This is a genomic window from Streptomyces sp. NPDC058697 (assembly GCF_042715345.1).
GTDB classification, from domain to species: Bacteria; Actinomycetota; Actinomycetes; order Streptomycetales; family Streptomycetaceae; genus Streptomyces; species Streptomyces liliifuscus.
On the sequence record NZ_JBHXSU010000004.1, the window covers coordinates 561,826 to 617,767 of the forward strand.

At 71.1% G+C, this 55,942-nt stretch carries 52 protein-coding genes and 1 pseudogene (2 of these 53 running past the window's edge); 26 read left to right on the plus strand and 27 right to left on the minus strand.

Going from position 1 to position 55,942, the window contains the following annotated elements:
- Positions 1-411 carry the 3' portion of a YdcF family protein gene (locus ACFWXQ_RS13385; RefSeq protein ID WP_383942554.1) on the plus strand. The gene continues 195 nt to the left of window position 1, outside the view, so only the last 411 of its 606 coding nucleotides appear in the window; its start codon lies off the left edge, out of view; the stop codon is at positions 409-411.
- Between the two features lie 92 nt (positions 412-503).
- Here ACFWXQ_RS13385 and ACFWXQ_RS13390 read toward each other — a convergent pair whose 3' ends face one another.
- Positions 504-3,875, minus strand: coding sequence for a S8 family serine peptidase (locus ACFWXQ_RS13390; protein ID WP_383942551.1), 3,372 nt, complete (start codon positions 3,873-3,875; stop codon positions 504-506).
- A gap of 268 nt (positions 3,876-4,143) precedes the next feature.
- Here ACFWXQ_RS13390 and ACFWXQ_RS13395 point away from each other — a divergent pair, with 268 nt between their 5' ends.
- Complete coding sequence (locus ACFWXQ_RS13395; protein ID WP_383942548.1) at positions 4,144-4,836, plus strand: HAD family hydrolase; 693 nt, start codon at positions 4,144-4,146, stop codon at positions 4,834-4,836.
- A 167-nt stretch (positions 4,837-5,003) separates the two neighbouring features.
- Here ACFWXQ_RS13395 and ACFWXQ_RS13400 read toward each other — a convergent pair whose 3' ends face one another.
- Entirely contained in the window at positions 5,004-5,249 is a 246-nt protein-coding gene (locus tag ACFWXQ_RS13400; protein ID WP_383942545.1) for a DUF2630 family protein, read from the minus strand.
- 244 nt (positions 5,250-5,493) lie between these two features.
- Here ACFWXQ_RS13400 and ACFWXQ_RS13405 point away from each other — a divergent pair, with 244 nt between their 5' ends.
- The gene (locus ACFWXQ_RS13405) at positions 5,494-6,210 is read left to right on the plus strand and encodes a TetR/AcrR family transcriptional regulator (protein ID WP_383942542.1); all 717 of its coding nucleotides are present in this window, start codon (positions 5,494-5,496) and stop codon (positions 6,208-6,210) included.
- 41 nt (positions 6,211-6,251) lie between these two features.
- On the opposite strand, the gene ACFWXQ_RS13410 is transcribed toward ACFWXQ_RS13405, so the two are convergent.
- Positions 6,252-7,754, minus strand: a complete 1,503-nt coding sequence (locus ACFWXQ_RS13410; RefSeq protein ID WP_383942539.1) for an LVIVD repeat-containing protein — start codon at positions 7,752-7,754, stop codon at positions 6,252-6,254.
- Between the two features lie 193 nt (positions 7,755-7,947).
- Between ACFWXQ_RS13410 and ACFWXQ_RS13415 the strand changes: the two genes are divergently transcribed.
- Complete coding sequence (locus ACFWXQ_RS13415) at positions 7,948-8,601, plus strand: DUF305 domain-containing protein (RefSeq protein ID WP_383942536.1); 654 nt, start codon at positions 7,948-7,950, stop codon at positions 8,599-8,601.
- A 51-nt stretch (positions 8,602-8,652) separates the two neighbouring features.
- Here the strand turns inward: ACFWXQ_RS13415 and ACFWXQ_RS13420 are convergent, their stop codons facing one another.
- Complete coding sequence (locus tag ACFWXQ_RS13420) at positions 8,653-9,138, minus strand: DUF6214 family protein (protein WP_383942533.1); 486 nt, start codon at positions 9,136-9,138, stop codon at positions 8,653-8,655.
- A 226-nt stretch (positions 9,139-9,364) separates the two neighbouring features.
- On the opposite strand from ACFWXQ_RS13420, the gene ACFWXQ_RS13425 reads away from it, so the two are divergent.
- Both ACFWXQ_RS13425 and ACFWXQ_RS13430 read left to right on the plus strand, forming a co-directional pair.
- Positions 9,365-10,717 (plus strand): FAD-dependent oxidoreductase, encoded by a 1,353-nt coding sequence (locus tag ACFWXQ_RS13425; RefSeq protein WP_383942530.1) that lies wholly within the window; start codon positions 9,365-9,367, stop codon positions 10,715-10,717.
- 160 nt (positions 10,718-10,877) lie between these two features.
- Positions 10,878-12,281 (plus strand): nucleobase:cation symporter-2 family protein, encoded by a 1,404-nt coding sequence (locus tag ACFWXQ_RS13430; protein WP_386268185.1) that lies wholly within the window; start codon positions 10,878-10,880, stop codon positions 12,279-12,281.
- Here the strand turns inward: ACFWXQ_RS13430 and ACFWXQ_RS13435 are convergent.
- Positions 12,201-12,557 carry an ArsR/SmtB family transcription factor gene (locus ACFWXQ_RS13435; RefSeq protein WP_383950885.1) on the minus strand — a complete coding sequence of 119 codons (357 nt, stop codon included), beginning with the start codon at positions 12,555-12,557 and terminating at the stop codon, positions 12,201-12,203. The two genes, ACFWXQ_RS13430 and ACFWXQ_RS13435, sit on opposite strands and share 81 nt — an antisense overlap.
- Before the next feature lie 150 nt (positions 12,558-12,707).
- Here ACFWXQ_RS13435 and ACFWXQ_RS13440 point away from each other — a divergent pair, with 150 nt between their 5' ends.
- Complete coding sequence (locus ACFWXQ_RS13440; protein ID WP_383950933.1) at positions 12,708-13,787, plus strand: NADH:flavin oxidoreductase/NADH oxidase; 1,080 nt, start codon at positions 12,708-12,710, stop codon at positions 13,785-13,787.
- A gap of 71 nt (positions 13,788-13,858) precedes the next feature.
- Here ACFWXQ_RS13440 and ACFWXQ_RS13445 read toward each other — a convergent pair whose 3' ends face one another.
- Both ACFWXQ_RS13445 and ACFWXQ_RS13450 read right to left on the minus strand, forming a co-directional pair.
- Positions 13,859-14,605 (minus strand): SDR family oxidoreductase, encoded by a 747-nt coding sequence (locus tag ACFWXQ_RS13445; protein ID WP_383950888.1) that lies wholly within the window; start codon positions 14,603-14,605, stop codon positions 13,859-13,861.
- Between the two features lie 125 nt (positions 14,606-14,730).
- Entirely contained in the window at positions 14,731-15,303 is a 573-nt protein-coding gene (locus ACFWXQ_RS13450; protein ID WP_383950891.1) for a hypothetical protein, read from the minus strand.
- A gap of 201 nt (positions 15,304-15,504) precedes the next feature.
- Here ACFWXQ_RS13450 and ACFWXQ_RS13455 point away from each other — a divergent pair, with 201 nt between their 5' ends.
- From ACFWXQ_RS13455 to ACFWXQ_RS13470, 4 genes are all read left to right on the plus strand, one after another.
- A complete protein-coding gene (locus tag ACFWXQ_RS13455) occupies positions 15,505-16,590 on the plus strand; it encodes a WD40/YVTN/BNR-like repeat-containing protein (protein WP_383950894.1) in 1,086 nt (361 codons plus the stop codon).
- 132 nt (positions 16,591-16,722) lie between these two features.
- Positions 16,723-17,400, plus strand: coding sequence for a uracil-DNA glycosylase (locus tag ACFWXQ_RS13460; RefSeq protein WP_383950897.1), 678 nt, complete (start codon positions 16,723-16,725; stop codon positions 17,398-17,400).
- On the plus strand, positions 17,397-18,404 hold the full coding sequence (locus tag ACFWXQ_RS13465) for an N-acetylglucosamine kinase (RefSeq protein ID WP_383950899.1): 1,008 nt from the start codon (positions 17,397-17,399) through the stop codon (positions 18,402-18,404). Before ACFWXQ_RS13460 ends, ACFWXQ_RS13465 begins: the two co-directional genes overlap by 4 nt.
- 155 nt (positions 18,405-18,559) lie before the next feature.
- Positions 18,560-19,483, plus strand: coding sequence for a sirohydrochlorin chelatase (locus tag ACFWXQ_RS13470; RefSeq protein ID WP_200400138.1), 924 nt, complete (start codon positions 18,560-18,562; stop codon positions 19,481-19,483).
- Positions 19,484-19,608: 125 nt separating this feature from the next.
- Here ACFWXQ_RS13470 and ACFWXQ_RS13475 read toward each other — a convergent pair whose 3' ends face one another.
- Together ACFWXQ_RS13475 and ACFWXQ_RS13480 are read right to left on the minus strand one after the other, a co-directional pair.
- Positions 19,609-20,652 carry a lactonase family protein gene (locus tag ACFWXQ_RS13475; protein ID WP_383950902.1) on the minus strand — a complete coding sequence of 348 codons (1,044 nt, stop codon included), beginning with the start codon at positions 20,650-20,652 and terminating at the stop codon, positions 19,609-19,611.
- A gap of 353 nt (positions 20,653-21,005) precedes the next feature.
- Positions 21,006-22,514: an FUSC family protein gene (locus ACFWXQ_RS13480; RefSeq protein WP_386268208.1), complete on the minus strand. Its 1,509-nt coding sequence runs from the start codon at positions 22,512-22,514 to the stop codon at positions 21,006-21,008.
- Between the two features lie 281 nt (positions 22,515-22,795).
- On the opposite strand from ACFWXQ_RS13480, the gene ACFWXQ_RS13485 reads away from it, so the two are divergent.
- Positions 22,796-23,272, plus strand: a complete 477-nt coding sequence (locus tag ACFWXQ_RS13485) for an Lrp/AsnC family transcriptional regulator (RefSeq protein ID WP_383950905.1) — start codon at positions 22,796-22,798, stop codon at positions 23,270-23,272.
- Positions 23,273-23,353: 81 nt separating this feature from the next.
- Positions 23,354-24,049 (plus strand): HAD family hydrolase, encoded by a 696-nt coding sequence (locus ACFWXQ_RS13490; protein WP_383950908.1) that lies wholly within the window; start codon positions 23,354-23,356, stop codon positions 24,047-24,049.
- A gap of 156 nt (positions 24,050-24,205) precedes the next feature.
- Here ACFWXQ_RS13490 and ACFWXQ_RS13495 read toward each other — a convergent pair whose 3' ends face one another.
- From ACFWXQ_RS13495 to paaA, 8 genes are all read right to left on the minus strand, one after another.
- The gene (locus ACFWXQ_RS13495) at positions 24,206-24,775 is read right to left on the minus strand and encodes a TetR/AcrR family transcriptional regulator (protein ID WP_383950911.1); all 570 of its coding nucleotides are present in this window, start codon (positions 24,773-24,775) and stop codon (positions 24,206-24,208) included.
- Between the two features lie 71 nt (positions 24,776-24,846).
- Complete coding sequence (locus ACFWXQ_RS13500) at positions 24,847-25,548, minus strand: SDR family oxidoreductase (protein WP_383950914.1); 702 nt, start codon at positions 25,546-25,548, stop codon at positions 24,847-24,849.
- A gap of 178 nt (positions 25,549-25,726) precedes the next feature.
- Positions 25,727-27,091, minus strand: coding sequence for an FAD-dependent oxidoreductase (locus tag ACFWXQ_RS13505; protein WP_383950917.1), 1,365 nt, complete (start codon positions 27,089-27,091; stop codon positions 25,727-25,729).
- A 158-nt stretch (positions 27,092-27,249) separates the two neighbouring features.
- Positions 27,250-28,431: a 1,2-phenylacetyl-CoA epoxidase subunit PaaE gene (paaE, locus tag ACFWXQ_RS13510; RefSeq protein WP_386268189.1), complete on the minus strand. Its 1,182-nt coding sequence runs from the start codon at positions 28,429-28,431 to the stop codon at positions 27,250-27,252.
- Positions 28,431-28,946 carry a 1,2-phenylacetyl-CoA epoxidase subunit PaaD gene (gene paaD, locus ACFWXQ_RS13515; RefSeq protein WP_383950923.1) on the minus strand — a complete coding sequence of 172 codons (516 nt, stop codon included), beginning with the start codon at positions 28,944-28,946 and terminating at the stop codon, positions 28,431-28,433. Before paaD ends, paaE begins: the two co-directional genes overlap by 1 nt.
- Positions 28,940-29,767, minus strand: coding sequence for a 1,2-phenylacetyl-CoA epoxidase subunit PaaC (gene paaC, locus ACFWXQ_RS13520; RefSeq protein WP_383950925.1), 828 nt, complete (start codon positions 29,765-29,767; stop codon positions 28,940-28,942). Before paaC ends, paaD begins: the two co-directional genes overlap by 7 nt.
- A gap of 10 nt (positions 29,768-29,777) precedes the next feature.
- Positions 29,778-30,113, minus strand: coding sequence for a 1,2-phenylacetyl-CoA epoxidase subunit PaaB (gene paaB / locus ACFWXQ_RS13525; protein WP_383950928.1), 336 nt, complete (start codon positions 30,111-30,113; stop codon positions 29,778-29,780).
- Positions 30,110-31,084, minus strand: a complete 975-nt coding sequence (gene paaA, locus ACFWXQ_RS13530; RefSeq protein ID WP_383950930.1) for a 1,2-phenylacetyl-CoA epoxidase subunit PaaA — start codon at positions 31,082-31,084, stop codon at positions 30,110-30,112. Before paaA ends, paaB begins: the two co-directional genes overlap by 4 nt.
- A 208-nt stretch (positions 31,085-31,292) precedes the next feature.
- On the opposite strand from paaA, the gene ACFWXQ_RS13535 reads away from it, so the two are divergent.
- The 3 genes from ACFWXQ_RS13535 to ACFWXQ_RS13545 all read left to right on the plus strand — a co-directional run bounded on the left by ACFWXQ_RS13535 (position 31,293) and on the right by ACFWXQ_RS13545 (position 34,505).
- Positions 31,293-31,964 (plus strand): class I SAM-dependent DNA methyltransferase, encoded by a 672-nt coding sequence (locus ACFWXQ_RS13535; RefSeq protein ID WP_384078903.1) that lies wholly within the window; start codon positions 31,293-31,295, stop codon positions 31,962-31,964.
- A 252-nt stretch (positions 31,965-32,216) separates the two neighbouring features.
- The gene (locus tag ACFWXQ_RS13540; protein ID WP_383951556.1) at positions 32,217-33,887 is read left to right on the plus strand and encodes a SpoIIE family protein phosphatase; all 1,671 of its coding nucleotides are present in this window, start codon (positions 32,217-32,219) and stop codon (positions 33,885-33,887) included.
- A 54-nt stretch (positions 33,888-33,941) separates the two neighbouring features.
- Complete coding sequence (locus tag ACFWXQ_RS13545) at positions 33,942-34,505, plus strand: CGNR zinc finger domain-containing protein (RefSeq protein WP_383951514.1); 564 nt, start codon at positions 33,942-33,944, stop codon at positions 34,503-34,505.
- 46 nt (positions 34,506-34,551) lie between these two features.
- Here the strand turns inward: ACFWXQ_RS13545 and ACFWXQ_RS13550 are convergent, their stop codons facing one another.
- The 3 genes from ACFWXQ_RS13550 to ACFWXQ_RS13560 form a co-directional block, all read right to left on the minus strand.
- A complete protein-coding gene (locus ACFWXQ_RS13550) occupies positions 34,552-35,154 on the minus strand; it encodes a TetR/AcrR family transcriptional regulator (RefSeq protein WP_383951517.1) in 603 nt (200 codons plus the stop codon).
- Between the two features lie 74 nt (positions 35,155-35,228).
- Positions 35,229-35,870: a GPP34 family phosphoprotein gene (locus ACFWXQ_RS13555; protein WP_383951520.1), complete on the minus strand. Its 642-nt coding sequence runs from the start codon at positions 35,868-35,870 to the stop codon at positions 35,229-35,231.
- Between the two features lie 73 nt (positions 35,871-35,943).
- Positions 35,944-36,120, minus strand: coding sequence for a hypothetical protein (locus ACFWXQ_RS13560; RefSeq protein ID WP_383951523.1), 177 nt, complete (start codon positions 36,118-36,120; stop codon positions 35,944-35,946).
- Positions 36,121-36,350: 230 nt separating this feature from the next.
- Between ACFWXQ_RS13560 and ACFWXQ_RS13565 the strand changes: the two genes are divergently transcribed.
- Together ACFWXQ_RS13565 and katG are read left to right on the plus strand one after the other, a co-directional pair.
- On the plus strand, positions 36,351-36,788 hold the full coding sequence (locus ACFWXQ_RS13565; protein ID WP_383951526.1) for a Fur family transcriptional regulator: 438 nt from the start codon (positions 36,351-36,353) through the stop codon (positions 36,786-36,788).
- A 33-nt stretch (positions 36,789-36,821) separates the two neighbouring features.
- Positions 36,822-39,044 carry a catalase/peroxidase HPI gene (gene katG / locus ACFWXQ_RS13570; protein ID WP_383951529.1) on the plus strand — a complete coding sequence of 741 codons (2,223 nt, stop codon included), beginning with the start codon at positions 36,822-36,824 and terminating at the stop codon, positions 39,042-39,044.
- A gap of 197 nt (positions 39,045-39,241) precedes the next feature.
- Here the strand turns inward: katG and ACFWXQ_RS13575 are convergent, their stop codons facing one another.
- From ACFWXQ_RS13575 to ACFWXQ_RS13585, 3 genes are all read right to left on the minus strand, one after another.
- Entirely contained in the window at positions 39,242-40,681 is a 1,440-nt protein-coding gene (locus ACFWXQ_RS13575; protein WP_383951531.1) for a tol-pal system YbgF family protein, read from the minus strand.
- 85 nt (positions 40,682-40,766) lie between these two features.
- Positions 40,767-41,747 (minus strand): hypothetical protein, encoded by a 981-nt coding sequence (locus ACFWXQ_RS13580; protein WP_383951534.1) that lies wholly within the window; start codon positions 41,745-41,747, stop codon positions 40,767-40,769.
- A gap of 103 nt (positions 41,748-41,850) precedes the next feature.
- Positions 41,851-42,561 carry a GntR family transcriptional regulator gene (locus tag ACFWXQ_RS13585; RefSeq protein WP_143633164.1) on the minus strand — a complete coding sequence of 237 codons (711 nt, stop codon included), beginning with the start codon at positions 42,559-42,561 and terminating at the stop codon, positions 41,851-41,853.
- 90 nt (positions 42,562-42,651) lie between these two features.
- Here ACFWXQ_RS13585 and manD point away from each other — a divergent pair, with 90 nt between their 5' ends.
- From manD to ACFWXQ_RS13615, 6 genes are all read left to right on the plus strand, one after another.
- Positions 42,652-43,860, plus strand: coding sequence for a D-mannonate dehydratase ManD (gene manD, locus ACFWXQ_RS13590; protein ID WP_383951537.1), 1,209 nt, complete (start codon positions 42,652-42,654; stop codon positions 43,858-43,860).
- A complete protein-coding gene (locus ACFWXQ_RS13595; RefSeq protein ID WP_383951540.1) occupies positions 43,857-45,302 on the plus strand; it encodes a mannitol dehydrogenase family protein in 1,446 nt (481 codons plus the stop codon). Before manD ends, ACFWXQ_RS13595 begins: the two co-directional genes overlap by 4 nt.
- 90 nt (positions 45,303-45,392) lie before the next feature.
- Positions 45,393-46,787 carry an MFS transporter gene (locus tag ACFWXQ_RS13600; RefSeq protein ID WP_383951542.1) on the plus strand — a complete coding sequence of 465 codons (1,395 nt, stop codon included), beginning with the start codon at positions 45,393-45,395 and terminating at the stop codon, positions 46,785-46,787.
- Positions 46,784-47,827, plus strand: a complete 1,044-nt coding sequence (locus tag ACFWXQ_RS13605) for an L-idonate 5-dehydrogenase (protein WP_383951545.1) — start codon at positions 46,784-46,786, stop codon at positions 47,825-47,827. Before ACFWXQ_RS13600 ends, ACFWXQ_RS13605 begins: the two co-directional genes overlap by 4 nt.
- A gap of 180 nt (positions 47,828-48,007) precedes the next feature.
- Complete coding sequence (locus ACFWXQ_RS13610) at positions 48,008-49,024, plus strand: sugar kinase (protein ID WP_383951548.1); 1,017 nt, start codon at positions 48,008-48,010, stop codon at positions 49,022-49,024.
- Between the two features lie 101 nt (positions 49,025-49,125).
- A complete protein-coding gene (locus ACFWXQ_RS13615) occupies positions 49,126-49,749 on the plus strand; it encodes a bifunctional 4-hydroxy-2-oxoglutarate aldolase/2-dehydro-3-deoxy-phosphogluconate aldolase (protein ID WP_383951551.1) in 624 nt (207 codons plus the stop codon).
- Between the two features lie 36 nt (positions 49,750-49,785).
- Here the strand turns inward: ACFWXQ_RS13615 and ACFWXQ_RS13620 are convergent, their stop codons facing one another.
- The 3 genes from ACFWXQ_RS13620 to ACFWXQ_RS13630 all read right to left on the minus strand — a co-directional run bounded on the left by ACFWXQ_RS13620 (position 49,786) and on the right by ACFWXQ_RS13630 (position 52,679).
- Positions 49,786-50,961, minus strand: a complete 1,176-nt coding sequence (locus ACFWXQ_RS13620) for a cytochrome P450 (protein ID WP_386268196.1) — start codon at positions 50,959-50,961, stop codon at positions 49,786-49,788.
- A gap of 152 nt (positions 50,962-51,113) precedes the next feature.
- The gene (locus ACFWXQ_RS13625) at positions 51,114-52,061 is read right to left on the minus strand and encodes a hypothetical protein (protein ID WP_383956609.1); all 948 of its coding nucleotides are present in this window, start codon (positions 52,059-52,061) and stop codon (positions 51,114-51,116) included.
- A gap of 150 nt (positions 52,062-52,211) precedes the next feature.
- Positions 52,212-52,679, minus strand: a complete 468-nt coding sequence (locus ACFWXQ_RS13630; protein ID WP_383956606.1) for a peptidoglycan-binding protein — start codon at positions 52,677-52,679, stop codon at positions 52,212-52,214.
- 333 nt (positions 52,680-53,012) lie between these two features.
- Between ACFWXQ_RS13630 and ACFWXQ_RS13635 the strand changes: the two genes are divergently transcribed.
- Positions 53,013-53,900: a peptidoglycan-binding protein gene (locus ACFWXQ_RS13635; RefSeq protein ID WP_383956603.1), complete on the plus strand. Its 888-nt coding sequence runs from the start codon at positions 53,013-53,015 to the stop codon at positions 53,898-53,900.
- Complete coding sequence (locus ACFWXQ_RS13640; protein ID WP_383956600.1) at positions 53,897-54,805, plus strand: DUF2690 domain-containing protein; 909 nt, start codon at positions 53,897-53,899, stop codon at positions 54,803-54,805. The genes ACFWXQ_RS13635 and ACFWXQ_RS13640 overlap by 4 nt, the downstream gene beginning before the upstream one ends.
- 107 nt (positions 54,806-54,912) lie before the next feature.
- On the opposite strand, the pseudogene ACFWXQ_RS13645 reads toward ACFWXQ_RS13640, so the two are convergent.
- Positions 54,913-55,942, minus strand: a pseudogene (locus ACFWXQ_RS13645) (type I polyketide synthase); its annotated part runs 5,378 nt beyond the window's last position; the annotation flags it as partial.

The window sequence follows — 55,942 nt, forward strand, 5'->3', positions numbered from 1 at the left end:
TCCATCGGCGCCGACAGTGCGCATGACACCCGCGTGATCTTCAGTGGTGGTGCGACCAGCGGTGGCGCTTCGGAAGCCCAGTTGATGGCCGACTACGCGAAGTCGGTGCTCGGCTTCGACGGCGCGGTGCTCCTCGAAGAGGAGAGTGCGACGACATGGGAGAACATCACGAACGTGATCCCACTGCTTGAGGGCGTCGACCGCATCAAGATCGTCTCGCAGCCGGCCCACGCACTCAAGGCCCGTGCGTACTTGCGGCGGCAGCGCCCTGATCTCGCGGAGAAACTGGTGCGTGCGGACGACTACCGCCCTGGCGAGTGGGTGATCGTCAAACCACTGTTTGCCGCGTACGGACTCTGGGCGCTCCGCGGTCGCAAGCTCAAGGCCGACGAACGGAAGATCTCGCCGTAGACGACCACTGATCCGGCCTGGTGCCCGCAGGTGCGGGTACCAGGCCGGAGGGTTCACCGGGGCCGGGCAACGGTCACCGGTGTGGGGTCACTTCACGGAGCGAGCCGGTAGGCGTTCGTGATCGTCTCGCGCATGGTGTTGCCGCCCTTGTCCTTCAGGTCCACCCGGAAGGACACGGCCTTGGCAGTCGCCGGGTGCTTGACGCTCACCGAGCGCGCCCCCTTCGCGTCGGTCGTCACGGTGAGCGGCTTCCAGGTCCGGCCGCCGTCGTAGGAGACGTTCACGGTCAGCGCGGCGACCTGCCCGGCCGCTGCGGCCGCGCCACTCAGCTTCAGCGGCACCGTGAGCGTGCCGCCCGCCGGAGCCGTCCCGCGCAGGCTCAGCTTCGGAGCGAGCCGCACCGTCGACAGCGGCAGCCTGGCCGTGGGTTGCGACGTCGGCAGGGCCGAGGTGAACGTCCACACCCCCCTCACCTTCGTACTGGTGGAGGTGTCCTCGGCGGAGCGGCTCGCCTCGACCGTCAGACGGTACGGGGCGGAGGCGGCGGGGACTTCGGTGCCCAGCCATTCCGTGGGCGGGCCCTCGTTGAGGATCCGCCCGCCTGATTCCAGCCGGGCGAAGCCGTCGGTGACGATCGAGGACCCCGGGTTGCCGCTGCCGTCGTTGAACAGCGGGATCCTGGCGCTGAGGTAGTCGCCGGTCCGCTCGGCGCCCTGCTGCTCCGGGCTCCCGGCCGCGAGATCGGGGCCGGCCACACCGGTGTTGAACCTCAGCGTGTGGCTGGAGCCCGGCTTGTAGGTCACCCATTCCTTCGTGTGGACTATGCGCTCCTCGCCGCCGGAGTTGAGCTGCGCGGCCTTCCAGGACCAGTGCACGCCTTCCGCGCTGAGGTAGTGCGTGGTGGTCTGCGGCAGGTTCTGCTCCTGCGGGTCCTGTATGCCGACGCTGATCCCGCGCTCGTCCAGCGGCGTGATGTGGACCAGGCCCTTGGCCCCGGTGACGGAGGCGCCGAAGCCGAGCTTCACCTCGGCGAGCTCGCCCCGGGTGACGGTGCGGTTGAGGCCGGTGAAGAAGCTGCCCTCGCGGTTGAAGGCGAGCCGGTAGTCGACGTTCTTGCCGGCCGCGCCGGGCGCCTGCCACACCCCGTTGAACTGGGCCCGCATCGCGTCGGAGGCCGGTCCGAGGGCGGCGGTGCGCATCGCCGGCACGCCGCTGCTGGACCAGGTGTTGGACACGCCCGCGGCCTCGTCGTCGTACCCGACGATGGAGGTGACGAGCTTCGCGGCCGGATCGGGGGCCTTCACCGCGAACGGCTTGGCCTCGCGCGAGTCGAGGGTGACCGTGGTGTCCGCGCCGACGTTCAGCACGGGCTGGACGAAGAAGCCCACCTCGTTGTCCTCGGCGAAGACCAGGCTCTCCAACTGGTAGGAGCCCTTGGGCAGCCGCTGGACCACGGTGCCGTCCTCGCTGTACGGGAGTTCCACGCGGTCGCGGAGCCCGCCGATGGAGCTGATGATCGTCGCGTAGGTGACCGGGTTCGCCCCGGCGGCGTCGATGTGCCGCACCGTGACGTCGTACGACTCCACTTCCCGTTCGACCACGAGAGCGGTGCGCACCTCCTGGCCGTCACCCGACGCCAGTACGGTGCCGCCGAGGACGCCGTCGACGGTGCCCTCGCGGGTGTCGGCGGTGACGGTGGTCTGCGCTGTGCCGCCGGCCGGAACGGTGAGCTGGGCGTCCTTGACGCTGAACAGGCCGGCCGGGACGGGGTTGCCCTCCGGGTCGGTCCCGGAGGCACTCAGCCGCAGGGTGACGGGCTGGGTTCCGTGGTTGCGGTAGGTGAGGGTCCTGGAGACCGGCTCGTCGTCGGTGTGCGGCCAGGCCTGCGTGCCGAAGTCGAGGGAGCCGGACTCGGCGACGACCACGCTCGTGGCGGCGCGCGTCAGGTCCACCCGGCCCGCGCCCTGCTGGTGGGCGTTCAGCAACGGGTTGGGCTTGGCCGAACCGGTCAGCAGCGACTTGAGCCGGGCTCCGCTCCAGTCCGGGTGCTGCTGGAGCACCAGGGCGGCGGCACCCGCGACATGCGGGGTGGCCATCGACGTACCGGAGTTGACGACGTAGTCCTCGCTCGGGGGGACCGAGCTCTGTGTCGTCAGGGCGGCGGTGATGTCCACGCCGGGGCCGGTGATGTCCGGCTTGAGCGTGCCGTCGAGGTTCGGGCCGCGGCTGGAGAAGTCGGCGAGCTGGTCCTCCTTGTCAACGGCGCCGACGGTGAGCGCCTCGGGGGCACTGCCGGGCGACCAGATCGTGCGGGGCCCGCTGCCCGAGTTGCCCGCGACCACCACGAACAGGGCCTTGTCGGAGAGTTGGGCGATGGCCTCCTCCTTCGGGTCGACACCCGGGCTGTCGAGGGAGCCCAGACTCAGGTTGACGACCTTCGCGCCCTGGTCGACGGCCCACTGCATGCCGGCGATGACGGTCGAACTGTCTCCGTTGCCGTCGTCGTCCAGGACCTTGCCGTCCAGCAGTTGGACGTCGGGTGCCACGCCCTTGTAGCGGCCGCCGGACTTCGCCCCGCTCCCGGCGAGGATGGAGGCCACGTGCGTACCGTGCCCGTAGCGGTCCTCGACGTCGGGGGAACTGGAGAAGTTCTTCTGCGCCGTCTCGACGCCGGCGAGGTCGGGGTGGGTCTGGTCCACGCCCGTGTCCAGGACCGCCACCTTGACGCCCTTGCCGGTGTAGCCCGACTTCCACATGGCGGGCGCACCGATCTGCGGCACGCTCTCGGCCAGGGAGGCCCGGACCTTCGCGTCCAGCCAGACATGGGCGATGGGCCGCGCGGGGGCGGCCTTGCCGCCTGCCGTACGGGCCTCGGAGCGGCCCGTGACGGCCGCCCAGAGCGCCGGGGCGCCGGCCTTGGGCGCCTTGAACGCCTCGCCGTCGACCGCGGGCAGCGCACGGCGCTCCCGGACGGCCACGCCCGCGAAGGGGTCACCGGCCGCGGCTCTTGCTCCGGCGCCGTCCTGCCGGTAGCCGACGATCAGCGGCAGCGTGCTGCGGTGTGCGTCGTCGTACCTGTCCTTGACCAGCTGCGCGACGTCGAACAGCTTCCGGTCGAGCACGCCGTCGGCGACCGGCCGCAGGGCGTCCTGCGGGACGACGTACGTGTGGCCGGCCTCGCGCCGCACCGAGAAGCCGATCTTCTCGCGGCCCTTGCCGCGCTTGAGCCGAACCACCCGGCCGTCGGAGTCGACGTCCACGCGGTCGCCGGTGATCAGCGTGACGGTCGCCGGAGGCTTGGTCTTCGCCTTCGACTTCGACTTCGCCGAGGCCTTCGTCCCGTCCTGCGCGGCGGAGCCGGCGGCCTGCGCCGGCTGGCCGCCCGCCGATACCGCCCCCGTGACCAGCGCCCCGGCCATCGCGACGGCCAGTGCCGCCGTTCTCGCGCGTGCTGTGAATCCCACTCGCGTTCCCCCGCCCTCGTGTGCATGCCAACGCGTCCTCCGGTATCACGCACGGAGATCACGTTCGGTTCTCGGCGGCACTCGCGAATCGCTGGAGTCGGAGGGGGGAGGGGGAGGGGCACCAGTCGCGGCCGATCGGTGTCCTTGCCAGACCGGCCCTGTTGTCGAGGGGGCTACAACTCCCGGAGACTCACGGCGAGTTCAGCGAGCGCGTGACCGGCCCGGCGTCGTCGAGGCAGCCGGAGAGGCGGCCGGTAAAGTCCCGCGCATGGCTGCCGTGTTGTTCGACTTCTCCGGAACCCTCTTCCGAATCGAATCCACCGGGTCCTGGCTGCGCACGGTCCTGGCCGACTCCGAAGTGCCCATGCCCGAACCGGAGTTGATCCGGGCCGCGAAGGAACTGGAGACCGTGGGCGCGCAGCCCGGCGGAGCCCAGCCGTCGGCGCCGGTACCGGCCGACGTGGCCCCCATCTGGGGCATCCGCGACCAGAGTTCCGAGCTGCACCGGGCGGCGTACACCGGTGTCTCCCGTCAGGTGGCGCTCCCGGATCCGGCGCTGCACGACAGGCTGTACGACCGCCATATGTCACCGGCCGCCTGGCGCCCGTACCCCGACACCGCCGAGGTGCTGGGCGCGCTGCGCGAGCGCGGTGTCGCCGTCGGCGTGGTCAGCAACATCGGCTGGGACCTGCGGCCGGTGTTCAGGGAGCACGGCCTCGACCCGTACATCGGCGCATACGTCCTGTCGTACGAGCACGGCATCCAGAAGCCGGACCCCAGGCTGTTCGCGACCGCCTGTGACGCGCTCGGGGCCGATCCGCGGGAGACCCTGATGGTCGGCGACGACCGGCGCGCGGACGGCGGAGCCGCGGCCCTGGGCTGCGGAGTGCACTTCGTCGACCACCTGCCGGTCACCGAGCGCCCGGACGGGCTGCGGCCCGTACTGGACCGGGTCGGCTGACCGAAGCCTCGCTCGACCTGGTGGGCAGGCGGAAGTCCCGTCCGGACCTGGTGGGCCGGCCGAAGTCCCGTCTGGACCTGGTGGGCCGGCCGAAGTCCCGTTCGGACCCGGCGGGCGGCCGAAGTCCCGTCCGGACCCGGCGGGCGGCCGAAGCCTCGGCGGACCCGTCAGCTCTGGTAGCCCTCGACCTGCGACGACGGGCGGGCGCGCGCCTCGTCCGGGTTCTCGCCGAACTCGGACTTCGCACGCCGCTGGCGCAGCAGGTCCCAGCACTGGTCGAGCTCACGCTCCAGCTCACCGAGCCGTTCGTGTTCGGTGGTGCTGTCGATCTGCCCGGACGCGACGGCGTCGCGGAGCCTGCGTTCGTCGTCGACCATCGCCGTGATCCTGGCCAGGATCTGCTCTTGATCCATGTCCCACGCCTCCTCGGCACTCCAGCCCACTGTAAGGAGCGGGCGGCGGCTCGGCGACAGCTGCTGGTCAGGCCCGGACGGCCGGGCGGGACAGCACGGAGGCGGCAGTACTTCCCGTCCGCCCGGGACGATCCCCCGCGTCGCCCCGAGCGGACGGCAGCCCGGAGAAAGATCCCTGGCGGGACTCGCTCCGGACGCGCTGAGTATAGTTGGCTGGCAGCCAGTCAACGCAGGAGTACATAGGATGTCCCCTCGCAGCGCCTCGGTCAATGAAGAGTTGCGGCGGCGTTCCCGCGAGAGGCTTCTGCAGGCGGCCCTGGAGCTGGTCAGCGAGCGTGGGTACGAGGCCACGACCTTGGGCGACATAGCGGACCGGGCGGGCTCCGCCCGAGGCCTCGTCTCGTACTACTTCCCGGGCAAACGCCAGCTCGTACAGTCGGCGGTGCACCGGCTGATGCACCGCACGCTGGAGGAGGCGCTGGAGCGCGAGCCGCGTACGGAGGACGGTCGGGAGCGCATGGCGCGGGCCATTGACGCCATCCTGGGCCTGGCCCGCGATCACCCGATGCTGATGCGCCAGCACATGGCGGGCATCCTGCAGGCCGAGGGGTTCATGCAGTGCCCGGAGCAGCAGCGCCTGGCGGAACTGCTCAGCGACACCATGGCCCGCTACGGCTCACCGGACGCCGCCACCGACTACCCGATGCTGCGCGCGCTCCTGATGGGTTCGGTGTACGCGGCGCTGGTGCCGGGGGTCCCGATGCCGCTGCGGACGTTGCGGGCCGAGCTGTTCCGGCGCTACCGGCTCGACTGGGAGTGCGGTGCCCCGCCGGGCGCCGAGGCACCCGACGGGACCTGCCACGAGGACCTCTCACGGTTCTTCGCTCCCGAGAGCCGCGAGCATGGCCGTGAGCACAACCGCGAGACGGACGAGGCCGACCGGACCGGCCGACCGGAGTAGTCCGGCCGGCCGAGACAGTCCGGTCAGTCGAGACAGTCCGGTCAGTCGAAGTAGTCCGGCTGCGTCTGGACGTTCAGCTCACGCAGACGCTCCCACTTCGCCGGGTCCGTACGACGGTCGTTGATCTTCAGAACGTCGAAGCCCTTGGCGATGTCGTTCGAGTAGATGTAGCCGTTGTAGTAGTACGCGGACCAGGAGCCGCCGGTGACCATGGTCGTGGTGCTCAGCGGACCGCGCTCGAAGTAGGCGATCTCCTTGGGCTTCGAGGAGTTGGTGAAGTCCCAGACGGAGATACCACCCTGGTACCAGGCCTGGACCATGATGTCCTTGCCCTTGACCGGGATCAGCGAGCCGTTGTGGGCCACGCAGTTCTCGGTGTCGGCCTGGTGACGCGGGATCTTGAAGTAGCTCTTGAAGACGAGCTTGCGCTTGTCGCCCTTGCCGACGATGTCGTAGATGCCGTCGGCGCCGCGGTTCGGTCCGGTGGCCGCGTTGCAGGTGGCCGCGCCACCGCCGCCCAACTCGTCCGTGAAGACGACCTTGTTGGCCTTCTGGTTGAAGCTCGCCGAGTGCCAGAACGCGAAGTTCACGTTGTCCTGGACCTGGTCGATGATCTTCGGGTTCTCCGGGTCCTTGATGGAGAACAGGATGCCGTCGCCCATGCAGGCGCCCGCCGCGAGGTCCTTGGAGGGCAGCACGGTGATGTCGTGGCAGCCGGTGGTCTTGGAGACGCCCGGGTTGGTGGGCCCGCCCGGGTTGCCGCCGCCGTCAGGCCCCGAACCGGGGAACAGGACGGGGAAGTTGACGATCTTCGCCTTCTGCGGGGCCTTGCGCGGCACCTTGATGACCGAGATGCCGTCGTGCGGCGGCTGGCAGTCGGGGAAGGAGGCGCTGGGCGAGTACGAGGAGACGTAGACGTAGACGTTCCTGCGCTCCGGCACCAGCGTGTGGGTGTGCGAACCGCAGGCGGTCTCGACGGCCGCGACGTACTTCGGGTTCTTCTTGTCGCTGATGTCGAAGACCTTCATGCCCTCCCAGGAGGACTTCTCGGTCGCGGGCTGCGTGGTGCTGTTGCAGGAGTTGTCGCTGCGCGAGGAGTCGGTGGAGAGGAAGAGCAGGTCGCCGGAGACGGAGATGTCGTTCTGCGAGCCCGGGCAGAGCACCTGGGAGACCGTCTTCGGGGACTTCGGGTTGCTGATGTCGAAGATGCGGAAGCCGTCGTAGTTGCCGGCGAACGCGTACTTGCCCTGGAAGGCCAGGTCCGAATTGGTCCCCGCCAGCGTGTCCTTGGGGATGTTGGCGAGGTGCTGGATGTTGTCCGAGTGGACGATCTCGTCCTGCCCGGGTATCTCGCCGTTCGCTATCGCGGCCCTGGCCTCGGCCGCCTCGCTCTTGGAGACCTTCTGCGACGTGGCCGGCGAGTCCCCGGGGTCTGGGGTCGCGACCGCCGGACCTGCCGTGAGCAGCGCGGCCAGGAGGCCGGCCGCGGTGGCGGCAACTCCCAGACGTCTGCGCCGCGTTCGGTGATTGTTCAACAGGGTCACTGCGTCCTCCCTTGTAGCCGTTCGCAGTCGAACGGTTCAGGTTCCTCCGAAGTATCGTCTTCATCATGCACAGATCAACAGGCGGCAACGCATTCGTAATGAATGTTTTTGATCAATCACGTTCAGCAGCGTGCTAAGACGGTCATCAACACTCACGAGGTGTCTGTTGTCCCGGGTGACTCAGGAGGTCGCTGTGCCCTTTGGCCGTAAGTCCCTGTTCCGCGTCGCGATCGCGGCGTCCGCCGTCCTCGCACTCGGGGGCTGCACGGGTTCGGACGACGAGACCCCGTCCAAGTCCGCGGCGGGTACGGGCCCTTCGGTCATCGCCCCCGGCAAGCCGGGCGAGGCCGCCCAGACCCTCTCCGCCGAGGACGCCGCCAAGCACCGGGCCGAGGACGACTCCCCCAACGCCGCCGACCGTGACTACGCGCGCATGATGATCGAGCATCACACGCAGGCGCTGGAGATGACGGAACTCGCCGCGAAGCAGGCCGAGTCGACCCGGGTGAAGGGGCTGGCCGACCGGATCGCGGCCGCTCAGCGACCCGAGATCGACACCATGAAGGCCTGGCTGAAGAAGCACGGCGGTGCCGCGAAGAGCGAGTCCCACGACCACGAGCCGATGCCGGGCATGGCGACCGAGGCGCAGCTGAAGAAGCTGCGGGCAGCGCAGGGCAAGGCGTTCGACGAGCTCTTCCTGAAGCTGATGATCACCCATCACGACGGGGCCGTCACCATGGCCACCGATGTGAAGGCCCAGGGCAACAACCTCCAGATCGAGGAGATGGCCGACGATGTGATCGCCCAGCAGACGGCCGAGATCAGCCGGATGCGCGAGATGTCCTGACGGCACCCGATCGCCCGACCCTCCGATCGCCCGATCGCCCAAACCCTCTGCTCAGCGACGCACGTGACGCGGCGTCAGCAGGCCCGCGTCGCGCGCTCCGGCGATCAGCCTGAGCGCACGCCGGCGACTGTGTCCGGTCGCGGACATCACCGCGAGCACCGGGTCCCGGCCCGCTCCCTGAGCCGCCAGATACTCCCCGGCGACGAAGCGCCGGCCCTCGCTGCCGCGCGGCCGGGCGGGGCGGGCGTGCCGCTTGTCCGAGGACCCTTCGGCGAGCGCGGCACTCACCGGTTCCGCCACTCCCCCGCACGCCTCCAGGAGCGGGCCCTCGATCCAGTCCGGGAGAACCGCCAGGTCGTCGAGCGAGAGCGCCGGCCGGGCCCGTACGTCCTCGACGGAGACGCATCCGTCGCACACCGCGGCGAGCATGTCGATCCGGGCGCCGTCGTCGAAGGACAGCCGGACGTTGCACCACGTCGTGGCGGTGTCGCGCTCCTGCCCGTGCTCCCGCACTTTCCAGGCGGGCCACACGGACACGACACCGTCCGGCGCATATCGATCAAAAAGATTAAGAAAGGATGCTTCCAGCACATACGCAACGTAACCGCATGATCACATTCACTGCGAATAGGCACGCGTACGTTCCCGGCAGGGCACCCCCGTCGGCGCAGCACCGTGCGCCGCCCCTCCCCGGGCGCGCGATGCGGTGCGATGCTGGAAGCACCAGCGATCTCCTCGTTCTCCTCGGGGAAGGGGCTCAGCCGTGCTGCAGGTCGCCGTCGTAGGCTCGGGACCGAGTGGGGTGTACACCGCGCAGGGTCTCGTCCAGCAGGGCCAGGTGCCGGACGTCAGGGTGGACGTCCTGGACCGGCTGCCGTGCCCGTACGGCCTGGTGCGCTACGGCGTGGCACCCGACCACGAGAAGATCAAGTCCCTGCAGAACAATCTGCGTACGGTCCTGGAGCACGAGCGGGTGCGGTTCCTCGGCGGTGTCCGGGTCGGCCCGGACGGGCTGTCGGCCGCCCGGCTGCGGGAGCTTTACCACGCGGTCGTGTACTGCGTGGGCGCCGCCACCGACCGGCATCTCGGGGTGCCCGGCGAGGAGCTGCCCGGCAGTTGGTCGGCGACCGAGTTCGTGTCCTGGTACAGCGCGCATCCGGACTCCCTGTCCGACGGTTTCGTGGTCGGCGCGCGGGCGGCGGTTGTCATCGGCGTCGGCAACGTGGCGGTGGACGTGACCCGGATGCTGGCCCGCGGCGCCGCGGAGCTGAGCCCCACCGACCTGCCCCAGGCGGCGCTCGCCGCACTGGCCGCCAGCCCGGTGCGGGAGATCCAGATGGTGGGGCGGCGCGGCCCTTCGCAGGCCCGCTTCACCACCAAGGAACTGCGCGAACTGGGCGGCCTGCCGGACACCGAAGTGGTCGTGGATCCCGCCGAGTTGGCGCTCGACCCGGCGTACGCCGACCCCTCCGGACTGCCCGCCGCCCAGCGCCGCAACGTCGAGGTGCTGCGCGGCTGGGCCGAACACCCGCACCCTTCCGGCACCCGCCGGATCCGTCTCCGCTTCTTCCTCCGTCCGGTCGAACTCCTCCCGGACGCAGGACGCGTGGGCGCCGTCCGCTTCGAACGGACACTCCCGGACGGCCTGGGCGGCGTGACGGGGACGGGCCAATTCGAGGACATCGAGGCCCAGTTGGTCCTGCGCTCGGTCGGCTACCGTGGAGTGCCCCTGGAGGGCCTCCCCTTCGACGCGGGCCTCGGCACCGTCCCCCACCTCGCGGGCCGCGTCCTCCGCGACGGATCGGTCTCCCCCGGCGAGTACGTGGCCGGCTGGATCAAACGCGGCCCCACAGGCGTCATCGGCACCAACCGCCCCTGCGCGAAGGAAACGGTGACATCACTTCTGGAGGACGCGCCAACACTCGCGCGTCGCGATGTACTGCCCGACCCGCTGGCCGCCCTCAGGGCGGAGGGCCTGCACCCGGTCGAATGGGAGGGCTGGCAGGCAATCGAACGGGCGGAGGCGGAACTGGGCACCTCCCTGGGCAGGCACGTGGTCAAACTCCCCGACTGGCAGTCACTACTGGAAGCAGCCCAGGCACAGGGCGCCCCGTAAGGGGCGCGGGGAACTGCGCGACCAGCCACACACAACCCGCGGATAGCCACGTACCTCTCCGGGCATGACACCTGGCGGCAACAGACCAGAAATCAACAAACTGTTCAACCCGCTTACGGTCTCAGGCAGTCCCCACCTCCCCGCCGCTCCTGGAGTGCCCATGGCAACCCCACCCCCCACCCCCGCACGTCAAGTGCACCCCGTGGACGAGGTCCCACCCGTCCGCCACCTCGCCGCCTTCGGCCTGCAGCACGTCCTCGCGATGTACGCGGGCGCGGTCGCGGTCCCCCTGATCGTCGGCAGCGCGATGAAGCTGTCGCCGGCGGACATGGCGTACCTGATCACGGCAGACCTGCTGCTGTGCGGCATCGCAACGCTCATTCAGTGCGTCGGGTTCTGGCGCTTCGGCGTGCGGCTCCCGATCATGCAGGGCTGCACCTTCGCGGCCGTGTCGCCGATGGTGCTGATCGGTACGGGCGGCGGCGGACTGCCCGCGATCTACGGGTCGGTGATCGTCGCCGGGCTGGCGATCATCCTGCTGGCGCCGGTCTTCGGGAAGCTGCTGCGCTTCTTCCCGCCGCTCGTCACGGGCACGGTGATCCTGATCATCGGGCTCTCGCTGCTGCCGGTGGCGGGCAACTGGGCGGCCGGCGGGGTGGGTTCACCGGACTTCGGCGAACCGAAGAACCTCGCGCTCGCGGCCTTCGTCCTCGCGGCGGTGCTCGCCGTGCAGCGGTTCGCACCGGTCTTCCTGAGCCGGATCGCGGTGCTGCTCGGCATCGCGGTGGGGCTCGCGGTCGCCGTGCCGTTCGGCTTCACGGACTTCGACGGGGTCGGGAGCGCGGACTGGCTCGGCATCAGCACTCCGTTCCACTTCGGCGCCCCCACGTTCGAGGCGTCGGCGATCGCTTCGATGCTGGTCGTGGCGTTGGTGACGATGACCGAGACGACCGGTGACTTCATCGCGGTCGGCGAGATGACCGACCGGAAGATCGAGCCCCGCTCGCTCGCCGACGGCCTGCGCGCGGACGGCCTGTCCACAGTCCTCGGCGGTGTCTTCAACACGTTCCCGTACACGGCGTACGCGCAGAACGTCGGTCTCGTCGGCATGACAAGGGTTCGCAGCCGCTGGGTCGTCGCCACCGCCGGCGGCATCCTCGTCCTGCTCGGCCTGCTGCCCAAGCTCGGCGCGGTGGTCGCGGCCATACCGGCTCCGGTGCTGGGCGGCGCGGGCCTGGTCATGTTCGGCACGGTCGCCGCGAGCGGGCTGCGGACGCTGGCGCAGGTCGACTTCAAGGGCAACAACAACCTGACGGTGGTGGCCGTTTCGGTCGCCGTGGGCATGCTGCCGGTCGGGGTGCCGACGGTGTACGCGAAGTTCCCCGACTGGTTCCAGACGGTCATGAACAGCGGTATCAGCGCGGGCTGTCTGACCGCGATCGTGCTGAACCTGCTCTTCAACCACCTTCCCTCGAAGGGAAGTTCAGCTGCCCCCGAGGCGGACGGCCTGGCGAGCGGCGGCGGCGAGGACACTGTCGAGAAGCCCCGGGAAGAGGTCGTCTAGGTCCTCGCGCCGCAGCCCGTTCATCTTGGCGGTGCCCCGGTAGATCTGCCGGATCACACCCGCCTCGCGCAGCACCCGGAAGTGGTGCGTGGTCGTGGACTTGGTGACGGGCAGATCGAAGTGCGAACAGGAGAGCTCGTCGCCATCGGCGGCGAGCTCTCGCACGACCAGCAGCCGCATCGGATCGGAGAGCGCGTGCAGCACGGCCTCCAGCCGGATCTCCGTGCGCCCGGGGTGCGGAAGGTCGCGGCTGCTGGTGGGGGCGGCGGTCGTCACGGCGGCTCCAGTCCGTCGGGGCCGGAGATCTGGGGTCCTGGGTCTCCGGAGAACTTCATTGTACGAGAGGTCTCGTAGTTTGACATCCGCCGTACTACGATGCCTATCGTACGAGTCGTCATCCGGCCCCGTCACGAATTGGAGTCCGCCGTGAGCGCGCTCTTCGAGCCCTACACCCTGCGCGATCTGACCGTCCCGAACCGGGTCTGGATGGCGCCCATGTGCCAGTACTCGGCCGCGCCGGAGGGCCCCGGGACGGGCGCTCCCAACGACTGGCACTTCGCGCACTACGCGGCGCGGGCCGCCGGCGGGACCGGCCTGATCATCGTCGAGGCGACCGCGGTCAGCCCCGAGGGGCGGATCTCGCCATACGACCTGGGCATCTGGAACGACACCCAGGTCGAGGCGTTCCGGCGGATCACGCGGTTCCTGGTGTCCCAGGGCACGGTTCCGGCGATCCAGCTCGGGCACGGCGGCCGCAAGGCCTCGACCGACCGTCCCTGGAAGGGCGGCGCGCCGGTCGGCCCGGACGCGTACGGCTGGCAGCCGCTCGGGCCGAGCCCGGTCGCCTTCGACGAGAACCACCCCGTGCCGACCGAGCTGACCGTGGACGGCATCAAGGAGGTCGTCGGTCAGTTCGCCGACGCCGCGCGGCGGGCGCTGGACGCGGGCTTCGAGATCGCCGAGATCCACGGCGCGCACGGCTACCTGATCGGTGAGTTCCTCTCCCCGCACTCCAACCGGCGCACGGACGCGTACGGCGGCTCGTACGAGAACCGTGTGCGCTTCGCCCTCGAAGTCGTGGACGCCGTGCGCGAGGTGTGGCCGGACGACAAGCCGCTGTTCTTCCGCGTCTCGGCCACCGACTGGCTGGAGGAGAACGGCTGGACGGCCGACGACACGGTCCGCTTCGCCGCCGAACTCACCGCCCACGGCGTGGACCTGCTCGACGTCTCCACGGGCGGCAACGCGTCCGGCGTACGCATCCCCGTCGGGCCCGGCTACCAGGTGCCCTTCGCCGCACGCGTCAAGGGCGAGACGTCGATGGCCGTCGCAGCCGTCGGTCTCATCACCGATGTCGAGCAGGCCGAGAAGATCGTCGCCAACGGTGAGGCGGACGCCGTTCTGCTCGGCCGCGAGCTGCTGCGCAACCCCTCGTGGGCCCGGCACGCGGCCCGCGAACTCGGGGGCGCCGCGCACGTGCCGGACCAGTACCACCGTTCGGTCTGAACAGGTCCCGCCCGAGGCGGGACCTGTCTCTGACGCGACCTGCCTGTGGCTCGGCCTGCCTGTGACGCGGCCTACTTCTGGCGGTCGAGCCATTCCGTGAAGCTGGTCCCGGCGAGGTGGGCGTCGGGGCCGGGCAGCAGTTCGCGCCCCCGGACGTGCGCGCCGAAGTAGCCGACGGACTCGTCGGTGACGACCTCGCGCGGGTCCTTCTCGGCCGCCAGGCCCGTGCGGACGAACCCGTCGAGGTGGAGCTCCTCGGGGCCCGCCACCTCGGTGGTGCCGTTCAGCGGAGCCGCCTCGGCGGCGAGGGCGACCGCCGCGACCACGTCGTCGGACGCGAGCGGCTGGAGGAGCGAGGAGGGCAGCCGGACCGTGCCGCCCTCGGTGGATCCGGCCGCGATGCCCTTCACGAACTCGAAGAACTGGGTGGCGCGGACGATCGTGTACGGGATCCCGGAGCCCTTGATCAGCTCCTCCTGGGCGACCTTGGCACGCAGATAGCCCGAGTCGGGCAGCCGTTCGCTCCCCACGACCGACAGCGCGACGTGGTGTCCCACACCTGCGGCGGCCTCGGCCGCGACGAGATTGCCCGTGGATGTACGGAAGAACTCCAGCACCGCGCTGTCCTCGAAGGACGGCGAGTTGGACACGTCGACGACGACGGAGGCGCCCTTGAGCGCGTCGTCGAGACCCTCACCCGTGATGCTGTTGACGCCGGTGTTCGGGGAGGCGGGCAGAACCTCGTGGCCGTCCGCCCTGAGCCTTTCCACCAGCTTCGACCCGATGAGCCCAGTGCCGCCGATGACTACGATCTTCATGGTGCAACCCTTCCGGTTCGGTCCGACGGAATCGGACCTGCTGACCATGCAGACCGGACAGGGTCCGGGTCTGTGACAGCCCGGCTCCCCTCCTGACGCCGCCCGGCTCGCTGGATGCCCCCCCCTCAGCCGGTCTTCCATCCCCACTGGGGGCCGACCCGCTCCCACTCCACGTCCCACTGGTCCATCCGCCGCCGCTCCAGGCGCCGGCGGACCATCCGACCGCCTGCGAAGGGCACGGCCGAGGCGCTCACTCCGATCAGGATGCCGATCATCGCCGCCCGCAGACCGGCCTGGGCCTCCGTCGCGGGCCTGGTGACGAGGAGGCCGTCGGGGTCGGTCCACACGGTGACCGGGGTGCCGGCCGTACTGCCGGGTTCGACCCGGGTCTGGCCCTCGTGGGCCGAACCGTCGGGCGCGGTCCAGCGGACCTTGGCCCACACCCGCTCCGCACCGGCCGCCCTGGTGCCGGGCGCCCGCTCGGTGAGCAGTGCGGGTACGGGCCGCCACTCGACGCGCTCCCTGGCGAGGGTGCGGTCGACCGACTGCGCGGCCGCCAGACCCGCGACCACCCCGGCGAGCAGGACGAGCAGCCAGGTGGCGAGCACGGTCCAGGCCTCCAGCCGGTCGCTGCGGCGCCGCAGCGGATTGGGCCACCATCGCCACAGCAACGCCCTCGGACCTCGTAACGCCGCCATCGCGGGCCCTCCTCATCACCGGCACACCGACGCCCTCCCATACGAACGCCGCCGCCCTGTTGCTCACGAGACGTACCCCACATCGCAGGCACCGCCGAAGAAACGTTCTGACCTGGGCAAATGTCGCGCCCAGGGGTGACTGTCAGTGCTGGGGTGCAAACTGGCCGATATCTGAGACAACGACGTCCGGAGGTGGCCGGCATGGCCGAGGTACTGCTCACGGTAGGCACACGCAAGGGACTGTTCGTCGGGCGGCGGCGCGGCGGCGCCTGGGAGTTCGACGACAGTCCGTACTTCAACGCCCAGGCGGTCTATTCGGTCGCGATCGACACCCGTGGTGATGTACCGCGGCTCCTCGTCGGCGGCGACAGCGCGCACTGGGGCCCGTCCGTCTTCCACTCGGACGACCTCGGCCGCACCTGGACCGAACCGGCCAAGGCCGCCGTCAAGTTCCCCCAGGACACGGGTGCTTCGCTGGAGCGCGTATGGCAGCTGCACCCGGCGGCGGCCGAACCGGACGTGGTGTACGCGGGCACGGAACCGGCGGCGCTGTACCGCTCGACGGACCGCGGCGAGTCCTTCGAGCTCGTCCGTCCCCTCTGGGAGCACCCGACCCGCTCGAAGTGGGTGCCCGGCGGTGGCGGAGAGGGCCTGCACACCGTCCTCACCGACGCGCGCGACCCGCGCGCGGTGACGGTCGCCGTCTCCACGGCCGGCGTCTTCCGCACGAAGGACGGCGGGGAGAGCTGGGAGCCGTCCAACTCCGGTGTCTCGGCGGTGTTCCTGCCGGATCAGAACCCGGAGTTCGGCCAGTGCGTGCACAAGATCGCACAGGACCCGACGACCCCTGACCGCCTCTATCTGCAGAACCACTGGGGTGTCTATCGCAGCGACGACGCCGGGGCCCACTGGACGGACATCGGCGAGGGCCTGCCGTCCACGTTCGGCTTCGCCGCGGCCGCCCATCCGCATCGCGGTGACACCGCCTACGTCTTCCCCATCAACGCCGACGCGGACCGCGTCCCCGCGGACCACCGATGTCGTGTCTTCCGCACGGCGGACGCGGGCAACACCTGGGAGCCTCTGTCGGCGGGGCTGCCGCAGGAGGACCACTACGGCACGGTGCTGCGCGACGCCATGTGCACGGACGACGCGGACCCGGCGGGCGTGTACTTCGGCAATCGCAACGGCGAGGTGTTCGCGTCGGCGGACGACGGCGACAGCTGGCAGCAGCTGGCGTCCCATCTGCCGGACGTCCTCTGCGTACGGGCCGCGGTGATCGATTGAGCCCCCGGACCGAGCCGGGCCGCGCCACCGTCCCGGGCCCCAACACCCGCCGCTGTCACCGCACATACCACCCCGGGCCGTGCGGCGGCCACCGGTTGATCAACCATGCGCGTACGGCAGTAGGGTGACGCCGTGGCACCACGACCGTTGAATGAAATCGTCGAACAGGGCTGGGCGAAAGCGCTTGAACCCGTGGCCGGGCGGATCGCCGGGATGGGGGACTTCCTGCGCGCGGAGATCGCCGCGGGACGCACCTATCTACCGGCGGGCCCGAACGTGCTCCGCGCCTTCCAGCAACCCTTCGACGACGTCCGGGTCCTCATCGTCGGCCAGGACCCCTATCCGACCCCGGGGCACGCGGTGGGGCTGTCGTTCTCGGTCGCGCCCGAGGTGCGTCCGCTGCCCGGCAGCCTCATCAACATCTACCGGGAGCTGACCACCGACCTGGGCCTGCCCCCGCCGACGAACGGCGATCTGACCCCCTGGACCCAGCAGGGCGTGCTGCTGCTCAACAAGGCGCTGACCACGGCCCCGCGCAAGCCGGCCGCCCACCGCGGCAAGGGCTGGGAAGAGGTCACCGAGCAGGCGATACGGGCACTGGCCGCGCGAGGGCGTCCGCTGGTGTCGATCCTGTGGGGGCGCGACGCCCGCAACCTCCGGCCCCTTCTGGGCGATCTGCCGTCGGTGGAGTCCTCACACCCGTCACCGATGTCGGCGGACCGCGGCTTCTTCGGTTCGCGTCCGTTCAGCCGGGCCAACGACCTGCTGACCCGCCAGGGCGGCACCCCTGTGGACTGGCGGCTGCCGTGACCCGTCCCGGCGCGGCGTCGGGGAGGTCGGAGGCGTCGGGCGTACTGGCGGTGGACTCCGGAGGTTCGGGGCTGCGTATCGTCCTGGCCGTCGACGGCGGCCGGGTCACGGCTCCGCTGACCTCCAGGGAGCCGGTGCGCACCGGCCCTCGGGGTATCGACGCCGGGCATCTCCTCGAACAACTGGTGCCGATGGCACGGCGGTTGGCGGCCGAGGCCGGGGTCGAAAAGCTCCGGGCGATCGCGGTCGGCGCCGCCGGTCTCACCACCCTCGGCGATTCGCTGCGCGCCGATCTGCCGTCGGCGCTGGCCCGCGAACTCGGCGTACGCAGGCTCGCGCTGGTCGCCGACGCCGTCACCGCGTACACGGGTGCGCTGGGGCAGCGGGTGGGCGCGGTCGTCGCGGCCGGCACGGGGATGATCGCGATCGGCACGGACCTGAAGAGCTGGCGCAGGGCGGACGGCTGGGGCCATCTGCTCGGCGACTGCGGCAGCGGCGCGTGGATCGGGCGGGCCGGACTGGAAGCGGCGCTGCGCGCCGACGACGGGCGGCCCGGCGGCTCGGCAGCGCTCCTCACCCGCGCCGAGGAGATGTTCGGCTCGGCCTCGGCACTGCCCAGGCAGCTCTACCCGCGCCCGGACCGCCCCGCCGTGCTGGCGTCCTTCGCACCCGAGGTGGCCGCCTGCGCCGGCGAGGACCCGGTGGCGGCGGACATCCTGGCCGCCGCCGCCCGGCACATCGCCGATTCGGCGGCAGCGGTGTGCCCGGACGAGGCTCCGGGAGAAATCCACGTCGCCCTCACGGGTGGTCTCTTCAAGCTGGGCGCCCCCCTCCTCGAACCGTTGCGGACCGCCCTCGCGGAGCGGCTGCCGTACGCCCTGCAGGTCCCGGCGGCGGGCGACCCGCTCGACGGTGCCGTACGTATCGCCGTCGACGTGGCCGACGACCGGCTGACGCTGCCGCGCGACGAGAGCATGCTGTACGTCGTGACGGACGCCTCGTAGCGCCCGGACTACCGTCGGTCGACGTACTCCCCTTGATCCATGGACAGCCAGTGAGATCAATCCGTACGTAACTCATCAGACAAAACCGGACGGATACCGCTCACCTGCACCCTCCCCGAACAGGGGAGCCCAGGAAACCAGTAACATTCGGCGCCATGAGCTCCCCCACTGGGCCCGCGTCCGGCCTGCCAGTACGAATGCCGCGACCCCGCCAGCCCGGCCGGCACCGCCGACCGGAACCGTTGGCGGCTCCCGAGGGCGCGCCCGCGCTCGTCCTCGCGGTGCCGGGCATGCCCAGCGCCGCCACCCGCAGCCTCGCCGAGGAGGTCGTGAGCATCGCGCGCTCCGAGCTTCCCGGCCTCGACGGGCGGATCGGGTACCTCGACGGGGACGACTCGGAGTTCCCCACGCTCCAGTCCGTGCTCGCGCACGCCTCCGAGGAGCGCATCGCGCGCTTCGAGCAGGCCCGTGCCGCCGGTGTGGACGTGGTGGAGCCCGACGGCCCGGTCGCCGTGGTCGTGCCGCTGCTCGCGGGCCCGGACGGCGCGCTGCTGCGCCGCGTCCGCCAGGCGGTCATGGACAGCCGCGTGGCGGCCGAGCTGACCGATGTGCTCGGCCCGCACCCGCTGCTCGCCGAGGGGCTGCACGTGCGGCTGTCCGAGGCGGGTCTGGCCCGCGCCGACCGCGCCCGGCTCTTCACCGTGGCGACGGCCGCGGACGGCATCATCCTGGCGTCCGTGGGCGGCGACGAGGCCGTGCAGGCGGCCGGGATCACCGGCATGCTGCTCGCCGCGCGGCTCGCCGTGCCCGTGATGGCGGCGGCGCTCGACGTGGACGGCGCGATCGCGGCCACCGCCGAGCAGCTGCGCTCCTCGGGCTCGCAGCAGCTGGCGCTCGCCCCGTACCTGATCGGTCCCGAGCTCGACGCGGGTCTGCTCGACGCCGCCGCGAAGGAGGCGGGCTGCTCCGCCGCCGAGGCGCTGGGCCCGTACCCGGCGATCGGCAAGCTCGCGCTCGCGAAGTACACCTCGGCGCTGGGCATCGCGCCCCCGCAGCCGCAGGGCGCCCCGGTCCGCTGACGCGGACGGCAGTCGCACAGCACGAATCCCGAAGGGCCCGCTCCGTTGTCCGGAGCCGGGCCCTTCGGGGTTCCGGCGTTCTTCCCACAGGTGCAGCTGCGCCGGCGGCCTTCCCCGCGGGCGTCCTAGTCGAGCACCACACAGGACGCCGCGGGTGCCCTGACCGAGCCGCCCCGCTTCGGCACGCCCGTGTCCTGGTCCACCTCGAACCATGTGACGTGTCCCGAGCGCTCGTTGGCCACGTACAGGAAGCGGCCGGTCGGGTCGAGGGCGAGGGCCCGTGGCCAGGTGCCTCCACAGGGCACTGTGGTGACCAGGCGGGGCCCTTCGCCGGGCGGGCCGGGCACGAGCACGGAGAGGACGTCCTGGCCGCGCGTGGCGGTCCACAGGAAGCGGCCGTCGGGCGACACGACGATGCCGGACGGATAGGCGTCCCCGTCGGGGAGGCCGGGCAGCACGGACGTCTCACCGACCGGCCTGAGGGCTCCCTCGACGGGATCCCAGTGGCAGGCCGTGACGGTCGGCGCGAGCTCGTTGAGGACGTACGCGCGCTCGCCGTCCGGGTGGAACGCCAGGTGGCGGGGCCCCGAGCCGGGCCGCAGCGCGAACTCGCGGTGCAGGAAGAGCGCCCCGTCCCGCAGCGCGCACACGCGTACCGAGTCGGTTCCGAGGTCGACGCTCACGGCCCACCGGCGGCTCGGGTCGGGCTGCACGTGGTGGGCGTGCGGGCCCTGCTGGCGCTGGCCGTGGGGACCCGATCCCTTGTGCCGCAGCACTCCGGAGGCGGTGGCGAGGCTGCCGTCGTGGCGGATCGGCACGGCGCTGACGCTGCCGGAGCCGTAGTTGGCCGTCAGGACGTGCCCGTCGAAGAGGCTCAGGTGGGTGGGTCCGCTGCCGCCGACCGGCACCAGCGGGCCGGCCAGGGACGGCTCGTCACCCTTCAGCCGGTACGCGGCGATCGCGCCGTCGGCCGTCTCGCTCACCGCGTAGAGCCTGTCCCCCGCGGGTGACAGGGCGAGATACGAGGGGTCGGCGACGCTGTTCACGGCGCCCAGCAGCGTCAGGGCGCCGCTCTCCTCGTCCACGGCCGCGGTGAGGACACCGAGGCCCCCTGCCGCCGTGAAGGAGCCGATGTAGGCCCGTCGCCGCCGTCCGTCGCCGTCCGCCACTGCCGTCCCCTCTCGGTACCCAAGCCGTTCGGGGCGACGGTAGCAGTCAATGGCCTAGACCAGACGGGAGGCCTCGGCCAGACGGGAGGCCTGGACCAGACGTGAGGCCTCGGCCGTCGGTCGGTCCGGTCCCGTCGCCGGTGAGGCGTTGGCCGGTTCCGCGTGCGGGGCATCGCACGCAGGGTGCGCCTCGGGCGGCCGCGCCCGCGGACCGCTCCCGCGCGGTCCGCGGACTCCGTGCGGCTGATTGCCGCGGGGTTACCCGTCCGACGGCCTGATCCACCCTCTACGTGGCCGCTGAAACTGCCTCATTCATGGGCAAGATGTCCAACTGCCGTGCATGCGGTGGGAGTTCAGGCGCTCACGGGCGACGAGCCGCGCAGGGGCGTGGCCAGCGCGGCGAGGGCCCGTTCCAGGCCATGGAGGTGGAGCAGCGCCTGCTCGGTCCCGGCGTGGTGGACCCGGGCCGCGGAGTGGTGGCCCGGCGCGCCCGCGGTCGTCGTCACGGCGCGTTCCGGTACCGCCCCGACCAGGACCTCCACCGCCGCCTCGACACGCCCGCAGGCGGCCGTCAAGCGTACGTCGTACGAGGCGTCCGGGTCGGCGGCGACGGCCGCGAGACCACGTGTCTCCCGGGCGCAGTCATCGAGGAGAGCGAGCACCTGACGGGCCCGGGCCTTGCGGGCCCGCATCGGGTTGAGGGGGTGCACGAGCGGCGCGAGGGCGAACCGGACCCTGCCGAGCATCGCCTCCAGCTCCGCCGCCTGCGGCGCGGGGTCGGCGTCGGGGTCACCGGCGAGGCGTCGGGCCGCCGCCGAGGTGCACCCGTGCACGGCACGCACGGCCTGGCCCACCCAGCGGTCGGTGACCGCGTGCGTGGTGACGGGCAGGATCAGCGCGACGGCGAGCGCGGCACCGAGCGCCCCGGCGGCGGTCTCCGCGAGCCGCAGCCCCAGCAGGCCCGGGTGCAGCACACCCAGCAGCCCGTAGAGCAGACCGGCCATGACGGTGACGAAGAACATCATCCAGCTGTACGAGAGAGCCGCGGTGTAGAAGATCCCCCAGACGCAGACCGCCACGATCGCCGCGGTGGGTGCGGGGGCGCCGTCCAGCGGTACGGCGATCAGCAGGCCGGCCACGATGCCGGTGACCGTGCCGAGGACGCGCCGGAAGCCGCGTACGAGGGTCTCGCCGCGCGAGGACGTGTTGACGAAGATCCACCAGGCGGTGCCGACGGCCCAGTACCAGCGCTCGTGCGAGAGGACCTGGCCCGCGGCGATCGCGAACGCGCAGGCCGCCGTCGCCTGGAAGGCCTGGCGGGTGGTCGGCCGGGAGAGCCCGCGGCCGGCCGGCGCGACGGGCGCGACCGGCGGAGCGGTGCGCCGCTCGATGCACCACACGCCGAAACGCACCACCGAGGACGCGGCCAGCGCCAGCGCCATCGCGGCGTACAACTGCGGGAGTTGGCCGGGCACGGCGTGCAGGAACTGCGTGATGAAGAAGGTCATGAACGCGAAGATGCCGAGCGCGTGGCCGCGGGGCCCCCAGCGTCGGGCGTATACCCCGCAGAAGATCACGACGAGCCAGATCGCGTCGCGCACGGTCGGCACCGTGTGCAGCGTGGCCGCGAGGGCGAGCACGGGGAAGCCGACGACGGGCAGCAGGGCGGTGGTGACCGCCTGGCCCCGCACGGTCGGGTCGCCGACCGTGAACAGCGCGAGGAGCGCGGCGAGCCCGCCCGTGATCGAGGCGGGCAACGAGAGTCCGGCCAGCTCCGACGCGGCCACCGCGAGACCGATGCCGAGCACCGCCCGCAGCGAGATCCGCAGCCGTGCCAGGCCCGGATCCGGAGCCATGAACATCTTCTTCACCGTCGGCAGCCCGCCCCCACTTCGTGTCGACCCCACCGTCAGGACGCGCCTTGTTCAGGGCGGGCCTTCAGGACATGGCAATGGCGCCGCGGGTCCGGATCCGGCTTCCTTGCCGGTCCGGCTCTTCGCGGCGCCATGAACGGCGCGTGTTCACGCCAGGAATACCCCCAAGGTAAGCGGTTCGGAGGCAGTGGCTCAACAGGCTCCTGATCGACTGGGCCATTGGTACAGTCGGGAACGATCAGTCAAGACCACAGGGAGACCAACGGACCATGGCCGTGGACGAGCTCGACACCCGCATCCTGCGGCTGCTCATGGAGCAGCCGCGCACCAGCGTGCGCGAGTACGCGCGCGTCCTCGGCGTCGCCCGCGGCACCCTGCAGGCGCGGCTCGACCGGCTTGAGCGGGACGGCGTCATCACCGGTACGGGTCCCTCGCTCTCCCCCGCCGCGCTCGGGCACCCGGTGCTCGCGTTCGTGCACATCGAGGTCACCCAGGGGCATCTCGACGACGTGGGGGACGCGTTGGCTGCCGTGCCGGAGATCATCGAGGCGTTCTCGATCACCGGCGGCGGGGATCTGCTGACGCGGGTCGTCGCGCGGGACAACGGCCATCTGGAGGACGTGATCCAGGCGCTGATCAGCCTGCCGGGCGTCGTCCGCACCCGGACCGAGGTGGCGCTGCGCGAGCGGGTGCCGCAGCGGATGCTGCCGTTGGTGGAGTCGATCGGGCGTACGGCCCGGGGGTGACCGGTGCGTACGGCCCGGGGTGACCGGTGCGTACGGACCTGGGTTGATCGTCGGGATTCGGGACCCGGCATCCTGGATTCCATGAGCAATATCGGCAGCACTTCGGTCATCTTCGATCTCGACGGAACGCTCGTGGACAGCGAGCCGAACTACTACGAAGCGGGGCGGCAGACGCTCGCCGGGCAGGGCGTCACGGACTTCACCTGGGCGGACCACGAGCGGTACGTCGGCATCAGCACGCAGGAGACGATCGCGCTCTGGAAAGAGCGGTACGGCCTGGACGCGCCGCTCGACGTGCTCCTCGCGGACAAGAACCGGCGCTATCTGGAGCTGGCCCGCGCGTCCACCCCGGTCTACCCGGAGATGCGGAAGTTCGTGGAGCTGCTGGCCGGGGACGGTGTGCCGATGGCCGTGGCCTCGGGGTCCTCTCGCCAGGCCATCGAGGCGATCCTGGCGGGCACGGGGCTGTCCGCGTATCTGCGGACGGTCGTCTCGGCGGAGGAGGTCGCCTCCGGCAAGCCCGCTCCGGATGTCTTCCTGGAGGCGGCTCGTCGGCTCGGGGCGGTTCCTGGGGACTGCGTGGTCCTTGAGGATGCCGTGCCTGGGGCTGCCGCGGCGCATGCGGCCGGGATGCGGTGCATCGCCGTCCCGTATGTCGCGGGGCAGGCCGATGATCCGGCGTTCGCCACGGTGGGGTTGTTGGTGCGGGGTGGGCAGGGTGAGTTCACGGCTCTGGCCGCGTATGAGTGGCTGCGACGGTTGGGCGGGGAGGGGTAGGTGGGTTGTCGGCTGCGGGTTCGCTGTGGCTTGTCGCGCAGTTCCTCGCGCCCCTGGGGGGCCGGGGGGGGTCCTGCATGTGCGGGTTGGCTGTGGCTGAGCGCGCAGTTCCCCGCGCCCCTGCGGGCGCGCCCCCGGAGGGCGCGAGCCCTCCCTCTATGCGACGCCTGCCGCGTCCAGCAGGGCCGTTGCTGTTGTTGTGGTCAGGCCGGTCAGGGTTTCTGCCTTTGCGCCGGCGCGGGCGCTTGCTCCGTCGAAGACGAGGGTGAGCTGGCGGGCGAGGAGCTGGGGGTCGCGGGCGCCGCCGCGCTCGGCCTCGACGCGGAAGGCCTCGGTCAGGGCGCCCTTGACCCGCAGGGCCACGACGCTCGCCGGATGCTCGGGGTTCTTCAGCTCGACCAGGGCGGACAGGAACGGGCAGCCGCAGTAGTCGTCCTTCGTCGAGGCCTGCTCCAGCAGCTCGAAGATGTGCAGGATCCGGGCACGGGGCGGCCGGGTGTCGTCGGCGCCGATGTCCAGCTGCCGCGCGTACTCCGGCGCACGCCGCTCCAGGCTCGCCGCGAGCACCTCGTCCTTGCTGGCGTAGAGCTGGTACATCGAGCGCTTGGACACCCCGGCGGCCCGGCACAGCGCCTCGACGCCGATGGAGACGCCGTCGCGGTAGAAGAGCTCCATGGCCGCGTCGAGCAGCCGGTCCCTCGTGGATGTCTTGTCCGTACTGGCCATGAGCGGAGGGTACCTCCGTCCGGTGTTGGCCCCAAAACCGATCGGTCTACTGCTGACGCGGCCGCTGGAGGCTAGGCGACGAGCTGCGGATACAGCACCGAGATGTCCGCGGACAGCCCCGACTTCACCTGGCGGGACAGGTCGTCGGCCAGGACCTCGAACGCTCCGCTCTCGATGCCGTCGAGCGCCTGGGCGGCCACATCCTCGGGCGAGGACTTGGGGGCGTCGATCTTCGCCGCCATGTCCGTGTCGACGTATCCGACGTGGAGCCCGGTGACGCCGATCCCGCGCGGCTTGAGGTCGAGCCGCAGGGAGTTGGTCTGGGACCAGACCGCGGCCTTGGACGCGCTGTACGAGCCGGCGAGGCCGATCCACGACAGCACGGAGTGGACGTTCAGGATGTGGCCGCCGCCGTTGCGCTCGATGACCGGGACGAACGCCCGCGCGGTGAGCAGCGGTCCGTAGAAGTTCGTCTCGAAGTCCCGGCGCACGTCCTCGACCGGAGCCTCCAGGAAGGACGCGTTCACGGCGACCCCGGCGTTGTTGATCAGGATGGTGACGTCACCGGCCTGCTCGGCCGCCGCCGCGACGGACGCGGGGTCGGTGACCTCCAGCGCCAGCGGGACCGCCCGGGGATGCGTGACCGTCCGCGGATCACGGGCCGTGGCGTACACCTTCTTCGCACCCCGCTCGAAAAGCCCTTCCACCAGCGCCTTGCCGATCCCCCTGCTGCCGCCGGTCACCAGGACGACGGAACCCTCGATAGCGGTCATGTCACTCTCCGAACTCAGCACGCGAACACTTGGAAACCGATCGGTTTCCCTTCATTGGGAAGCGTAAACCGATCGGTTTCACAAAGCAAGGCGGCCGAACCGCGGGCGAACGCGTGTGGGGCCCCGTCATAGCGACGGGGCCCCACATGGCCGTTGAATCGGTGGCGGTCGGTCGGTGTTACGCGCCGCTCGCCCTGAGCATGTCCTCGCGCTCGACGAGCTTCACGCGCTCGCGGCCCTGGGGCTCGCCCAGCGCCTTCTCCGCGGCGTCCAGGCGATACCAGCCGTCCCACGTGGTGAAGCGGACGTTCCGCTCGGCGAGGAAGGCGTCCACGGCCTCGGGACCAGGCGAAACAGGCGTGTGCAAACGGCCGTTGGCGTGGTCGTCCAGCAGGCTGGCGACCGTCTCGTTGGCGTCGCCCTTGGTGTGGCCGATCAGACCGACGGGTCCGCGCCTGATCCAGCCGGTGACGTACGCCGACTGCAGGTGCTCGCCGGTCTCCTCCATCACGCGGCCGGCCTTGTCCGGGACAGTGCCCGTCTCCATGTCCCAGGGCAGCTTGGGCAGCTTGTCGGAGAGGTAGCCGACGGCCCGGTACACCGCGCCGAGGTCCCAGTCCTTGAACTCGCCGGTGCCCTTGACGTTGCCCGTGCCGTCGAGAGTGGTGCGCTCGGTGCGCAGGCCGACGACCCTGCCGTCCTCGCCGAGGATCTCGGTCGGCGACTCGAAGAAGTGCAGGAACAGCTTGTGCGGCCGGTCGCCGACGTCGCGGATGGCCCAGTTCTCCAGGGTCTTGGCGACCATGTCGGCCTGCTTGTTGCCCCGCCGGGTGGCGATCGAGCCGTCGTCGTAGTCGATGTCCTCGGGGTCGACGATGACCTCGATGTTCGGGGAGTGGTCCAGCTCCCGCAGCTCCATCGGGCTGAACTTCGCCTGCGCCGGGCCACGGCGGCCGAACACGTGGACCTCAAGGGCCTTGTTGGCCTTGATGCCGTCGTACACGTTCGCCGGGATCTCGGTCGGCAGCAGTTCGTCGGCGGTCTTGGCGAGGATCCGCGCCACGTCGAGCGCGACGTTGCCGACACCGAGGACGGCGACCTTCTCCGCGTCGAGCGGCCAGGTCCGCGGCACGTCCGGGTGCCCGTCGTACCAGGAGACGAAGTCGGCCGCGCCGTACGAGCCGTCGAGGTCGACGCCGGGTATGTCGAGGGCCCGGTCGGCCGTGGCGCCCGTGGAGAAGATCACCGCGTCGTAGAAGGCACGCAGGTCGTCCAGGTTGATGTCGCCCGGGTAGTCGACGTTGCCGAAGAGGCGGATCTGCGGCTTGTCGAGCACCTGGTGCAGGGCGTTGATGATGCCCTTGATGCGCGGGTGGTCGGGGGCGACGCCGTAGCGGATCAGGCCGAACGGGGCCGGCATCCGCTCGAAGAGGTCGATGGACACGCCGGGCTCGACGGCCACTGCGGACTTCAACAGCGCGTCGGCGGCGTAGATCCCGGCGGGGCCGGCTCCGACTATGGCTACCCGCAGGGGGCGAGACATGTTCAGGTTCCCTTCGAGCGATGATCGATCAGGAGTACTCACCCGGAGCCTAAACTAAGGCATGCCTAAGTCAGTAGTCGGGCCCGATCTATGACCCCATAAGGCTGCTTTATGGGGTCCGCGCGCATGAAGGGGAAGGAATCGGCTCCCGTGCCGGATCAGCTGTCGTAGTCGACCGTCAGCGTCTCCGACACCGGGTACGACTGGCACGTAAGGACATACCCCGCGTCCACCTCGTCGGCTTCGAGGGCGAAGTTGCGGCGCATGTCGGCCTTGCCGTCGGTGACCAGCGCCCGGCAGGTGCCGCAGACGCCGCCCTTGCAGGCGAACGGGAGGTCGGGGCGGGTCTTCTGGGCGCCGTCGAGAACGCTCCGGTCCCGGGCGAGGGCGGCGGTGGTGGAGCGCCCGTCGAGGGTGATGGTCACCTGGCTGACGGCCCCCTCGGCGGCGGCCTCCTCGTGGCGCACTTCCCGTACGGGCTCGTCGTCGGCGTAGAACAGTTCCTGGTGGACGCGGTCGCCGGGCACCCCGAGACCGGCGAGGACCTCCTGGGCGTCACGGACCATGCCGTGCGGGCCGCACAGCCACCAGTGGTCGGCCCCCTTCACGTCGACCAGGGCGTCGACGAGCGCGGCGAGCCGCTCGGCGTCGAGGCGGCCCGAGAGCACCTCGGCCTCCCGGGGCTCGCGCGACAGCACATGGGCGAGCTGGAAACGGGCCGGGTACAGGTCCTTCAGGTCCGCCAGCTCGTCGGCGAACATCACGGTGCCGGTGCGCCGGTTGCCGTAGAAGAGGGTGACCGTGGAGCGGGAGTCCGCGGCCAGCACGGACTCGGCGATGGACACCATGGGCGTGATGCCGGAGCCCGCCGCGATCAGCACGTGATGGCCGGGCGTGGTGAGGTCGGGCGTGAAGAAGCCGGTGGGGGCCATGACCTCGACGGTGTCGCCGGGGCGTACGTCCTGCACGAGCCACGCCGAGAACAGACCGCCCGGCACCACCCGCACCCCGATGCGCGGCACCGAACCGGCCGGAGAGCAGATGGAGTACGAGCGCCGCTCGTCCCGTCCGTCGATCTCGCGCCGCAGCGTGAGCGACTGCCCGGGCGCGAAGGCGAACTCCTCGGCCAGCTCCTCCGGGATCTCGAAGCCGACGGCCGCCGCGTCCTCGCACAACGGCTGTACGGAGGCGACGCGCAGGGTGTGGAAGGCCGGGCGTCGGGTGCGGACACGCGGGCGCACCGCCGGGCCGGAAGCGGTCGCGGTAGCAGGACCGGAAGCGGTGGCCGGCGCCAGCGCCTCCTTCAGGCCTCGCACCGGCTCTTCCCTCAGGCCTTCCATCAGATCTCCTTGACGTACTCGAACGGCTCGCGGCAGGCGAGGCAGCGCCACAGCGCCTTGCAGGACGTGGCGGCGAAACGCGAGGTCTCCTCGGTGTCCGCCGAACCACAGCGCGGGCACGCCACCGTCCGCCGGACGGGCGACAGCACGAGCGGAACGGGACCGGCCGCGTGGCGGGGTGCGGCTCCGGGCGGCGCGATGCCGTGCTCGGCGAGTTTGCGACGGCCCTCCGGGGTGATCCAGTCACTCGTCCACGGCGGGTCCAGGACCGTACGGATCTCCACGCGTGCGTATCCCGCGCCGCGCAGCCGTGCCGCCACGTCCGCGCGCATCTCGGCCATCGCCGGGCAGCCGGAGTAGGTCGGCGTCAGACTCGCGACGACGGTCCCGTCCGCGGTCATCTCGACGGCGCGCAGGACGCCGAGGTCGGCCAGGGTCAGCATGGGCAGCTCGGGGTCCGGCACCTGCTCGGCGATGTGCCGGGCGTGCCGCACGTCCGTCAGTACGGTCACCATGTCGCCCCCGGGTGTGCACGGGCCACGCTCTGCAACTCGGCCAGCAGCGGCGCGAGATGCTCGGTGCGCTCCCCACCGCGCCCGGCACCCGGCAGCGGCCGGTACACCGGCATGGGCAGCCCGGCCGCCTCGGTGACCTGCCGCAGCACGGCGACCACCTCGTCCCGCACGTCGTACGCCGTGAACAACTCGCCGAGGTAGGGGGCCACCTGCTCCATCGCCGTACGAGTCCGGCGGCGCGACTCCTCCGTACCGTCACCGAGGCGCACCGCCCACTCGGCCGCGTACTGCCGGTGGTACGTCAGCTCCTTGACGCCCTTGGCGGCGATGGCCGAGAGGACGGGGTCGGGGTGCGACGAGAGCTGCTCGAAGTGCGCGAGGCGCCAGCTGGACAGGACCAGCAGCCGCACGATCGAGAACGCGAAGTCCCCGACCGGGAGTTCGGCCAGCCGGACGTTCCTGAAGTCCGCCGCGTCCCGGAAGTAGGCGTACGCGTCCTCGTCGCGCCCGGTGCCGTCGACCTGTCCGGCGCGTGCGTAGAGCAGGCGGGCCTGGCCGAGGAGGTCGAGGCCGATGTTGGCCAGCGCGACCTCCTCCTCCAGCTCGGGCGCGCGGGTGGTCCACTCGGCCAGCCGCTGCGCGGAGACCAGCGCGTCGTCCGCGAGAGCCACGCAGTCGGCGGCCAGCCGGCCCGCGTCGACGCCCTCGGGCACGGCGGTGTCCACGCCGTGCAGGGGGTCCTCGAAGCCGGTGCCGTACGCCCAGCGGGAGTCGTCCTCGTGTCCCTCGGCGAGGGTCATGTAGACGTGGTCGTCACTCATGCCCTGCTCCTCAGATGTGCGGGACGTCGTCGGGGATGTCGTAGAACGTCGGGTGGCGGTAGACCTTGTCTGCGCTGGGCGCGAAGAAGGGGTCCTTCTCGTCTCGGGTGGACGCGGCGATGTGCTCCGAGCGCACCACCCAGATCGAGACGCCCTCGTTGCGCCGGGTGTACAGGTCGCGGGCGTGGGTGAGCGCCATGGCGTCGTCGGCCGCGTGCAGCGAGCCCACATGGACGTGGTTCAGCCCGCGCTTGCCGCGCACGAACACCTCGTACAGCGGCCAGTCGCCCTTGCCGGTGCCCTGGGTGCCGGTCCCCTGGGAGGTGCCCGGGGTGGTGTCGCTCATGCCGTCGCTCCTTCGCGCGCGCGTGCCGCCTGCTTGGCCGCGTGGGCCGTGGCCGCCTCCCGCACCCAGGCGCCGTCCTCATGGGCGCTGCGGCGTCGTTCCACCCGCTCGGCGTTGCACGGCCCGCCGCCGGAGATGACGCGCTTCAGCTCCTCCCAGTCGGGGGTGCCGAAGTCGTGGCTGCCGCGCTCCTCGTTCCAGCGCAGCTCCGGGTCCGGCAGCGTGACGCCGAGCTTCTCGGCCTGCGGGACCGTCATGTCGACGAACCGCTGACGAAGCTCGTCGTTGCTGTGCCGCTTGATCTTCCAGGCCATCGACGCCGCCGAGTTGGGCGAGTCGCCGTCGGGCGGGCCGAACATCATCAGCGACGGCCACCACCAGCGGTCCACCGAGTCCTGGACCATTGCCTGCTGGGCCTCGGTACCGCGCATCATCGTCATCAACAGCTCGTAGCCCTGCCGCTGATGGAACGACTCCTCCTTGCAGATCCGCACCATCGCGCGCGCGTAGGGCCCGTACGAACTCCTGCACAGCGGAACCTGGTTGCAGATTGCCGCGCCGTCCACGAACCAGCCGATGACGCCGACGTCGGCGAAGGTCGGCGTGGGGTAGTTGAAGATCGACGAGTACTTCTGGCGCCCCTCGATCAGCCGCTCGGTCAGGTCCGCGCGGTCGGCGCCCAGGGTCTCCGCCGCCGAGTACAGATACAGCCCGTGCCCGGCCTCGTCCTGGACCTTCGCGAACAGGATGGCCTTGCGGCGCAGCGAGGGCGCACGCGTGATCCACTCGCCCTCCGGCTGCATGCCGATGATCTCCGAGTGCGCGTGCTGCGCGATCTGCCGCACCAGCGTCCTGCGGTAGCCGTCCGGCATCCAGTCGCGCGGCTCGACCCGCTGGTCCCGCGCGATCGTCGTGTCGAACTGCTGCTGCAACTCCTGGAGCGGCACCTCGGTGGAGTGTGTCGTGGTCATCGATACCAGCTTCCCAACCGACCATTCGTTCGGTATCAGTGTGACGTGTTTCCGCCGACCGGGCAAGACCCCGGCACGATCAGGGGCGGCGCGGGTCACGGGCGGCGCGGCTCGCGGCCCGTGAACACCTGGATTCACCCGCGACCGCCGATCATGCGATTGTGGAATAATTCAATTTGAGCTACGAAAGGCCACTTTCGTGACCAAGATGAGCAATGGCGCTGACTACGAGAGCATTCGGTTTGACCGCAGCGGTCAGGCCGAAGCCTTTGACGCCATCGGCGACCGCTACGACGAGGCTTTCCCCCACAAGGAGGGCCAGCTTTCCGCCGGGGAATGGCTGATCGACTCGCTGTCGGCGGGTTCGCGTGTGCTGGACCTCGGCTGCGGTACGGGAGTGCCGACCACGCGCCAGATGACGGACGCCGGCTTCGAGGTGGTGGGCGTCGACCTGTCGCGCAGGATGGTGCAGCTCGCCAGGGAGTACGTTCCGGCGGCGACGTTCCACCAGCTGGACATCGCCGACCTGCGCCCCGGCGGCCCGCACGACCTCGGCCGCTTCGACGCCGTCGCGGCCTTCTTCTCCTTGCTGATGCTGCCCCGCGTGGAGATTCCCCTCGCGCTGCAGACGGTCCGCCACCTGCTGGTTCCCGGAGGTCTCTTCGTCCTCTCGATGGTCGAGGCCGATGTGGACAACTACGCGATCCCGTTCCTCGGAAACACGATCCGGGTTTCCGGCTACGTACTGGAAGACCTGCACAAGGTCATCGAGGACGGCGGCTTCGAGATCGTCAAGGAGGCCTCCTACACCTACGCCCCGGCAGTCGCCGACGTCCCGCCCGAGGAACAGGTCTTCCTCTGCTGCCGACGGCACGACTGAACAGGCACGACCCTTCACCGCGGACCGCGGCCCATCGACGGGACGAAACGCGTGACGGAGCACCCCACCCCCAAGGGCCCGCGGGTCACCCGGACCCCCCAGCCGCCCCCTCCGCACGGCCGCCGTGCGGAGGGCAGGGGCTCCCGGGCCCCGGAACCGGACAACTCCCCGGACCCGGGCTCCGACAAGGGAGGAGAACAGACCGACCGACTTCAGTACCTGGACGTGGCGACCCGCCGGATCGCCCGCGGGATGGATCTCGACGAGACGCTCCGCGAACTGCGCCGGGCGGCCGTCCCCGCCTTCGCGGACGCGATCATCGTCCATCTGCACGATCCGCTCCCCGTCGGGGACGAGAAGTCGGCCGCGCCCGTCGTCCTGCAGCTGCACAGCGTCAGCAGGAAACCGGAAGCGTCCGCCACCTCCGGGTCACCCCTGGTCAAGACCCATCCCCTGCACTCGGACATCTCGGAGCGGGTACGGCCGGACACCGCCGGCCGGCTCTCGAAGCTGCTCCTCGCCGGACGGCCCGCCTTCGGTGACGCGCCGGGGATCGCGCCCGCGGTGGCCGAACTGCTCGGGCCCCTGGCCAGGGTGCCGGACGCGATTCCGCCGGGGCGCAGGCTGATCATCGCCCCGCTGCACGGCCGCCGGCACGTCATGGGGACGGTCGTCCTCCTGCGTCGGCCCGAGCGGTCCCCCTTCACGCGTGACGACCTGCTCGTGGCCTCACAGCTCGCGACGCACACCGCCATCGGCGTACAGAAGGCGGTGATGTACGGACACGAGGCCTCCGTCGCGGACACGCTGCAGCACACCATGCTCCCGTCGTCACTGCCCGAGCCCACCGGGATCCGGCTCGCCAGCCGCTATCTGCCCGCTTCGAAGACCGCCCAGGTCGGGGGCGACTGGTACGACGCGATCCCGCTGCCCGGAAACCGCGTCGCGCTGATCGTCGGGGACGTCATGGGGCATTCCATGACCTCCGCCGCGATCATGGGCCAGCTGCGCACCATCGTGCAGACCCTCGCCGGGCTCGACCTGCCTCCGGACGAGGTCCTGCACCACCTGGACGAGCAGGCCCAGCGCCTCGGCAGCGACCACATCGCCACCTGTCTCTACGCGATCTACGACCCGATCTCGCACCGGCTGCTCATCGCGAACGCCGGCCACCCGCCCGCGGTGCTCCTGCACCCGGACGGCCACGGCGAGGTGCTGCGCGTCCCACCGGCCGCCCCCATCGGTGTCGGCGGCGTCGACTTCGAGTCCGTGGAGATGCACGCGCCCACCGGAGCGACCCTTCTGCTCTACACCGACGGCCTCGTCGAATCGCGCGAGACGGACGTGGGAACGGGCGTCGAGGCCCTGCGCACCAGCCTCCGAGCCGTGGCGAGCGGACGCACCGCGCCCTCGCTCGAACTGCTCTGCGACCACATCCTGGGTGTCATGGTCCCGGGCTCCCGGGACGACGACATCGCGCTGCTCACGGCCCGGTTCGAGGGCTTCCCGCCGGACAGCGTGGGGTACTGGCATCTGGACCCCCATCCGCTGACCGCCGGACAGGCCCGCCGCCTCACCCGTAGGGCACTTCGCCGCTGGGGCCTGGAGTCGATGCTCGACTCGACGGAACTCATGGTGAGCGAGGTCGTGACGAACGCCGTCCGGTTCGCCTCACGGCCCATCGCGCTGCGGCTGCTGCGCACCGACGTCCTCCGCTGCGAGGTGACGGACGACTCCTCCCAGGTGCCCCGGATGCGGCAGGCCCAGCCGGGCGACGAGGGCGGCCGGGGCCTCTTCCTCGTCGACCAGCTCGCGCAGCGCTGGGGCGCGACGAGGCTCAGCACGGGCAAGGTCGTCTGGTTCGAGCAACAGATCCCGAAGAAGCAGCAACAGCAGCCGGGCCGGCACCGGCCTGATCGGTGACAGCCCTCGCCCGCGTCCCTTGCATGCCTCAATGTCACCGGTCAAAATGGTGACGTGAATCTGGATCATGCCTTCTTCTGCGGGAACCCCGCGCTCGACTTCGCGGCCACGCTCCGCGCCCGCCGCACGCTCCGGTTCGAGACGCTCGTGTCGCCGGACCGGCTGGACGCCTGGTACGTCGAGTCCGGAGTCGTCGACGCCGTCTCCCCCAGCCGGGAGGCCGACGTCGAGCAGGCGATCGCCGTACGGGAGGCCGTCTACGACCTGGTCACGGCCCGTCGGCTCGGCAAGGCCTACGACGAAGAGGCGCTCGCCGCGGTGAACGGCGCGGCCCGCAAGCCCTCCGCGGCGCCCCAGCTCACCGCGACGGGGCGATGGACGACTGCGACGCCCGAAGAGGCGCTGGCCACCGTGGCACGCCAGGCCGTCGAAGTCCTCGGCGGACCCGATGTCCCGCTGCTGAAGGAATGCGGCAACCCCGAATGCACCCGCGTCTACATCGACCGGTCGCGCGGTGTGCGCCGGCAGTGGTGCGGCATGGAGTCGTGCGGGAACAAGGTCAAGGCCGCGGCGTACCGCGCCCGCAAGAAGCAGGCACAGACAACCGCGGTTCGCTGACACACGGGGGTCTCAAGGTTCTCGTGCCGCGGGAAGCACGCGCGGCCTACGCCGGCAGCCGGGCTCCGAGGATGGCGAGGCAGTTACCCCACAGGACGTCGAGGCGCTGGGGGTCGTTGTAGAGCTTGGCGAAGAGCACCTGCCCCTCCAGCTGGGCGACGACGGAGCGGGCGGCCTCGCGGGGGTCGCCGATGGCGATCTCGCCCCGCTCCGCGGCCTCGGTGACGACCTCCTCGACCATGCCGACCTGTGCGTCGAAGATTCCTTGCAGTCGCGAACGAACGGCCTCGGTCTGGTTGCTCAGCTCCAGGGTCAGATTCCCGAACAGGCACCCTGAGACGGTGCCGCAGCTCTGCTGTCCGGCCCGCTGGCCCGCCGCGGTCTCCTCGAACAGCTGCCGCAGCCGTTGGAGCGGCTCGCCGTCGCCGCGCAGGATGCGGCTCCAGTCGCCGCGCTGGGTCTCCCAGTGCTCGTCGAGAACAGCCAGGGCGAGCGCTTCCTTGGTCTCGAAGAAGTAGTAGAAGCTGCCCTTCGGCACGCCCGCGACCTTGCAGATCTCGGCGGTGCCGAGGGCCGAGTATCCCCGCTGCCCGATGAGTGACTCCGCGGCGGTGAGGATCTTCTCCCTGGCGTTGCTGGTCCGTCCCATACGACCAATATACGACCGATCGACTATTTACCCAGCCGACCGGTCGCTCATGGGTATTCCGGCCCGGGCACGCGTCACAGGCCGCGCCAGACGTTGTCGAAGGCCGCGTCCTCGATGGACCGGCGCTGCCGGACGGCTTCCAGTTCCATCACCGCGTCGTTGACAGCGGCCAGTACCGTCGCCACCGCGTCGTCGGCGATGTCGGGGGTGTCCGGCGTGTTCGGGGAGTCCTCGGCGGCCTCGGTCTCGTCAAAGGGCTCGCCGTACAGCCCGGCGGCCGTCGCGAGAGCGACCAGAACCGGCTCGTGCGACTCCCAGCGGTCGACGGCCCCGCGGCGGGCGGGGGAATCGACGAGCGCCACGTCACCGGCCCGGAAGGACACCAGGCGGCGGCGCTGGCGGGTGAGCTGGCCCTCGGTCTCGAAGGCGGTCAGATAGGCGGAGGACAGGTCACGGCCCCGGCGCCACAGCCAGTCCGCCACCGACTCGTACGGCTCCTGGCGGACGAGGGACGACGCCGCCTCACGCAGCAGGGGGTCGTCCAGGGTGGGCGGGTCGCCGGGCACGACGCGATCGCCGTCCAGGGCGACGGCCCGGGCGCCGAGGAGGTCGACGACCTCGGCCCCGGCGAGCGCCAGGGACAGGCTGCCCCGGTCCGTGGGGCGGCCGGATTCCCCGTCCATGGCGACGATCAACAGGTCCCGCGGTGTGGTCATGATCCGCTTCCCCTCGGAGGTATGAGCAAGCGTACGTCGCCGACATCACGGCCCGCCGCCCGGCCGACCGGACTCACAGGCACGTACGCACGAGCCACTCGTCGGAGTTGTACGTGTCCCTCGCCGGGTCGGGCACGGTCGCCGGCTTCTCCTCGACCATGTCCGCCGGGCTGACGCGCTCCGGCAACGTGCCGAATCGCGTACGGCGTGCGGCCTGGGCGGTGTCCGGAGCGTTCTGCTGATGCGCCATCTCGTCCTCCTGGGTTAGATCCGGGTGCGATCCGGTTTCGATCGTGGCGAGGGCGGGGTCACCCGGCCCGCTCACGTCGCCTGCCGAACAGGTGTTGATGATCGCAGGGGATTTCGTCACCCGTCAAGGTGGTGACGGGCCGATGGCGACGAACTGTTCGGCAGGACTTACCAAACTTGGAACCTTCGCTTTCTTGAACTGTTCGTGTTTAGGACGCTAGGTTTGGCGCCATGACCACACCCCGTACTCCGACCACCGCCGAGGAGCTGCGCGGTGTCGGCCTGCGGGTGACGGCCGCCCGCGTCGCGCTGCTGGAAACCGTCCGCAGCGGCGACCACCTCGGAGTCGAGGCGATCGCCTCCGGGGTACGCGACCGCGTGGGCCACATCTCCCTCCAAGCCGTGTACGAGGCCCTCCACGCACTCACCGCGGCGGGACTCATACGCCGCCTCGAACCGCCCGGCAGCCCGGCCCGGTTCGAGGGACGCGTCGGAGACAACCACCACCACCTCGTTTGCCGTACGTGCGGCGTCGTCGCCGACGTCGACTGCGCGGTCGGCCACGCCCCCTGCCTGACCGCGTCCGACGACCGCGGCTTCGCGATCGACGAGGCCGAGGTCATCTACTGGGGCCTGTGCCCCGCCTGTTCCACCAGCCGCAGTTCCTGAGCACCGTGATCCACCCAGTTCGGAAGGACTCTCATGACTGATAACCATGATGCGATCGTCACTGACCCGAAGCCCGCGGAGGCGGGAGGCTGCCCGGTCGCACACGAGCGCGCCCCGCACCCGACTCAGGGCGGCGGAAACCGCCAGTGGTGGCCGGAGCGGCTCAACCTGAAGATCCTTGCCAAGAACCCTGCCGTGGCCAACCCCCTCGGTGAGGAGTTCGACTATGCCGAGGCGTTCAAGAACCTCGACCTCGCGGCCGTTAAACAGGACATCGCCGAGGTACTGACCACCTCGCAGGACTGGTGGCCGGCCGACTTCGGCAACTACGGCCCGTTCATGATCCGTATGGCCTGGCACAGCGCGGGCACCTACCGCATCAGCGACGGCCGCGGCGGCGCCGGTGCCGGTCAGCAGCGCTTCGCCCCCCTGAACAGCTGGCCGGACAACGGCAACCTGGACAAGGCCCGCCGTCTGCTGTGGCCCGTGAAGAAGAAGTACGGCCAGAGCCTCTCCTGGGCCGACCTCATGATCCTCACAGGCAACGTCGCCCTGGAGCAGATGGGCTTCGAGACCTTCGGCTTCGCCGGCGGCCGCGCGGACGTCTGGGAGTCCGAGGAGGACGTGTACTGGGGTCCCGAGACCACCTGGCTCGACGACCAGCGCTACACCGGCGACCGTGAGCTGGAGAGCCCGCTCGGCGCCGTCCAGATGGGCCTCATCTACGTCAACCCCGAGGGCCCCAACGGCAACCCGGACCCGATCGCCGCGGCCCGCGACATCCGTGAGACCTTCCGCCGCATGGCGATGAACGACGAGGAGACCGTCGCCCTCATCGCCGGTGGTCACACCTTCGGCAAGACCCACGGCGCGGGCCCGGCGGAGAGCGTCGGCGACGACCCCGAGGCCGCCCCGATCGAGGCGCAGGGCTTCGGCTGGAAGAACTCCTTCGGTACGGGCAAGGGCGCGGACGCCATCACGTCCGGCCTGGAGGTCACCTGGACCACCACGCCCACCCAGTGGAGCAACGGCTTCTTCGACAACCTCTTCGGCTACGAGTGGGAGCTCACCCAGAGCCCCGCCGGCGCCAACCAGTGGAAGCCGAAGGACGGCGCCGGCGAGGGCACCGTCCCGGCCGCCCACGACGCCACGAAGAAGATCGCCCCCTCGATGCTCACGACGGACCTGTCGCTGCGCTTCGACCCGATCTACGAGCCCATCTCCCGCCGCTTCCACGAGAACCCGGCGGAGTTCGCGGACGCCTTCGCCCGCGCCTGGTACAAGCTGACCCACCGTGACATGGGCCCGAAGTCGCTCTACCTCGGCCCGGAGGTCCCGCAGGAGACCCTCTTGTGGCAGGACCCGCTGCCGGCGGCCGAGGGCGAGGCCATCGCGGCCGAGGACGTCACCGCCCTCAAGGCGAAGATCCTCGGCTCGGACCTGACCGTCTCGCAGCTCGTCTCCGCCGCCTGGGCCTCGGCCTCGACGTTCCGCGGCAGCGACAAGCGCGGCGGCGCCAACGGCGCCCGCGTCCGTCTGGAGCCGCAGCGCGGCTGGGACGCCAACGACCCCGACCAGCTCGCCCAGGTGCTGCGTGTCCTTGAGGGCATCCAGGCGGAGTTCAACTCCGGCTCCAAGAAGGTCTCGCTGGCCGACCTGATCGTGCTCGGCGGCAGCGCGGCCGTCGAGAAGGCCGCCAAGGACGCCGGTCACGACGTCACGGTGCCCTTCACCCCGGGCCGTGTCGACGCCACGGAGGAGCACACGGACGCGGAGTCCTTCGCCGCGCTCGAGCCGGCCGCCGACGGGTTCCGCAACTACCTCGGCAAGGGCAACCGCCTGCCGGCCGAGTACCTGCTGCTCGACCGTGCGAACCTGCTGACCCTCAGCGGCCCCGAGCTGACGGTCCTCGTCGGTGGCCTGCGCGTCCTGGGCGCCAACCACCAGCAGTCGTCGCTCGGTGTCCTCACCGCCACCCCCGGCAAGCTGACGAACGACTTCTACGTCAACCTGCTCGACCTGGGCACGACGTGGACGGCGACGTCCGAGGACGCGACCACCTTCGAGGCCCGCGACGACGCCACGGGCGACGTCAAGTGGACCGGCACCCGTGCCGACCTCGTCTTCGGCTCGAACTCCGAGCTGCGCGCGCTCGCCGAGGTCTACGCGGCCGACGACGCGAAGGAGAAGTTCGTGAACGACTTCGTCGCGGCGTGGACCAAGGTCATGGACCTCGACCGGTTCGACCTCGTCTGATCAGTTCATCGTGACCGTCCGGGCCGGCCCGCACAGGCCGGCCCGGACGTTCTCGTTCCGGCACTTCTCCGCGCCCATGACCATCAAGGTCGACAGCCGGTTCGGGGTCTGAAGGTGGCAACGCGGTGCTGGAGTTCTTCCCCAAGAGCTGACTCCCGGCCGGCCTCTGCTCGGCCCACGCCCCGCCGGGCCACCGCTCAGCGGACGACCAGCGGTCGGAACGCGGAGCGCACATCGGACGTCGACTCGGTGACGTACCTGGTCGACGGCGGGCCCGAGTCGGAGTCGCGGAAAGTCAAATACGTGATGCGCGAGGGGCAACTCGACCCGTTGATCTGGATCTTGCGATTGGTGACGAGTTTGCCGGTGCGCACCTCGTAGACCTTCACCGGGATCGCGATCTTGTGGAAGGTCACGTACGTGGTGGACCCGGAGGAGCGGCCCTGGTACGGGCAGGTCCGGACGGACGAGCCGTAGGTGTCCTCGCCCATGCAGACCACCAGGACGGCGTCGGCCGCGTCGGCGGCCTTCCAGGCGCCGGGGAGTTTGTCGGCGTAGTCCTGGCCGTATGTGTTGCCGCTGTAGAACAGCGCGCGGTTGGTGCCCTTGCCCATGGGCTTGGCGCCGCTGTACTTCGCCGGATGGGAGCAGTACTCGGGCTGGGTTCCGGAGCCGGGCGCGAGCAGGCTGCGCACGTTGGCCAACTCGATGCTCTGGGTGGCCTTCCGGACTCCCGTCCTGGCCTTGCCCGCCAGTTCGTCGCCGGGGTAGCGGTCCAGCAGCCGCTCGTAGTGCGCGCGGGCGTCCTGCCAACTGCTGTCCGCCATCAGCTCGTCACCGCATCCGACGAGCGCGGCGGGCGCGTTCCGCCGGGCCGCGTCCGCGGACCGGTCCAGTACGTCGTTGCTGCGCTTCCGGTCGCGGAGCCAGTCGGTGACGGTGACGGTGGTGCAGGGGTCCTTGGCGGGCAGGCCCCCGAGGAATCCGGTCAGGGCCGTCTCGACCGTCTTCTCGTTGCCGGGTTCGGCGAGGACGGACGCGAGTGTGCCGAAGCCCTTGTCCAGGGCCTCGGTGTTCCCGGTCAGCGCGGTGTTCAGTTCCGTCCGGGCCGACCGCAGCCGGTCGCATGCCTCCACGCTCTCGTCGCCACGGGCGGCCAGCGGGGCGTCGGCGATCCGATGCCCGAACCACACTCTGTCCTGGGCGCTCGACACCCCGGCGCAGTCGCCGCGTTCGCGGGCCTCGGTGACGCTCTCCTCGATTCTGGAGGCGTCGAATCGCAGAAGCGCCACGGCCAGCAGCACCGACAGCGTGATGCACAGTGCGACCACGCGCTGTCCTCGCAGAGCGACCCCACTGCCGCCCCTGCGCGCCAGGAACCACCCGTGGGCGACGACCGCGACCCACCACACGAGGACGGCGATCTCGTACGCCGGCCGGGCGGTCGAGACGAGCCGGGAGACGAGCACGACGGTGACGACGGCGGCTGCGGCGGCGAGTCCGCGCCGCCGCAGCATCAGGTAACCGACGCCGAGGAGTGAGGCGTTGCCGAGGGCGACGGCCAGCGGGTCGTGCGGCCGGTCCTCGGGAGGCGTGGGTTCCGGCATTTCGGGCAGGGCATGCGTCGGTTCGTTCATCCTGGTCTCCCCCGGGTCGCAGAACGAGTCTCGATGTCGGCATGGTGCTGCCCCATCCCCGGGACCCCTCCCGGGGGCTGCGCCCTCAGCGCATGAGTGCGCCGCGCAGTGTGAGGCCGTAGTTGGTACGCAGGCGGCGCAGTTCCCAGAGGCCCACCGCGGTGACCGACAGCGGCGCGCCGAGCGTGACGACGATCCGGACGGGCCCCGGCAGAGTGTCGTAGGCCCCTGTGAACATGTCCACCAATGCCATCTCCCACACGAGCGTGATGGCCAGCAGAGGCGGCACCGTCTCATGGATGTCCGCGGTGCGGAAGACATGCACGAGGGACATACCGATGCCGTAGAAGACGAACGGGAGGACCCAGACGATCGTGAGCAGCGTGACGACCACCGTGACCACCGTCATCACGGGATTGGTGGCGAACCGTCCGCTGACGAACCCGGTGAGCACGGACGCCGGGAACACGAACATGCCGCCCATGATGGCCAGGATCGAGCCGAAGGGCTTCGCGGTGCGGCGCAGCAACTCCTGACGGGCCGGCGGCCGGGCCGCGGCGATCAGCACACCGACGGCCACCGGGAAGGTCGCCGCGAGCACAAGGACGTTGATCCAGGCCTGGTTGCCGCGGTCGCTCGCGATGTCCCCCGCGGACGCGGCGAGTTTGTAGGAGAGCGTCACCCACACGACGGCGCACAGGCCGACGATGGTGCGGATCTTCTGGATGCGGGCGACCACCTCGTCGTCGACCCGGCCCGGCCGCGACGGCGTGAAGACCTTGCGCCCGACCGCGATGGGGCCCGCGGTGCGCCACAGCCGCCCGAGCGGTCCCACGCGGCGCTGGGGCAGCGGCCCCGGGTACGGCGGGCCGGGCTGCGGAGGGTAGGGGTGCGGGCCGTTGGGATAAGGAGCGTTGGGGTACGGGGCGTTGGGGTACGGGGCGTTGAGCGGGTAACCGCCGGGCGGCGGTGGGGTGTTGTACGGGTACGGGCCCTGGGGCTGCGGAGGCACATTGCCGCCGTGCGGGTCGTACGGCGGTGGCCCCTGCGGGTTCCAGGCGTTCATCTCTGCAACTCCCCCGATTCGCGGCTGAAGTGACGGACGCGTCGCCGCAGTGTATTGGTTGCAGACGGGAAGCATTCTTCGGAGGCCGGGGCGGGCGGCGGGGTCACTCCCAGACGACGACGTTGCGTCGCACGGGCACTGTCGAGGCGTCGGTGGCGAACAGTTCGGGCGAGTGCGCGCGGATGCGTTCGATGTCGCTGAAGACGGCCCGCAGGTGCGTACGCATGGCCGTGCGGGCGAGTGGGACGTTCCCGCCGACGATCGCCTCGAAGATCTCGTGGTGCTGGGCGGCGAAGACGGCCGGGGACACGTTCTCGTGCAGGCCAAGACGGCGGGCCCGGTCCAGGTGCCCCTTGGCCGCTGCGACGGTGGTCCACACGTTGCCGTGACCGCTCAGGCGCATCAAGCCCTGGTGGAACGCCTCGTCCAGATCGAAGAACTCCTCCAGGTCGAGGTCCGCGCGCCGCTGGCGGTTCAGGTTGCCCCGCAGTTCCTCGACGACCGCGGGGTCGAGTCGCTCGGGAAGATCGTCGAGCGAGGCGAGCTCCACCGCCTCCCGGAGGAACTGCGCGTCGGCGACCTGCGCCGGGTCCACCCGTGACACGAACGACCCGATCTTCGGGAAGACCTGCACCAGGCCCTCCTGGGCCAGCAGGATCAGGCTCTCCCGCACGGGCGTGCGGCTGACGCCCAGCGACGCGGCGAGTTCGTTCTCCGAGAGGGCCGCGCCCGGGGGAAGTTCGAGGGTCAGGACCAACTGACGCAATTTCAGATAGATATCGCGCCGACTCGTCCGCCCGTTCGTTTGAGCCATGTGCACATCGTACGTAGGAGGGCGACACAAGTATTGCCTTGCTCCGCGACAGATGCTTGTATACAAGTGCTTCGCGACCAAGGAGTACCTGTGAGCAAGATCGAACGCGTCGAGGTGTTCGTCGCCTCCCCCGGCCGTACCTTCGTCACGCTGCGTATCACCACCACGGACGGGGTGACCGGGCTCGGTGACGCCACGCTCAACGGTCGTGAGCTGTCCGTGGCCAGCTATCTGCGCGACCACGTGGTTCCCCTGCTGATCGGCAAGGACCCGGCTCGTATCGAGGACATGTGGCAGTACCTCTACAAGGGCGCCTACTGGCGGCGCGGGCCGGTCACGATGACCGCGATCGCCGCCGTCGACACCGCCCTGTGGGACATCAAGGGCAAGACGGCCGGGCTGCCCGTCTACCAGCTCCTCGGCGGCCGGTCGCGCGCGGGCGTGCTGGTCTACTCGCACGCCAGCGGCACCGACACCCCCTCGCTGCTGGACGACGTCGAGCGCTATCTGGAGCTGGGCTACAAGGCCGTACGGGCGCAGGCCGCCGTGCCCGAGGTCGGCGGCACGTACGGCGTACGCAAGGGCAAGGTCTACGAGCCGGCCGCCACCGAGCTCCCCGACGAGCAGCCCTGGGACACCGAGGCCTATCTCGGGTTCGCGCCCACCTATCTGGAAGCGGTGCGGGAGCGCTTCGGCTTCGGCTTCCACCTGCTGCACGACGTGCACCACCGGCTGACCCCGATCGAGGCGGCCCGGTTCGGCAAGAGCGTCGAGGGCTGCCGGCTGTTCTGGATGGAGGACCCGACCCCGGCCGAGAACCAGGAGGCGTTCCGGCTCATCCGGCAGCACACCACGACGCCGATCGCGGTCGGCGAGGTGATGAACTCGATCTGGGACGTCCAGCACCTGATCACCGAGCAGCTCATCGACTACGTACGCACCACCGTCGTCCACGCGGGCGGTATCACCCACCTGCGGCGGATCTTCGACCTCGCCGCGCTCTACCAGGTGCGAACCGGATCCCACGGGGCGACCGACCTCTCCCCCGTCAGCATGGCGGCCGCCGTGCACGTCGACATCACCGTGCCGAACTTCGGCATCCAGGAGCACATGGGCCACCCCGACGAGACCGCCGAGGTGTTCCGTACGGGGGTGACCTTCGCCGACGGCATGCTGTACCCGTCCGAGGAGCCGGGCCTCGGCGTCGAGTACGACGAGAAGGCCGCCGAGCGCTTCCCCTACCAGCGGCGCTACCTCCCGGTCGCCCGCCGCCTCGACGGGTCGGTGCACGACTGGTGAGCGCCGACGACCTGCTGAGCCGTGAGGCCCTCCGCCGGCTCCCACCCGAGCTCCGGCCCGCCGTCGATCCGGCCGAACTGCGCGCCCGTGTCGTCCACTTCGGGCTCGGCGCCTTCCACCGGGCGCACCAGGCCGTGTTCACGGAGAACGCCGCCGCGCGCTCGGGCGAGCCCTGGGGCATCACCGCGGTGGCGCCCCGGTCGGCCGCGACCGTACGCGCCCTGCGGGACCAGGACTGTCTGTACTCGCTCACCGAACGGCGTCCGGACGGTCATCGCACGCGTGTCGTGGGCTCGGTCGTCGGTGCGCTGGCCATGGGCCCCGATGCCAGGACCGTCGACGCGCTGCTCGCCGACCCCGAGGTGACGGTGGTGACCCTGACCGTGACGGAGAAGGGCTATCACCGTTCCCCGTCGACGGGCGGGCTGGACACCGCGGCCGGGCCGGTCGCCGCCGATCTCGCGGCTGCCGCCGACGGACCCCTCACCACGGTGGTCGGGCGGCTGGCCGCCGGGCTGGCCGCGCGGATGCGTGCGGGCGCACCCCCGATCAATGTCGTGTCCTGCGACAACATGGCGGACAACGGCACAGCGCTGAGTCGTGTGATCCACGACTACATCCGTGCGTCGGCCTGGCCCGACCGTGCGGAGATCCTGGACCGGCTGGCCGAGGCCGTCGCCTTCCCCGCGACCGTCGTGGACCGGATCGTGCCCGCGACGAGCGAGGCCGACCGGGCGGCGGCCGAGGCGGCGCTCGGGGTGCGCGACGCCCTCCCCGTGACGGGCGAGCCGTACCGGCAGTGGGTGCTGGAGGACTCCTTCACCGCGCCCCGGCCGCCCTGGGAGCTCGACGGCGCCCTGTTCGTACCCGACGTCGCGCCCTACCAGCTCACCAAGCTGCGGCTGCTCAACGGCTCCCACTCGGCCCTGGCCTACCTCGGCAGCGCCGCGGGGCTCACCACGATCGCCGAGACCATGGCGGCGGACTGGGGCGAGCGCCTCGTACGCTCGCTGTGCGCGGAGGTCGCCCCCACCCTCCCGGCCGACGGCCCCGATCCGGTCGCGTACGCCGACGATCTCGTCGTACGTTTCCGCAATCCCGCCATGCACCACCTGCTGCGGCAGATCGGCTCCGACGGATCGGTGAAGATCACCGAGCGCTGGCTGCCGGGCCTGCGCGAACTGCGGGCCCGTGGCGCGAGCACCCCGGTGCTCGAACTCGCCCTCGCCGCCTGGGCGGAGAGCACCCGCCGGGCCGACGCGCCCGCCGATCCGGCCGCCGAGGCGCTCGCCGCCTGCTGGGGGCCGTCGACCCGCCCCGCCGAGGCCGTACGCGCACTGCTGCGCGTGCTCGGTGCGGTGGACCTGGCGGACGACGAGGCGCTCACCGGCGCCGTCGCGGACCGGCTCCCCGCGCTGCGGGCCGGCCGCGTCGAGATCTGATCCCCCCGCTCCCTGCGAACAGCATCCCCGGTCCCTCCCCACCGCTTCCCCCGTCCCCGAACATCGTTTCGCCGAACAATGGAGTTCACGATGAAGGACAGCGTCATAGCCGCTCAGCAGACGCCATCCGCTCAGCGCAGCACCCGCGATCTGACCCGGGCCGCCGTCTCGGGCTGGCTCGGCACGGCCATGGAGTTCATGGACTTCCAGCTGTACTCGCTGGCCGCCGCGATCGTCTTCAACAAGATCTTCTTCCCGGACGTCAGCCCGGCCATCGGACTCATCGCCGCGATGGCCACCTACGGCGTCGGATACGTCGCCAGGCTCGCCGGCGCCGTCTACTTCGGGCGGATGGGCGACCGGATAGGCCGCAAGAAGGTTCTGTTCCTCACGATCCTGCTGATGGGCGCCTCCACCACGCTCATCGGCACTCTGCCCACCTACGCCACCATCGGCATCCTCGCGCCGATCCTGCTCGTCGTGCTGCGCCTGGTGCAGGGCTTCGGAGCGGGCGCCGAGATCGCCGGGGCGACCGTGATGCTGGCCGAGTACGCGCCCGTACAGAAGCGCGGCCTGATCTCCTCGCTGGTGTCGCTCGGCACCAACTCCGGGACGCTCGCCGCCTCCGGTCTGTGGGCCATACTGCTCGCCGTGCTCAGCGAGGACCAACTGCTGTCCTGGGGCTGGCGGTTGCCCTTCCTGCTGAGCTTCGTGCTGATGATCTTCGCGGTCTGGATTCGACGCAGCCTCAAGGAGAGCCCGGTCTTCGAGGAGCGCCCCGACGTGGTGGACGGGGTGGCGCTGGCCCGTGACGAGGTCGAGTCCGTGATCGCCACGGCCGACGAGCACAAGGGCAGTGTCCTGGCGGCGGGCATCCGCCAGCGCAAGGGCAAGGCGTTCTTCCTCGCGCTGGGGCTGCGCTTCGGCCAGGCGGGCAACTCCGGTCTGATGCAGACGTTCCTGGTCGGCTACATCGCCACCAACCTGGCGGTCGGCCGGTCCGTACCGACCGACGCGATCGTGTACGGCTCACTGGTCGGCTTCGCCACCGTGCCGGTGGTCGGCCTGCTCGGCGACCGCTTCGGACGCCGCGTGATCTACCTCGCGCTCTCAGCTCTGACCGTCGTCCTCGCCTTCCCGGTGATGCTCCTCATCACCTCCGGCTCCACCCCTGGCGTGATGCTCGGCATGGTCCTCGGTCTGAACGTCGGCGTCCTCGGTCTGTTCTCGCTTGAGAGCGTCACGATGGCCGAACTCTTCGGCTCCCGCACCCGGTTCACCCAGCTCGCGCTCGCCAAGGAGATCGGCGGCATCCTCGCCACGGCGATCGGACCGGTCCTCGCGGCCACGCTCACGGCCGTCACCGGCAGTTGGTGGCCCATCGCGGCGATGCTCGTCGTCTACTCACTCATCACCTTCGTCAGCGCGTACCTCGCGCCCGAGACACGCGGACGCGATCTGGTCCGGCTGGAGGACGCCGTATGAGGGCGGTCGTGGTGCACGGTCCCGGCGACGTACGCGTCGACGAGCGGGCCCGGCCGGTGCCGGGCGCGGGTGAGGTGCTGCTGGCCCTGGAGTGGGGCGGGATCTGCGGATCCGACATCGCGTACTGGAAGAAGGGCGTGTCCGGCACCGCCGCGCTCACCCACCCGCTGGTGCTCGGGCACGAGTTCGCGGGCCGGGTCGCCGCGCTCGGCAACGGAGTCACCGGCCTCCGGGAAGGGCAGCCGGTGACCGTGCACCCGGCCCAGCTGGTCGGCGACGGCGTCCTTCCCGAGCGGATCGCCGGACGGACCAACCTCTACCCGCGCGTCCGCTACTTCGGCTCGGCGGCCTTCGACCCGCACACCGACGGCGGGTTCAGCGAGTACCGGGCGGTCCCCGCGGCCCAGGTCCGGCCGCTGCCTGACGGCGTCGGCACCGAACAGGGCGCTCTCGCCGAGCCGTTGGCCGTCGCCCTGCACGCCGTCGGCCGGGCCCCCGAACTGCGCGGCCGTACGGTCCTGGTCAACGGCTGTGGACCGATCGGCTCCCTGGTCGTCGCCGCCGCGCGGTACCGGGGAGCGGGCCGGGTCGTCGCCGCCGACCTGGCGCAGTCTTCCCTCGCCGTCGCCCGCGCCATGGGCGCCGACGAGACGTGCGACCTGTCCGCCGGCGACCGGCTGCCCGAGGACGTGGACGTGGTCTTCGAGGCGTCCGGCGCCCCGGCCGCGCTCGGTCCTGTGCTGCGGGCCACGGCCCGGGGAGGCACCCTCGTCCAGGTGGGCAACCTGCCCGGTACGGCGGTGGCCGCCGCGCTCGGCGATCTGGTGACCCGGGAGATCACCTGGATCGGCTCGTACCGGTTCGTCGAGGAGATCGACGAGGCGCTGCTCGCACTCCGGGACGGCCTGGACGTGACCCCGCTGATCACCCACCGTTTCCCGCTGGAACGGGCCGAGGAGGCACTCGCCGTCGCCGCCGACCCGGGGAGCGGCAGCAGCAAGGTGATGCTGCAACTTGCCACCGAGGGCACCGTGTTGTGAGGCGCGGCGGGTCCTGGTGCACGGACCCGCCCGCATGGGCCGCCCGCCGCACCGGGCGCCTGCGGGTCTCTCGTTCACAGCACCGTGCGACCCCGGCGCGCCCCCGCCCGTCGCCTGTCTCCCGCCTTCCCCCGCCGCACCTTCGAGTCCGCAATCCCGCACCGTCGCCAGGAGAATCCCGTGGCCCTGCCGTCCCCTCCCCCCGCCGCCGCCGACAGCCAGGAGCCGGTGGCCGACGTCGTGTGCGTCGGCGAGACGATGGCCGTGCTCAGCCCGCCTGACGCCCGCCCCCTCGCCGAGCAGCCCGCGCTCAGCATGGCCATCGGCGGTGCCGAGTCCAACGTCGCCTGCGGACTGGCCGGCCTCGGGCACCGCGCCGCCTGGCTGAGCCGACTCGGTGACGATCCGTTCGCCCGTCGCATCCTCGCCGAACTCACCGCGCGGGGCGTGGACGTGAGCGCCGTGGAGACCGATCCGGAGCGGCCGACCGGCGTCTACTTCAAGGACCCGGGCCCGGACCGCACCCGTACGCACTACTACCGCGGCGGATCGGCCGCGTCCCGGATGGGGCCGGAGCTGGCCGGGCGGCCCGTACTCCGCCGGGCCCGGATCGTGCACCTGTCGGGCGTGGCCGCGGCCGTCTCCGACAGCTGCGCCCGCCTGCTGGAGGCGCTGCTCCTCGGCCGGGAGGGCCTTGCCGCACGTGGTCCGGTCGTCTCCTTCGACGTGAACCACCGTCCCGCGCTCTGGCGCGACCGCGGTACGGACGCCGCGCAGAGCCTGCTGCCCCTCGCCCGCGCCGCTGACATCGTGTTCGTGGGACGGGACGAGGCCGAGGAGTTGTGGGGCACCGCCCGCCCGGACGACATCGCGGCCCTGCTCGCTCCCGCGCCCGTCGTGGTCGTCAAGGACGCCGAACACGGAGCGACCTCGTACGCCGACGGGGTGCGGACGTTCGTGCCCTCGCTGCCCACCAAGGTGGTCGAACCGGTCGGCGCGGGCGACGCGTTCGCGGCCGGCTACCTGGCCGGTGTCCTGGAGGACCGCGACGAACGCTCGCGGCTGCGCCTCGGCCATCTGGCTGCCGCCGCCGCGCTGCGGACCAGGGACGACGTGCCCGTCATGCCGACGCGCGCCGAGACCGACCGGTGCCTCGCCCTGGACGACGATGCCTGGGCCGCCACGGCACCCCGTTGAGAGAACCGCCCGCCGAGAGAACCACCTGCTGAGGAAACGCCGCGCACCAGACCGAGTCGGGCAGTACCGAATCGGGCCCCGTCGAAGGAGAACTCCCGCCCATGACCGCCGACTTCCTCTCCCAGCTGTCGAGGGACCGCGTGATCGCCGTCGTCCGCGCACCGGAGATACCCGACGCGGCGGCATTGTGCGCGGCCTTGCGCGCCGGTGGCATCCGCTGGATCGAGTTCACCCGCACCACGCCCGGACTCGCCGCGCATCTGCGACGGGCGGTGGCCGACGACGGGGACGGCATCGGCGCGGGCACGGTGATGACCGGCGAACAGGCCGAGGAACTGATCGACGCGGGCGCCCGGTATCTCGTCACCCCCGGTTGCCGCCCGGAGGTGGCGAAGGCGGCGTCGGCGGCCGGAGTGCCGGTCGTGCTCGGCGCCCTCTCCCCGACGGAGGTCGGGCTGGCGCTCGACCTCGGCGCCGACGCGGTGAAGATCTTCCCCGCGCGCGCCTTCGGCCCCGGTTACCTCCGGGATCTGGCCGGCCCGTTCCCGGACGTTCCGCTGGTGGCCTCGGGTGGCGTCAACGAGGACAACGCGGCCGCCTTCCTCGCCGCCGGGGCACGTGCGGTGTGCGCCGGTTCCAACGTCGTACCGCCCTCCCTGGTGGCCGCCGGGGACTGGCCGGAGATCACCCGACGGGCCCGCGCCTTCACGGACTCCTGTCGATGAGCCGATGACGGCCGGGGCAGCCTCGGGCGAGCAGCCTCAGGCGGGGCTGTCCCACAGCACATGCAGGGTGAGCGGCTTGCGGAACACCAGACCGTACGGAGCGGTGGGGTGCTCCGGGTCGAGCCGCAGGGCCGGGAGGCGTTCGAGCAGCCGCTGGAGCGCGATCCGGGTCTCCAGGCGGGCCAGGTGTGCGGCGAGGCAGTAGTGCGGGCCGTGGGCGAAGGCCAGTTGGAGGCGTGCGTTCTCGCGGCGGACGTCGAAGCGGTCGGGGTCGGGGAAGACGGCCGGGTCGCGGTTGGCGCCCGTCAGGGAGACGGTGACCAGGTCGCCCTTGCGTATCGAGGCCGGGCCGAGGACGGTGTCGCAGGTGGCGTAGCGGTCCACGACCGCCGCCCCGGGTTCGAGGCGCAGCGATTCCTCGATGGCACCGTCCAGGAGGCCGAAGTCGGCCCGGACCAGGGCGAGTTGGTCTGGGTGGCGCAGCAGATGCAGCAGCGCGTTGGTGATCATCCCCTCGGTGGTCTCGATGCCTCCGAACATCAGGACCGCGGCGTTGGAGGCCACTTCGGGCACCGACAGCCGTCCGGCCGCGGAGACGAGGAGCGACGACGTGCTCCGGTCCTCGACGGTGGCTTCCACCGCGGCCCGCAGCCGCGCGTACGCCGCGGCGCCCGCGGGCGCCGCCTCATGTCCGGCGGTGATGTCGGAGACCGAGCGCACGATGGCGTCGTACCAGGCGAGCACTGTGTCCGCGTCGGTGCCCACCAGTCCGAGCGCCTCGGTGACGACGGCGACCGCGAGCGGGCCGGCGAAGGCGCGTCGCAGGTCGACGGCACCGGTCGGTTCCAGTCCGGTGATGAGCCGCTCGGTCTCCCGCTCGATGAACGAGGCGAAGCCGTCACGGACCTCGCGCGGGCGGAAGGGCTGGTTGAAGGGCTCGCGGTGACGCGTGTGCTCGTCGCCGTCCAGCGACAGCATGCTCGGCCCGACGACCTGCGCGGTGGAGAACCGGGGGTCGTCGACGGTGAAGGTCGACGCGTCCCGCATCACGCTCATCGCGAGGTCGCGCCGGGTCACCAGCCAGCCGTCCAGTTCGGGAAGCCACGACACGGGTTCGCGCTCACGCAGTTGCGCCAGTCGCGGGTGCGGATCCCGGGCGAGTTCGGCGAGCGTGGTCGCGGTCCCGAGCGGGAAGGAGTCGGCGACGCTCATCGCGTGGCCCGGCCGAGTACAGGAAAACCGATCATAGCCAAGGCTAACCGCTGAGCGCGGGGGCCGGGATCGGCCCCCGCACACCGTCCGCGAGGTCAGACGCAGTCACGGGGGGGGACGGACCGTCGTAGAGGTCGGGTCCCCGGCCGACGTCAGGCGTAGTAGTGGATCGTGCCCCTCAGTGCCGCCTCCCCGCCTTCGCAGTGCTGGACGAAGGTCCCCGCGAACGCCTTGATGGTGCCGTCGTCGTTGAGCGCGAGTCCGGTCACCGTCAGCTCTCCGGTGATCGTGTTGCAGCCGCGTCCGTTGCCGTCCATGTCGAGCCCCGCAACCCCCTCGGCGGCGCTGCGTTCGGCCTGGTAGGTGCGCCCTGCCTCGAACTGCTCGCCGGTGGGCGGGGCGAGGGACGCGCTCCAGTACTCGCGCTTGCCCGAGACGCCGTACCGGATCCCGTCAGCTCCGCCGGAGAGGGAGAACGTGCTGGTGGCACCGGTGTGGGCCTGGCTCAGGCCCTGGCCTATGTAGTCACCGGCGTCGCTGGTGTAGGAGTACGACAGCGGATACGCCTGATACTTGACGACGCCCTTGAGCGCGGGGGCGTCGGCGGACTCGCAGTGCTGGGTGTAGTTGGCGTCCAGGACGGTTATCGCGCCCGAGGCGTCCGTCTCCAGCTGGTCGACCGAGAACTGGCCGAACACCTCGTTGCACCCGCGGCCGTCGCCGGAGACGTCGAGGCCCGGGGAGCGGCCGGTGCGGAAGGCGGCCCGCTCGGCGTCGCGGTAGACACCGGGACGCAGTTCCTCCCCCGCCGGGGCGGCGAGGTCTACGTCCCACCAGGTGGTGTCCGTGGAGACACGGAACCGCACGTACTCCGCGGTGCCGCCGGCCGTGATCGTCGCGGTCGCCGGTGTGTAGGCGGCGCCGACGCCCTGGCCGATGTAGTCACCGGCCTGGCTGGTGTGGCTGTACTCGGTGACCGCCGCCGGTGTTCCGGTGACCGCCACGGCGGGCTGGGCCAGTGCTGTGCCCAACCCGACCGTCGCGGCCAGGCTCGTCAACGCGCCGGTCAGAACGCGTCGCCATCCAGTGCGTCTACGCACGGATGCATCCCCCTCTGCAGTGTTGGGCGCCCCCGGTGGACACCCGCACCACAGTTGTAACAACCGCCACTGACAACGAGAAGCGGTCTGTCCCCTCCCCCGTGAGAGGACAGACCGCGGTTCCTCACATGGCGACGATCCGACTCGGCGTCAGCAGGGGAAGAAGACGCTGTTGTCGTTGGCGAGCCGCTTGAACGCGGCCTGGGTGCCCGATCCGGCGATCCCGTCGATGGCGCCCGTGTAGCCCCAGTTGAAGGCGAGCTTGCGCTGCAGCGCCTTGATCGTGTTGGGGCCGACGATGCCGTCAATGGCCCCGGTGTAGCCCCAGTACTCCTTGAGCCAGCGCTGGTACGCCTTCCAGCTGTTGGTGCCCAGCAGTCCGTCGATGGCGCCGGTGTAGCTGGACGGAGAGATCCTCAGGAAGCACTGCATGTTCTTGGCCTGCTGGGTGCTCAGGCCGAGGTTGTTCGTCGCAAGGATGGTGACGTCCTGGGCGCTCACCGCCGGCTTCACGGCCGGTGCGGAGTCCGCGAAGGCGGCGCCCGAGCCCGCCAGGCCCCCCGCGGCGATCCCGACGGCGGCGGTGACACTGACGATCGTCCTCGTCAGAGCTCGCATACTTTCCCCTCCGATGCTTCGGTCCCTCTGTGCCCTCTGTGGGCGGGGCCGACCATGTGGTCGGCTCGGCAATCAGACTGTGTGGCAGGCCGTGTGCTGCGCCACGGTCGCCGGGAAAGTGACGTCATCGCGGGACGTCCCACTCGCTGACCTGCGAGGACATCATTCGCCGGGACGATCCCGCGGGACGGTTCCGGCGGAGCCGCCGCGGCGGAGGGTGGCCGATTCGGTACGGAGGCGGAACCGGTGTATGGGGCACATCGTGAAAGCTGATGCAGAATGCGCGGGAAATTGGACCGCTGACCACGGTCCGCGAACGCGAGTGGGGGGAACATGTCGCGTTGGAAAGTGCTGCCCGGAGAACTCGATCCGCGTGTACGGCAGTTGGTGGTGCGTCTACGCCGGCTCAAGGACCACAGCGGCCTGAGCCTGCGGCAGTTGGCGGCGAAGACGGGGTACAGCACGTCTTCGTGGGAGCGGTACCTGGGCGGGCGGTCGCTGCCGCCCCGGGAGGCCGTCGAGGCGATGGCACGGATCGGCGGTGACGATCCGACCCGGCTGCTCGCGTTGCACGAGGTCGCCGCCGAGGCCTGGGGAGAGGGACGCGCGGGCACGTCGACACCGGGATCACCCGAAGCGTCCGAAGCGTCCGAGGCAACTGGCGCGACCGGCTCGACCGGCTCGGCTCACACGGTTGAGGTGGCCGGCGCGCTTCGGGCAGGCGGAGCCGACGACACCGGGCCGTACAACCTGTCGGCCCCCAACGAGGAGACGCGGCACGGGCGTTCGCTGCGCGTCGCGCTGGTGGCGGGGTCCGTGGCGGTGGTGCTGGCCGTCTCCTCGGCGGTCCTGCTGGCCGTGCGGCTCTCGGACGGCGACAGCAGGGCGTCGGCAACCCCTCTCGGCTCGGCCACCTCGTCCGTGTCGCCGTCGCCGTCACCTTCGGGGCCGCGTACGTACGCCTGCGAGGTGGAGCGGATCGAGGGCCGCTGGTACGCGGGCAACAGCCGTACCCAGGACGCCGTCCTGGCGGAGGGCCTCGCCGGTCCGGAGGTGGCCGAGGCACAGTGTCTGCTGCGCAGGGCGGGCTTCGCCCCGGGGGTCGTCGACGGAATCTTCGGTCCGCACACCAAGAGCGCGGTCGAGCAGTTGCAGAAGCGGGCGGGCCTCGTCGTGGACGGCATCATCGGCCGGCACACCTGGGGAGCCCTACGGCGATGACGCGCACGACGCCGTCGCCGTCGCCGGAACGTGCACGACTGGCGGCCGCGCTGCGGGACCTGCGGACACGCACGGGCCTGAGCATGGTCGGCCTGGCGGAACGGACCGCGTTCAGCAAGTCGTCCTGGGAGCGCTATCTCAACGGCAAGAGCGTGCCGCCGCGCGACGCGGTGCGGGAACTGTGCCGGCTCGCCTCCGAACCGGAGGGGCGATGTCTGGCGCTGTGGGAGATCGCGGAGTCGGAGTGGAGCGGGCGCGCGGCACAGGCACGGCCTACGGACACGCCCGCGGAGGCGCCCGCAGAGGCGCCGATGACAGCTCCGGAACCGGTCCCGTCCGAGCGGTCCGCTCCGGCTTCGCGGTCCGAGCGGTCCGCTCCGGCTTCGCGGGATGAGACGCGCGCCGGACACAGGGGTGCGGCCGTGGCGGTGCTCGCCTCGGTGTGTGCCGTCGTCGTCGGCGGTGTGGCCATCACTCTCTTCCTCGTCCTGGGCCAGGACGCGCCACGCTCGTCCTCCTCCGCTTCCCCGTCCCCGTCCGCCACCGGGCCCCGCTGCCGGGGAGCGGCGTGCGAGGGCAGGAGCCCGATGGACATGAAGTGCGGGGTCGGGCCGCAGACCCTCGCCTCGTACCGCACCGCCTCGGGAGCGATGCTGGAACTGCGCCACAGCGAGACGTGCGGGGCCAGTTGGGCCCGGATGTGGGGAACGCGGATCGGCGACCGGCTGGAGGTGACCGCGGACGGCCGCCCACGCTCCGCCAAGGTCGAGGTCAAGGACGAGGCCGACGCGGCGGCGTACGTCTACACCCCGATGACCACCACCCGCACCGGCACTCTCGTACGGGCCTGCTTCCGTCCGGCGTCGGACGGCGAGGAGGAGTGCTTCGAGGGCCAGGTCCGCTGAGCGGCAGGTTGCGCTACTCGTCCGCGGCGATGGCCTCATGGCCGGTCGCGCAGGTCCCAATAGCCGGTCGCATGACTCAATGTCCGGTCGTATGGCCTCCTGGCCGGTCAGTGGAGGGATGCCAGCCAGGCGGTGATGGCCTCGGCGGCCTGCGGGGCCTGTTCCTCGATGAGGGTGAGGTGGCTGCCGTCGACCTCGGAGACGGTGTGGGCGGTGTCCCAGGAGGCGCGCCAGTCCGCGGTGGCCGCCGTCTCCGCGTGCCCGGCCCATTCCCTGGGCCGGACGAACAGCACAGGTGCCGCGATGTCCTCGACCTGGTGTCCTTCCATCAGCCCGCCGTACCACATCAGCGCCGACAGACGGGCGCTGCTGAACGGGCCGAAGACCGCCTCCCGTTCGAAGACGCCCGCGAGCATCTGGTTGCGCAGGTCGGCCATGCCCTCGGTGTCCGGGTGGTAGGTGTCGAGCAGCACGACCGCCGACGGCCCGGCTCCGCTGTCCTCCAGGTGGCGGGCCACGGCGTGGGCGAAGAGGCCGCCCGCCGAGTAGCCGGCCAGGGCGAAGGGTTCGCCGGCGGCCGCCAGTCGGATCTGTGCCGCGCAGCCCTCGACCACCGTGCCGAACGATGCGGGCAGGCTCTCCGTCTCGGCGTATCCCGGCAACGGCACCGCCGTCACGTCCAGGGTCCCGTTCAGGTTCGCGGCCAGCCGCGCGAACTGGTGGGCGCCCCCGACTCCTGGTGAGGGGAAGCAGAACAGGCCGGGCTTCCGCGGGCCTTCCGCCAGCTTCACCAGCGGTGGCAGGGTATCCGGCTCGACCGGTGAGGTGTGCGTCGGCCGTAGCGCGGCCACCGCCTGCAGCAGCGCGACGCCCTGGTCCAACCGCCCGCTCCGGAACGCTTCCCGGAACATCGCGGCCGGTGATTCGAGCGAGGGCTCACCGACTGCCCCGTCGGTGGCCGTGACGGTCGAGCGGCCGTCCAGTTCGGCCAGCAGCCGAGTGGTGAGCGCCCGTGGGCTGGGGTGTTCGAAGACTGCGGTGGCCGGGATCGTGAGACCGATGTCCGGCTTGAGGCGGTTGCGCAGCCCGAGCGCCGCCACGGAGTCGAACCCCATCTCCAGGAAGGCCCGGTCGGGG

Coding starts and splice junctions, on each gene's coding strand:
- ACFWXQ_RS13395 (WP_383942548.1), top strand. CDS start 4,144: ATGGCTGCCGTGTTGTTCGACTTCTCCGGAACCCTCTTCCGAATCGAA.
- ACFWXQ_RS13470 (WP_200400138.1), top strand. CDS start 18,560: ATGAGCTCCCCCACTGGGCCCGCGTCCGGCCTGCCAGTACGAATGCCG.
- paaE (WP_386268189.1), bottom strand. CDS start 28,431: ATGGAAGGCCTGAGGGAAGAGCCGGTGCGAGGCCTGAAGGAGGCGCTG.
- ACFWXQ_RS13620 (WP_386268196.1), bottom strand. CDS start 50,961: ATGAGCGTCGCCGACTCCTTCCCGCTCGGGACCGCGACCACGCTCGCC.
- ACFWXQ_RS13445 (WP_383950888.1), bottom strand. CDS start 14,605: ATGAAGATCGTAGTCATCGGCGGCACTGGGCTCATCGGGTCGAAGCTG.
- paaA (WP_383950930.1), bottom strand. CDS start 31,084: ATGACCACGACACACTCCACCGAGGTGCCGCTCCAGGAGTTGCAGCAG.
- ACFWXQ_RS13630 (WP_383956606.1), bottom strand. CDS start 52,679: ATGCGAGCTCTGACGAGGACGATCGTCAGTGTCACCGCCGCCGTCGGG.
- ACFWXQ_RS13555 (WP_383951520.1), bottom strand. CDS start 35,870: ATGACCACACCGCGGGACCTGTTGATCGTCGCCATGGACGGGGAATCC.
- ACFWXQ_RS13575 (WP_383951531.1), bottom strand. CDS start 40,681: ATGAACGAACCGACGCATGCCCTGCCCGAAATGCCGGAACCCACGCCT.
- ACFWXQ_RS13430 (WP_386268185.1), top strand. CDS start 10,878: ATGGCAACCCCACCCCCCACCCCCGCACGTCAAGTGCACCCCGTGGAC.
- ACFWXQ_RS13535 (WP_384078903.1), top strand. CDS start 31,293: ATGAGCAATGGCGCTGACTACGAGAGCATTCGGTTTGACCGCAGCGGT.
- ACFWXQ_RS13585 (WP_143633164.1), bottom strand. CDS start 42,561: ATGGCTCAAACGAACGGGCGGACGAGTCGGCGCGATATCTATCTGAAA.
- ACFWXQ_RS13485 (WP_383950905.1), top strand. CDS start 22,796: ATGGCCGTGGACGAGCTCGACACCCGCATCCTGCGGCTGCTCATGGAG.
- ACFWXQ_RS13550 (WP_383951517.1), bottom strand. CDS start 35,154: ATGGGACGGACCAGCAACGCCAGGGAGAAGATCCTCACCGCCGCGGAG.
- ACFWXQ_RS13540 (WP_383951556.1), top strand. CDS start 32,217: ATGGATCTCGACGAGACGCTCCGCGAACTGCGCCGGGCGGCCGTCCCC.
- ACFWXQ_RS13600 (WP_383951542.1), top strand. CDS start 45,393: ATGAAGGACAGCGTCATAGCCGCTCAGCAGACGCCATCCGCTCAGCGC.
- ACFWXQ_RS13500 (WP_383950914.1), bottom strand. CDS start 25,548: ATGACCGCTATCGAGGGTTCCGTCGTCCTGGTGACCGGCGGCAGCAGG.
- ACFWXQ_RS13560 (WP_383951523.1), bottom strand. CDS start 36,120: ATGGCGCATCAGCAGAACGCTCCGGACACCGCCCAGGCCGCACGCCGT.
- paaD (WP_383950923.1), bottom strand. CDS start 28,946: ATGGTGACCGTACTGACGGACGTGCGGCACGCCCGGCACATCGCCGAG.
- ACFWXQ_RS13615 (WP_383951551.1), top strand. CDS start 49,126: ATGACCGCCGACTTCCTCTCCCAGCTGTCGAGGGACCGCGTGATCGCC.
- ACFWXQ_RS13495 (WP_383950911.1), bottom strand. CDS start 24,775: ATGGCCAGTACGGACAAGACATCCACGAGGGACCGGCTGCTCGACGCG.
- ACFWXQ_RS13405 (WP_383942542.1), top strand. CDS start 5,494: ATGTCCCCTCGCAGCGCCTCGGTCAATGAAGAGTTGCGGCGGCGTTCC.
- ACFWXQ_RS13605 (WP_383951545.1), top strand. CDS start 46,784: ATGAGGGCGGTCGTGGTGCACGGTCCCGGCGACGTACGCGTCGACGAG.
- katG (WP_383951529.1), top strand. CDS start 36,822: ATGACTGATAACCATGATGCGATCGTCACTGACCCGAAGCCCGCGGAG.
- ACFWXQ_RS13635 (WP_383956603.1), top strand. CDS start 53,013: ATGTCGCGTTGGAAAGTGCTGCCCGGAGAACTCGATCCGCGTGTACGG.
- ACFWXQ_RS13490 (WP_383950908.1), top strand. CDS start 23,354: ATGAGCAATATCGGCAGCACTTCGGTCATCTTCGATCTCGACGGAACG.
- ACFWXQ_RS13640 (WP_383956600.1), top strand. CDS start 53,897: ATGACGCGCACGACGCCGTCGCCGTCGCCGGAACGTGCACGACTGGCG.
- ACFWXQ_RS13505 (WP_383950917.1), bottom strand. CDS start 27,091: ATGTCTCGCCCCCTGCGGGTAGCCATAGTCGGAGCCGGCCCCGCCGGG.
- paaC (WP_383950925.1), bottom strand. CDS start 29,767: ATGAGTGACGACCACGTCTACATGACCCTCGCCGAGGGACACGAGGAC.
- ACFWXQ_RS13455 (WP_383950894.1), top strand. CDS start 15,505: ATGGCCGAGGTACTGCTCACGGTAGGCACACGCAAGGGACTGTTCGTC.
- ACFWXQ_RS13450 (WP_383950891.1), bottom strand. CDS start 15,303: ATGGCGGCGTTACGAGGTCCGAGGGCGTTGCTGTGGCGATGGTGGCCC.
- ACFWXQ_RS13400 (WP_383942545.1), bottom strand. CDS start 5,249: ATGGATCAAGAGCAGATCCTGGCCAGGATCACGGCGATGGTCGACGAC.
- paaB (WP_383950928.1), bottom strand. CDS start 30,113: ATGAGCGACACCACCCCGGGCACCTCCCAGGGGACCGGCACCCAGGGC.
- ACFWXQ_RS13580 (WP_383951534.1), bottom strand. CDS start 41,747: ATGAACGCCTGGAACCCGCAGGGGCCACCGCCGTACGACCCGCACGGC.
- ACFWXQ_RS13565 (WP_383951526.1), top strand. CDS start 36,351: ATGACCACACCCCGTACTCCGACCACCGCCGAGGAGCTGCGCGGTGTC.
- ACFWXQ_RS13480 (WP_386268208.1), bottom strand. CDS start 22,514: ATGTTCATGGCTCCGGATCCGGGCCTGGCACGGCTGCGGATCTCGCTG.